Origin of the sequence: Salinibacterium sp. SWN1162 (genome assembly GCF_015864675.1) — a bacterium.
Taxonomy (GTDB): domain Bacteria; phylum Actinomycetota; class Actinomycetes; order Actinomycetales; family Microbacteriaceae; genus Rhodoglobus.
On the sequence record NZ_JADYWT010000001.1, the window covers coordinates 1724915 to 1782585 of the forward strand.

The 57671-nt window shown below is 59.8% G+C and carries 49 protein-coding genes and 1 tRNA gene (2 of these 50 running past the window's edge); 39 read left to right on the forward strand and 11 right to left on the reverse strand.

Going from position 1 to position 57671, the window contains the following annotated elements:
- From coaBC to pyk, 21 genes are all read left to right on the forward strand, one after another.
- Positions 1-434, forward strand: partial view of a bifunctional phosphopantothenoylcysteine decarboxylase/phosphopantothenate--cysteine ligase CoaBC gene (gene coaBC, locus I6E58_RS08125; RefSeq protein WP_197132123.1) — the 3' end only. It extends 766 nt beyond the left edge of the window; the window shows 434 of its 1200 coding nt (coding positions 767-1200); the start codon falls outside the window, past its left edge; the stop codon is at positions 432-434.
- A gap of 29 nt (positions 435-463) precedes the next feature.
- Positions 464-1660, forward strand: coding sequence for a methionine adenosyltransferase (metK, locus tag I6E58_RS08130; RefSeq protein ID WP_197132125.1), 1197 nt, complete (start codon positions 464-466; stop codon positions 1658-1660).
- Between the two features lie 2 nt (positions 1661-1662).
- Positions 1663-3639 (forward strand): primosomal protein N', encoded by a 1977-nt coding sequence (locus I6E58_RS08135; protein ID WP_197132127.1) that lies wholly within the window; start codon positions 1663-1665, stop codon positions 3637-3639.
- A 54-nt stretch (positions 3640-3693) separates the two neighbouring features.
- Entirely contained in the window at positions 3694-4614 is a 921-nt protein-coding gene (fmt, locus tag I6E58_RS08140; protein WP_197132944.1) for a methionyl-tRNA formyltransferase, read from the forward strand.
- The gene (locus tag I6E58_RS08145) at positions 4611-5975 is read left to right on the forward strand and encodes an RsmB/NOP family class I SAM-dependent RNA methyltransferase (protein WP_197132128.1); all 1365 of its coding nucleotides are present in this window, start codon (positions 4611-4613) and stop codon (positions 5973-5975) included. Before fmt ends, I6E58_RS08145 begins: the two co-directional genes overlap by 4 nt.
- A gap of 13 nt (positions 5976-5988) precedes the next feature.
- A complete protein-coding gene (gene rpe, locus I6E58_RS08150; RefSeq protein ID WP_197132130.1) occupies positions 5989-6657 on the forward strand; it encodes a ribulose-phosphate 3-epimerase in 669 nt (222 codons plus the stop codon).
- Between the two features lie 164 nt (positions 6658-6821).
- Positions 6822-7196 carry an FKBP-type peptidyl-prolyl cis-trans isomerase gene (locus I6E58_RS08155; protein WP_197132132.1) on the forward strand — a complete coding sequence of 125 codons (375 nt, stop codon included), beginning with the start codon at positions 6822-6824 and terminating at the stop codon, positions 7194-7196.
- Between the two features lie 59 nt (positions 7197-7255).
- Entirely contained in the window at positions 7256-7519 is a 264-nt protein-coding gene (locus I6E58_RS08160) for a phosphoribosyl-ATP diphosphatase (protein ID WP_100388946.1), read from the forward strand.
- Between the two features lie 43 nt (positions 7520-7562).
- Positions 7563-8402, forward strand: coding sequence for an ATP phosphoribosyltransferase (gene hisG / locus I6E58_RS08165; RefSeq protein WP_197132134.1), 840 nt, complete (start codon positions 7563-7565; stop codon positions 8400-8402).
- Position 8403: 1 nt separating this feature from the next.
- Complete coding sequence (gene hisF, locus I6E58_RS08170; protein ID WP_129071453.1) at positions 8404-9156, forward strand: imidazole glycerol phosphate synthase subunit HisF; 753 nt, start codon at positions 8404-8406, stop codon at positions 9154-9156.
- Positions 9153-9530 (forward strand): phosphoribosyl-AMP cyclohydrolase, encoded by a 378-nt coding sequence (gene hisI / locus I6E58_RS08175; RefSeq protein WP_197132137.1) that lies wholly within the window; start codon positions 9153-9155, stop codon positions 9528-9530. Before hisF ends, hisI begins: the two co-directional genes overlap by 4 nt.
- A complete protein-coding gene (locus tag I6E58_RS08180; RefSeq protein ID WP_197132140.1) occupies positions 9523-11049 on the forward strand; it encodes an anthranilate synthase component I in 1527 nt (508 codons plus the stop codon). The genes hisI and I6E58_RS08180 overlap by 8 nt, the downstream gene beginning before the upstream one ends.
- Positions 11046-11615 carry a Trp biosynthesis-associated membrane protein gene (locus I6E58_RS08185; RefSeq protein ID WP_197132142.1) on the forward strand — a complete coding sequence of 190 codons (570 nt, stop codon included), beginning with the start codon at positions 11046-11048 and terminating at the stop codon, positions 11613-11615. Before I6E58_RS08180 ends, I6E58_RS08185 begins: the two co-directional genes overlap by 4 nt.
- A 60-nt stretch (positions 11616-11675) precedes the next feature.
- Entirely contained in the window at positions 11676-11906 is a 231-nt protein-coding gene (locus tag I6E58_RS08190) for a DUF6704 family protein (RefSeq protein ID WP_197132144.1), read from the forward strand.
- A 1-nt stretch (position 11907) separates the two neighbouring features.
- Positions 11908-12678 carry an indole-3-glycerol phosphate synthase TrpC gene (gene trpC, locus I6E58_RS08195; RefSeq protein ID WP_197132146.1) on the forward strand — a complete coding sequence of 257 codons (771 nt, stop codon included), beginning with the start codon at positions 11908-11910 and terminating at the stop codon, positions 12676-12678.
- Entirely contained in the window at positions 12678-13895 is a 1218-nt protein-coding gene (trpB, locus tag I6E58_RS08200) for a tryptophan synthase subunit beta (RefSeq protein ID WP_197132148.1), read from the forward strand. Before trpC ends, trpB begins: the two co-directional genes overlap by 1 nt.
- 2 nt (positions 13896-13897) lie before the next feature.
- The gene (trpA, locus tag I6E58_RS08205) at positions 13898-14680 is read left to right on the forward strand and encodes a tryptophan synthase subunit alpha (RefSeq protein ID WP_197132149.1); all 783 of its coding nucleotides are present in this window, start codon (positions 13898-13900) and stop codon (positions 14678-14680) included.
- Between the two features lie 33 nt (positions 14681-14713).
- Positions 14714-15763, forward strand: a complete 1050-nt coding sequence (lgt, locus tag I6E58_RS08210; RefSeq protein ID WP_197132946.1) for a prolipoprotein diacylglyceryl transferase — start codon at positions 14714-14716, stop codon at positions 15761-15763.
- A gap of 107 nt (positions 15764-15870) precedes the next feature.
- Complete coding sequence (gene gltB, locus I6E58_RS08215) at positions 15871-20445, forward strand: glutamate synthase large subunit (protein ID WP_197132151.1); 4575 nt, start codon at positions 15871-15873, stop codon at positions 20443-20445.
- Entirely contained in the window at positions 20438-21895 is a 1458-nt protein-coding gene (locus I6E58_RS08220) for a glutamate synthase subunit beta (protein ID WP_197132152.1), read from the forward strand. Before gltB ends, I6E58_RS08220 begins: the two co-directional genes overlap by 8 nt.
- A 45-nt stretch (positions 21896-21940) precedes the next feature.
- Positions 21941-23386, forward strand: a complete 1446-nt coding sequence (gene pyk / locus I6E58_RS08225; RefSeq protein ID WP_197132154.1) for a pyruvate kinase — start codon at positions 21941-21943, stop codon at positions 23384-23386.
- Between the two features lie 115 nt (positions 23387-23501).
- Here pyk and I6E58_RS08230 read toward each other — a convergent pair.
- Positions 23502-23584 (reverse strand) — tRNA-Leu (locus I6E58_RS08230).
- Positions 23585-23623: 39 nt separating this feature from the next.
- Between I6E58_RS08230 and I6E58_RS08235 the strand changes: the two genes are divergently transcribed.
- Positions 23624-24229, forward strand: a complete 606-nt coding sequence (locus I6E58_RS08235; protein WP_197132156.1) for an ANTAR domain-containing response regulator — start codon at positions 23624-23626, stop codon at positions 24227-24229.
- An 83-nt stretch (positions 24230-24312) separates the two neighbouring features.
- On the opposite strand, the gene I6E58_RS08240 is transcribed toward I6E58_RS08235, so the two are convergent.
- Entirely contained in the window at positions 24313-24744 is a 432-nt protein-coding gene (locus I6E58_RS08240) for a hotdog fold thioesterase (protein ID WP_307842039.1), read from the reverse strand.
- Between the two features lie 87 nt (positions 24745-24831).
- Between I6E58_RS08240 and polA the strand changes: the two genes are divergently transcribed.
- The 4 genes from polA (at position 24832) to rpsA (ending at position 31255) form a co-directional block, all read left to right on the forward strand.
- Positions 24832-27480, forward strand: coding sequence for a DNA polymerase I (polA, locus tag I6E58_RS08245; protein WP_231595178.1), 2649 nt, complete (start codon positions 24832-24834; stop codon positions 27478-27480).
- Between the two features lie 59 nt (positions 27481-27539).
- Positions 27540-27827, forward strand: coding sequence for an HPr family phosphocarrier protein (locus I6E58_RS08250; protein WP_197132158.1), 288 nt, complete (start codon positions 27540-27542; stop codon positions 27825-27827).
- Between the two features lie 15 nt (positions 27828-27842).
- Positions 27843-29555: a DUF885 domain-containing protein gene (locus tag I6E58_RS08255; RefSeq protein ID WP_197132159.1), complete on the forward strand. Its 1713-nt coding sequence runs from the start codon at positions 27843-27845 to the stop codon at positions 29553-29555.
- A 233-nt stretch (positions 29556-29788) separates the two neighbouring features.
- Positions 29789-31255, forward strand: a complete 1467-nt coding sequence (gene rpsA, locus I6E58_RS08260; RefSeq protein WP_100389304.1) for a 30S ribosomal protein S1 — start codon at positions 29789-29791, stop codon at positions 31253-31255.
- A 98-nt stretch (positions 31256-31353) separates the two neighbouring features.
- On the opposite strand, the gene I6E58_RS08265 is transcribed toward rpsA, so the two are convergent.
- Positions 31354-31944, reverse strand: coding sequence for a DUF4126 domain-containing protein (locus I6E58_RS08265; RefSeq protein ID WP_197132160.1), 591 nt, complete (start codon positions 31942-31944; stop codon positions 31354-31356).
- A 39-nt stretch (positions 31945-31983) separates the two neighbouring features.
- Between I6E58_RS08265 and coaE the strand changes: the two genes are divergently transcribed.
- Together coaE and uvrB are read left to right on the forward strand one after the other, a co-directional pair.
- The gene (coaE, locus tag I6E58_RS08270) at positions 31984-32601 is read left to right on the forward strand and encodes a dephospho-CoA kinase (protein WP_197132161.1); all 618 of its coding nucleotides are present in this window, start codon (positions 31984-31986) and stop codon (positions 32599-32601) included.
- A 60-nt stretch (positions 32602-32661) separates the two neighbouring features.
- Positions 32662-34734 carry an excinuclease ABC subunit UvrB gene (uvrB, locus tag I6E58_RS08275; RefSeq protein ID WP_197132163.1) on the forward strand — a complete coding sequence of 691 codons (2073 nt, stop codon included), beginning with the start codon at positions 32662-32664 and terminating at the stop codon, positions 34732-34734.
- 25 nt (positions 34735-34759) lie between these two features.
- Here the strand turns inward: uvrB and I6E58_RS08280 are convergent, their stop codons facing one another.
- Positions 34760-35890, reverse strand: coding sequence for a glycosyltransferase (locus tag I6E58_RS08280; RefSeq protein WP_197132165.1), 1131 nt, complete (start codon positions 35888-35890; stop codon positions 34760-34762).
- Between the two features lie 79 nt (positions 35891-35969).
- Here I6E58_RS08280 and uvrA point away from each other — a divergent pair, with 79 nt between their 5' ends.
- From uvrA to I6E58_RS08330, 10 genes are all read left to right on the forward strand, one after another.
- The gene (gene uvrA, locus I6E58_RS08285) at positions 35970-38843 is read left to right on the forward strand and encodes an excinuclease ABC subunit UvrA (RefSeq protein ID WP_197132167.1); all 2874 of its coding nucleotides are present in this window, start codon (positions 35970-35972) and stop codon (positions 38841-38843) included.
- A gap of 17 nt (positions 38844-38860) precedes the next feature.
- Positions 38861-40831, forward strand: coding sequence for an excinuclease ABC subunit UvrC (gene uvrC / locus I6E58_RS08290; RefSeq protein ID WP_197132169.1), 1971 nt, complete (start codon positions 38861-38863; stop codon positions 40829-40831).
- Between the two features lie 21 nt (positions 40832-40852).
- The gene (gene rapZ / locus I6E58_RS08295) at positions 40853-41728 is read left to right on the forward strand and encodes an RNase adapter RapZ (protein ID WP_197132172.1); all 876 of its coding nucleotides are present in this window, start codon (positions 40853-40855) and stop codon (positions 41726-41728) included.
- 44 nt (positions 41729-41772) lie between these two features.
- On the forward strand, positions 41773-42756 hold the full coding sequence (whiA, locus tag I6E58_RS08300; protein WP_197132175.1) for a DNA-binding protein WhiA: 984 nt from the start codon (positions 41773-41775) through the stop codon (positions 42754-42756).
- Between the two features lie 107 nt (positions 42757-42863).
- Complete coding sequence (locus I6E58_RS08305) at positions 42864-43490, forward strand: superoxide dismutase (RefSeq protein WP_100388972.1); 627 nt, start codon at positions 42864-42866, stop codon at positions 43488-43490.
- A gap of 109 nt (positions 43491-43599) precedes the next feature.
- Positions 43600-44607, forward strand: coding sequence for a type I glyceraldehyde-3-phosphate dehydrogenase (gap, locus tag I6E58_RS08310; RefSeq protein WP_197132178.1), 1008 nt, complete (start codon positions 43600-43602; stop codon positions 44605-44607).
- 12 nt (positions 44608-44619) lie between these two features.
- Positions 44620-45837: a phosphoglycerate kinase gene (pgk, locus tag I6E58_RS08315; protein WP_197132181.1), complete on the forward strand. Its 1218-nt coding sequence runs from the start codon at positions 44620-44622 to the stop codon at positions 45835-45837.
- Entirely contained in the window at positions 45825-46622 is a 798-nt protein-coding gene (tpiA, locus tag I6E58_RS08320) for a triose-phosphate isomerase (protein WP_197132184.1), read from the forward strand. Before pgk ends, tpiA begins: the two co-directional genes overlap by 13 nt.
- Positions 46623-46668: 46 nt before the next feature.
- The gene (gene secG / locus I6E58_RS08325; RefSeq protein ID WP_129071428.1) at positions 46669-46917 is read left to right on the forward strand and encodes a preprotein translocase subunit SecG; all 249 of its coding nucleotides are present in this window, start codon (positions 46669-46671) and stop codon (positions 46915-46917) included.
- Between the two features lie 29 nt (positions 46918-46946).
- Positions 46947-47309: an RNA polymerase-binding protein RbpA gene (locus I6E58_RS08330; RefSeq protein WP_197132187.1), complete on the forward strand. Its 363-nt coding sequence runs from the start codon at positions 46947-46949 to the stop codon at positions 47307-47309.
- Positions 47310-47473: 164 nt separating this feature from the next.
- On the opposite strand, the gene pgl is transcribed toward I6E58_RS08330, so the two are convergent.
- Genes pgl through tkt form a run of 6 tightly spaced genes read right to left on the reverse strand, consistent with a single transcriptional unit; the run spans position 47474 to position 55647 of the window.
- A complete protein-coding gene (pgl, locus tag I6E58_RS08335) occupies positions 47474-48277 on the reverse strand; it encodes a 6-phosphogluconolactonase (RefSeq protein WP_129071426.1) in 804 nt (267 codons plus the stop codon).
- A complete protein-coding gene (locus tag I6E58_RS08340; protein ID WP_197132190.1) occupies positions 48274-49248 on the reverse strand; it encodes a glucose-6-phosphate dehydrogenase assembly protein OpcA in 975 nt (324 codons plus the stop codon). The genes pgl and I6E58_RS08340 overlap by 4 nt, the downstream gene beginning before the upstream one ends.
- Positions 49245-50786, reverse strand: a complete 1542-nt coding sequence (gene zwf, locus I6E58_RS08345; protein WP_197132193.1) for a glucose-6-phosphate dehydrogenase — start codon at positions 50784-50786, stop codon at positions 49245-49247. Before zwf ends, I6E58_RS08340 begins: the two co-directional genes overlap by 4 nt.
- Positions 50787-50821: 35 nt before the next feature.
- Positions 50822-52420 (reverse strand): glucose-6-phosphate isomerase, encoded by a 1599-nt coding sequence (locus I6E58_RS08350; protein ID WP_197132195.1) that lies wholly within the window; start codon positions 52418-52420, stop codon positions 50822-50824.
- Entirely contained in the window at positions 52417-53529 is a 1113-nt protein-coding gene (gene tal / locus I6E58_RS08355; RefSeq protein ID WP_197132197.1) for a transaldolase, read from the reverse strand. The genes I6E58_RS08350 and tal overlap by 4 nt, the downstream gene beginning before the upstream one ends.
- A 24-nt stretch (positions 53530-53553) precedes the next feature.
- A complete protein-coding gene (gene tkt, locus I6E58_RS08360) occupies positions 53554-55647 on the reverse strand; it encodes a transketolase (RefSeq protein WP_197132198.1) in 2094 nt (697 codons plus the stop codon).
- A 233-nt stretch (positions 55648-55880) separates the two neighbouring features.
- Between tkt and I6E58_RS08365 the strand changes: the two genes are divergently transcribed.
- Entirely contained in the window at positions 55881-56801 is a 921-nt protein-coding gene (locus I6E58_RS08365) for a heme o synthase (protein ID WP_197132200.1), read from the forward strand.
- Between the two features lie 23 nt (positions 56802-56824).
- Here I6E58_RS08365 and I6E58_RS08370 read toward each other — a convergent pair whose 3' ends face one another.
- A protein-coding gene (locus tag I6E58_RS08370; RefSeq protein WP_197132202.1) for a heme A synthase crosses the window boundary here: on the reverse strand, positions 56825-57671 show its 3' portion. 86 nt of this gene lie beyond the right edge of the window; only the last 847 of its 933 coding nucleotides appear in the window; its start codon lies beyond the right edge, outside the window — the gene reads right to left on this strand; its stop codon occupies positions 56825-56827.

Below are 57671 nucleotides of genomic sequence, written 5' to 3' on the forward strand. Positions count from 1 at the left end.
CGGTGACGGCTGAGGCAGCATCTGCCGATCTCGTGATTATGGCCGCGGCGGTTGCTGACTACCGCCCGGCCGAGACAGCGCAATCCAAGATCAAGAAGCGCAGCGACACCAGCACGCTTGAACTGCGCTTGGAAGAGAACCCAGACATTCTCCGGGGTCTCTCGAACGCCCGGCCGCGCGAGCAGACGATCGTGGGCTTCGCTGCGGAGACCGAACCAGACGACGCTGCGCTGCTCGAATTGGGCCGGAGCAAAGTATCCCGCAAGGGCTGCGACTACCTCGTGATCAACCGAGTCGGTTGGACCGAGGGATTCGCCACAGACAGTAACACTGTCATCGTCATCAACGGCGGCGGCGATAGAGTGGGCGAGGCAAGCGGAAGCAAGTTGTCGGTGGCTCACCGCATTCTGGATCTTGTGTTCGCAGCCCGCTGACATCCATTCATCACTACCGGAGACGGCTTATGACTTCGCCCCTGCGCACCTTCACCTCGGAGTCCGTTACCGAGGGTCACCCCGACAAGATTTGTGACCAGATCAGCGACGGTATTCTGGACGCGCTGCTTCGAGAAGACCCGAACGCGCGCGTCGCCGTTGAAACTCTCGTGACAACCGGTCTGGTTCATGTTGCGGGCGAGGTCACCACCACCGGCTATGCCGACATTCCCGCCATCGTGCGCGATCGCATTTCGGAAATCGGGTACGACTCCTCGGCCGTCGGCTTCGATGGTCGTTCATGTGGCGTCTCGATCTCGATCGGTGCTCAGTCTCCGGATATTGCGCAGGGCGTTGACCGAGCTCTCGAAGCTCGTGAAGAGCATTCACAAGACGCTCTGGATGTGCTGGGGGCCGGTGACCAGGGTGTCATGTTCGGTTACGCCACTAACGAGACCCCGCAGCTGATGCCCGCCCCGATCTGGTTTGCGCACCGCATGGCAGAGCGGCTGGCCGAAGTGCGCAAAGAAGGCCTTGTCGACTATCTGCGCCCCGATGGCAAAACTCAGGTGACCGTCGGCTACGAGGGTTCCGTGCCCCGCAGTATTGAGACTGTGGTGCTGTCCACGCAGCATTCACCCTCCGTCTCAACCGCGCAGCTGCGTCAGGAGATTGAGGAGTTGGTGGTTCGCCCCATCGCCGAAAGTTCGGGCCTCGATCTCTCGAACCTGCAGGCGATTGTGAACCCCAGCGGCCGCTTCGAAATCGGTGGCCCTCAGGGCGATGCCGGTGTCACCGGCCGCAAAGTCATCGTCGACACTTACGGTGGCGCTTCTCGGCACGGCGGGGGAGCGTTCAGCGGAAAAGACCCCTCTAAAGTCGATCGCTCAGCAACCTACGCGATGCGCTGGGTCGCCAAAAATGCGGTGGCGGCAGGCCTTGCCGACCGCGTCGAAGTGCAGATTGCGTATGCAATCGGTCGCGCGGCTCCCGTCAGCCTTTACGTGGAAACCTTCGGTACGGGGCATGTCTCCGATGAGGTACTCCTTGGCGCGATTCACGAAGTATTTGACCTGCGCCCCGGGGCGATCATTCGTGATCTCGACCTGTTGCGTCCCATCTACGCTAAGACGGCCACCTATGGCCACTTCGGTCGCGAGCTTCCCGAGTTCACCTGGGAGCGCCTCGACCGCGTCGACGCACTTCGCCAGGCGGCCGGCCTGTAGCGATGACTGACGCATCCATCGCTCGGGTGCTCATTGATTCGCCTCTGCCCCAGTTAGACAGGCTCTTTGACTACGCGATCCCCGAGAAGCTTCGTGCCGAGGCTAAGGCGGGCGTGCGCGTCAAAGCGCCGCTCAGAACGCTCGGGCGCCTCGTTGAGGGCTGGATTGTCGAGCTCACCGACACCGTGGATTACGCCGGAAAACTGAGTGAACTCGACTCCGTCATTTCACCGTTCCCGGTGCTCTCGCCCGAAGTTTGGACGCTTGCGCGCACGGCTGCCGATCGCGCCGCCGGCAACGCGGCAGACGTCTTAAGGCTGGGCATCCCGAAACGCCACGCGCGCGCCGAGAAAACCCTGCCTGATCCCGCCACCACCACGTTCGCGCCACTGGTGAAGCCGGGCCCAGTGGCGTTCTTCGACGAGGGTGCCATCGAGACTCTCGTCACGCAGCGCAAGCGTGCGGCGCTCTCCGCACCCACTGGCGTCACTGAGGTGGCCCCGGGAGTGTGGGTCGGTCGTTGGGCGGTCACGATGGTCGAGCTGGCGGCCCACGCGCTTTTCCAAGGAACCACGACGATCCTCGCGACGCCGGACTTCCGCGATCAAGAGCAGCTTGAAGCGGCCGCGGCGGCTCTGCTGCCTGCTGACCGAGTGTTGAGACTGGATGCTCGTCAGAGCGTTCAAAAACGCTACGGTAACTTCCTCCGTACTCACGACAACACGGCCTATGTGATCATCGGCAATCGCTCGGCGGTGTACGCGCCGGCAGCCAACCTCGGGCTCATCGTGGTGTGGGATGACGGTGATTCGCTCTACAGCGAAAATCTCTCGCCGTATATTCACACGCGAGATGCCGCGTTGCTTCGCCAAGAGCAACAGCAGAGCGCACTGGTCTTTCTTAGCCATTCCCGCAGCACCGAAGTACAGCGGCTCGTCGAAGTCGGCTGGTTGGTTGCTCTCAACCCTGGAGGGCTTCGTCCGCCGAAAGTAATTCCCTCCGCAAACCAGGTCAGCCAGGATCGTCTGGCGGCGATTGCACGCATTCCCTCGGCGGCGTGGAAGGCCGCGCGGGCTGGTCTCGACGAGGGGCCGGTTCTCGTGCAGGTGGCGCGTCCCGGCTACGCACCGCGTCTCGCGTGCGCGGACTGCGCCCAAACGGCTCGCTGCACGACTTGCGCCGGGCCGCTGGCGCAGCGTTCGGCATCCGCAACCCCTAGTTGTGTCTGGTGCGGCGCCCTCGCCGTGAAATGGCGGTGCCGCGAGTGCGATGGTGTGAAACTACGGATGGTCGGATCGGGAAGCGCCCGTACCGCTGACGAGTTGGGTCGGGCATTCCCGGGCTATCGCGTCATCGTCGCCGACGGCGATCATCAAGTGCTCACGGTCGCCAACGAGCCCTCGCTCGTGATTGCCACCCGGGGCGCTGAGCCCGTGGCCGAAGGCGGCTACCGGGCGGTGCTGCTGCTTGATGGCGCCGGAATGCTGGCACGCGAGAGCCTTCGCGTGGCTGAAGACTGTCTCCGGTGGTGGTCAAACGCGATCGCCTTGGCAGCAGATGGCGCCCCCACAGTGATCGTGGGAGTCGGTGGCGCGCTCGCCACCTCGCTCGTGACGTGGCGCCAAGAAGATTTCGCCCTGACCGAACTCGCGGACCGTCGCGAACTTCGCTTTCCGCCCGCAGTGCGGGTAGCGACCCTCACCGGCAAGGTCGCACTCATCGACGATGCGATCAGGCAGCTGCCCGTAGCGCCGCTCGATATTCTCGGTCCGGTTGATCTGCCCGGTGGTCTGGTGCGAACCATTGTTCGATTTGACTACAAGGACGGCGCCGCTGTCGCCGAACAACTCAAGGCGCTCGTGGTCACGGCAACGACCGTGGCGCGCAGTAGTCGCAAACCCGGCACACCCCGAGCGCAACAACCGCCACCGGGCTTGCGTGTTCACCTCGACGATTTGGAGCCCTTTGTCGACCTCTAATCTTCGAGTGCGCGCAATTACCCAAATTCGCGAGACAATTGACGGATGACTTCCTTGCGACTTCTTTTTGCCGGTAGCCCCGAGGTAGCTGTCCCCAGTCTCGAGGCCTTGCTGAACTCGGAGCACGACGTTGCTGGAGTACTCACGCGCACCGATTCGCCCCAGGGACGACGCCGCGTGATGACGCCAACGCCCGTGGCGGCGCGGGCTCAAGAAGCTGGGGTGAGCGTTATTCGAGCCAACCGCCTTGACGCGGCTGCGGCATCCGCCATCGACGACCTTCAGGTTGATCTCGGTGTGATCGTGGCCTACGGCGGTCTGGTGCCTGCGAACGTCCTCACGATTCCTCGCCTCGGCTGGATCAACCTTCACTTTTCGTTGTTGCCGCAGTGGCGTGGAGCCGCCCCCGTGCAACGCGCGATTATGGCGGGGGATACTGTGGCGGGCGCGACAGTCTTCCAACTCGTTGAGCAGCTCGACGCGGGCGATATTTTTGCCACGATGACCGAGCCAATTGGTGCTCAGCAGACCGCGGGCTCGTTACTTCAGCAATTGTCGCTGTCCGGCGCCACGCTGCTGTCACAGGTCGTCGACTCGCTTGCTGCCGGAACAGCTGATGCCGAACCGCAGGTCGGTGAAGTGACCTTGGCGCCGAAGCTCGCGCTCGACGACGGTCGTATCGACTGGACTGAATCAGCGCAGACAGTCCATAACCTCATCCGCGGCGTCACGCCCGAGCCCGGTGCATCGACCTCAATTGAAGGCAGCCGCCTCAAGGTGCTTGAGGCCGCCATTGCGCGCGACACCCCGTCGCTCGCTCCGGGCCACTTCGAATTTGCCGGTAAAAAGGTCTTGGTCGGCACAGCGACCGCCCCCCTAGAACTTCTCCGGGTCCATCCCGAGGGACGCAAAGCAATGGATGCCGCAGCCTGGTGGCGCGGCCTGAATTCAGAATCAGAGGTGGTGGCTTCGTGAGCTACGCACAGTCAGCCCGTCGAGTCGCACTCGATGTCATCATGGCGGTGCGCGAGTCCGATGCCTACGCAAACCTGCTCCTACCCGTGCATCTCGAACGCGCCAAACTCTCGGGCGCAGATGCCGGACTTGCCACCGAGCTGACCTACGGCACGCTGCGCATGCAGGGGTACTACGACGCCGTTATCGCCCAGGCCGCTGGCCGAGCGGTCTCGAAGATCGATCCTCCGGTGCTCGATGTATTGCGGCTCGCGACTCATCAACTGCTGTCGATGCGTGTCCCTTCGCATGCAGCCGTCGATGAGTCGGTGCGCTTGGCGAAGACCATTGGCTCTCGTTCAGCCGTTGGCTTCGTCAATGCGGTGTTGCGTGCCATCACCAAGCATGATGCCGAGACCTGGCGCGAGCGCGTGATCGCCGCAGCAGGCACCGGTGAAGAAGCCCTGGCGCTGGCGTATTCCCATCCGCTGTGGGTCACTCGCGCGTTCCGGCAGGTGCTTGTTGCCGAGGGCCGTGAGGCTGAACTTGAGGGCCTCTTGGCGGCTGACAATGTGCCGGCCCGTGTCTCGGTCGTGGCGCTGCCGGGGTTCTCTGAGGCTGAGGACATCGATGTGACACCCTCCGAGTACTCGCCCATTGGCGGTGCTCTTCGCGAAGGTGATCCGGCCAAGAATGCGGCCATCGCTTCCGGCCGCGCCCGCGTGCAAGATGAGGGTTCGCAGATCGCAGCACTGGCGCTCAGCCGTGTTCGGCCCATCGTGGCGGGGGAGTCGTGGCTCGACATGTGTGCAGGCCCCGGCGGTAAAGCGGCGCTGCTCGCCGCTGAAGCTCTGCAGGGTGGCGCGACGCTCACCGCGAACGAACTCGTACCCGCTCGTGCGAAGCTCGTCCGCAACGCTCTGGCCGTCTTCGAAGCCCCACCCGAGGTGTGGGAAAAAGATGGCGTAGAACTTGGTGAGGAATACCCTGCTCAATTTGATCGCATCCTGCTCGATGCGCCGTGCACGGGGCTTGGCGCGCTTCGTCGTCGGCCGGAGGCGCGGTGGCGCAAGCAGCCAGGCGATGTGGCCCAGCTCGGAGCGCTCCAAACTGCGTTATTGACATCAGCATTGAAAGCGTTGAAGCCGGGTGGAGTGCTGGCGTACGTCACGTGCTCACCGCACGCCGCGGAAACCAAGGCGATCGTCGGTTCAGTGTTGCGCAAGGTCGAAGGAGTAACCAAGATGGACACTCCCGCAGTGGTGCAGAGCTTTTCGAAAGCACAGCTCGACCTGCCCGAAGCAACTCACGTTCAGCTGTGGCCACACCGTCACGGAACTGACGCCATGTTTATTCAGCTGCTCGTTAAAGCTGACGCCTAGAGAGGTTTCGCTTATGTCCGTTCGAATCAACCCGAGCATTCTGGCGGCGGATTTCGTGAATCTTGAGCGCGATATCGCGAAGATCTCGAACGCCGACCTCGTTCACGTCGACATCATGGACAACCACTTCGTCCCGAACTTGACGTTCGGTCTTCAGATGACGGAGCGCATCCAGCAGGTCTCGACGATTCCGCTTGATGTGCACTTGATGATCACCGATCCGGATCGGTGGGCTCCCGAGTATGCAGACCTCGGCGCGTACGGCGTCACTTTTCATGCTGAAGCGGCGGCGGATGCCGTGGGCCTTGCGCGAACGCTGCGGGCGAAAGGTGCGCGAGCTGGAATCGCGGTGAAGCCTGGAACGTCGATCAGCCCGTATCTCGAATTGCTCGAAGAGTTCGACCAGGTGCTGGTGATGACCGTCGAGCCAGGTTTTGGCGGCCAGAGCTTCATGGAGGAGACGATGCCCAAGCTCACCCAGCTTCGTGAACTCGTCGACAAGCGCGGGCTCGATGTCTGGCTCCAGGTTGACGGCGGAGTCGACGAGCGCACGATCGAGATCGCAGCTGCGGCCGGAGCAGACACGTTTGTTGCCGGTTCTGCGGTCTACCGCGGCGACGACCCGTCTTTGCGAGTCTCCGAACTGCGCGAGAAGGCTCGCGCGCACCGGCACGCTCACTAGCCCTCAGCCGAGGGTTCTGCTGAGTGCTGAGTCTTTTTGCCAAGGTAGGCCAGGCGGATGCCAGTGCCGATTGTCGCGCACCCTGCGTGTTGCCCACAGCGAACACAGCCTTATTCTGAGCGCCGCTGGGGCGCGAATCCTCTGCAATCTGGTTGACTAGTCGAATGACTGATTCAGCAAAATCTAAGCCAGAGGTCGAGTTCTATGAGGGCCCTGCGCCCACTGAGCTCGTCATCATTGACATTGAAGAGGGAACCGGCGCGGAGGCAACTGCTGGTTCCACGGTTGACGTGCACTACTTGGGCGTCGACTTTGAGACCCTCGAAGAGTTCGACTCCTCGTGGAGCCGCGGCGAATCCATAAACTTCCCGCTGATGGCGCTCATTAGCGGTTGGCAAGAGGGAATTCCCGGTATGAAGGTTGGTGGCCGCCGCCAGCTCATCTGCCCGCCTCACCTCGCGTACGGTCCCGCCGGTGCTGGTCACCAGCTCTCGGGGCGTACCTTGACCTTCGTGATCGACCTGCTCGGCACGAACTAGTCACACCTCGTTCGAGTCATGCGGCAAGGGACCGCCCTCCGGGGCGGTACCCTTGACGTGTGAAAGACTTCGACGCACTTTTTGCTGAACTAAGCCGCAAAGCGGTAGAACGTCCGGCCGACTCTGGTTCGGTTGCCCTGTGGGATGCCGGAGTGCATTCGATCGGCAAGAAGATTGTGGAAGAGGCTGCCGAAGTGTGGATGGCAGCCGAGTACCAATCGGACGAAGAAACCGCAGACGAAATCTCCCAACTTATTTACCATCTTCAGGTTCTGATGGTTGCGAAAGGGCTCAGCCCGGAGGACGTATGGCGACATCTTTGATGCGCCAACGACCACTTTTCGCACCAACTGACTGAGAGCTGACATGTTAAGAGTTGCAGTGCCCAACAAGGGTTCACTGAGTGAGATCGCTTCTGAAATGCTGCACGAAGCGGGCTACACGGGCCGACGAGATCCGCGCGCCTTGAACGTTCGCGATGACCGCAACGGCGTCGAGTTCTTCTATCTTCGTCCCCGCGACATTGCCACCTACGTGGGCTCCGGAGCCCTCGATGTTGGCATCACAGGCCGAGACCTGCTGTTGGATTCGGGATCGCCGGCGACCGAAATCGCCAGCCTTAATTTTGGCGACTCGACGTTCCGCTTCGCGGGGGAGCCTGGGCGGTTCAGCGAACTTTCCGACCTCAACGGCGTGCGCGTCGCTACCAGTTATGTCGGTCTAGTTGGAGCATTCCTTGAGCGCCACGGCGTCACGGCAGAGCTCGTCAGCCTCGATGGTGCGGTGGAATCAGCGATCCGACTCGGAGTAGCGGATGCCGTGGCCGACGTGGTGTCGACCGGTTCCACGCTCCGGGCGCAGGGCCTCGAAATCTTCGGTCCCGTCATCCTCGATTCGACCGCTGTTCTGATCAGTTCGGGCAAAGATGTAGAGGGCGGCGCGACGCTTCAACGTCGCCTGCAGGGAGTGCTCGTTGCCCGCCAGTACGTGCTTATCGATTACGACGTTCCGGTGACGTTGCTCGAAGCGGCCACGAAGGTTACGCCGGGTATCGAAAGCCCCACGGTTTCGCCTCTCCAAGACCCCGCCTGGGTTGCTGTGCGTTCCATGGTGCGCCGGGTTGATACCAACCAGGTGATGGACGAACTGCATGCCGTCGGCGCACGGGCCATTCTGGTCAGCGCGATTCACGCAGCGAGGATCTAACGTGACGGTCGCTGTGCGGGTTATTCCGTGTCTCGATGTCGCCGACGGTCGCGTCGTCAAGGGCGTGAACTTCAAAGATCTGCGTGATGCTGGAGACCCGGTATCCCTAGCGCGTCTGTACTACGAGCAGGGTGCCGACGAGGTTACCTTTCTCGATGTAACGGCAACGGTTGAGGGTCGCGCCACTATGTACGAGGTGGTGCGTTCCGCTGCCGAGCAAATCTTCATTCCACTGACAGTTGGTGGCGGAGTTCGCCAACCCGACGACGTCTCGAAGCTTCTTGCTCACGGCGCCGACAAAGTGGGCGTCAACAGCGCCGCCCTTGCGCGCCCTGAGCTCATCGATGACATTGCGCACCGTTTCGGCGCTCAGGTTCTCGTGCTCAGCCTCGACATTAAGCGCCGCGGAGACGGTTGGATCGTCACCACCCACGGCGGCCGCACCGAGACTGACCGCGACGCTCTCGAATGGGCCCGTGAAGCCATGGAGCGTGGCGCAGGGGAGCTGCTCGTCAACTCGATCGATGCTGACGGTACGAAGGAAGGGTTCGACCTCGAACTCGTCTCCGCGATCAGTGAATTCGCCACAGTCCCGGTCATCGCCAGTGGTGGTGCCGGAAAGGTCGAGCACTTCGCTCCGGCGATTGATGCGGGTGCGGATGCCGTCCTTGCCGCATCCGTTTTCCACAGCCGTCAGCTGACGGTTGGCGATGTCAAAGCTTCACTGAAAAGTCATGGATTGGTGACACGATGAGCGATGAAATCACTCTCGAGACCGTAAACGATGTGCTGGAACGCGCTCAGTTCGCGCCCGACGGCTTGCTGCCGGCGATTATCCAGCAGTGGGACACCAAAGAGGTGCTCATGTTGGGTTACATGAACGCGGAAGCGCTCACGCGCACCCTTACCGAGGGGCGAGTCACCTTCTACAGCCGCAGCCGCCAAGAACTCTGGCGCAAGGGCGACACCAGCGGGCACCGCCAGTACGTGCGCACGGCGGCACTGGACTGCGACCGCGATGCGCTGCTCGTGGGCGTTGAGCAGGTGGGCCCCGCGTGCCACACCGGCGCTCATTCCTGTTTCGAAGTTGATCCGCTCGTTCCCCGCCAAGGATTCTCTGATGAATAGCACCACCACTCGCGACGAGTTCGATCAGCTCGTTGCTGCCGGACACCGCGTCGTGCCGGTCATCCGTCAGCTCTTTGCTGATGGTGAGACTCCAGTCGGCGTTTATCGCAAGCTAGCGAAAGCCAATCCCGGCACCTTTTTACTCGAGTCGGCCGGTCAGGGCGGCATTTGGGCTCGCTTCTCCTTCGTCGGTGTTGCAAGCTTCGGCGTGCTCACGCAACACGACCACGGCGTCGAGTGGATTGACTACGGGATGCCGCGCGAGCGGATTCTGGGCGACGACTGCCCGACTGCGCCGCTCGATGCGCTCGCTCATCTCAACGAGCGCTGGAAGACGCCTCGCGTTGAGGGTCACCCTCCGCTCACCGGTGGTCTCGTCGGCTTCATCGGTTGGGAAGCGGTCCGCGAACTAGAGAACCTTCCCGATGCCCCACCCGCTGATTTTGATGTTCCGAGCCAAGCGCTCAGCTTCGTCTCCGACCTCGTGGTGCTCGATCACCGTTTCGGCACCGTCCTACTCATCTCGACGGCGCTCAACGACGGACACCAAACCCCGGATGAGATGTGGCACGAGACGCAATCGCGACTCGACTCCCTCCAAACCGGTCTCGCTCAGCCGACGGACGCCTTCCTGGCCGATGTCGACATCGAAATCGAACCGCACCCGTCAGCACGCACTACTCCCGCGGAGTACGCGACTGCCATCGAGAAATCGAAAGAGTTCATTCGCGACGGCGATGTATTCCAGGTAGTCATATCTCAGCGCTTTGACCACGAAGTTTCGGCCTCACCGCTTGACGTTTATCGCGTGTTGCGCACTTTGAACCCCTCGCCGTACATGTATTTGTTGTCGCTCGTGGACCTCGATGGGCGACCGTACTCGATCGTGGGAGCGAGCCCCGAGGCTCTCGTCAAAGTTAGCCAAAAGCGTGTGCACATGCACCCCATCGCTGGTTCGCGTCCGCGCGGCAGCGACACCGAGCATGACCTTGAACTCGCCGAGGAACTGCTCGCCGACACGAAAGAGCGCGCCGAGCACCTAATGCTTGTCGACCTCGCCCGTAACGACCTCCTGAAGGTCTGCACGCCGGGCACTGTCGCCGTCACTGAGTTCATGCAGGTCGAACGCTTCAGCCACATCATGCACCTCGTGTCGTCTGTCGAGGGCGATCTGCGCCCGGATGCAACCGCGGTAGATGTGTTCCGCGCGACGTTCCCTGCTGGCACGCTATCGGGCGCACCTAAGCCCCGCGCGCTTGAAATTATCGATGAGCTCGAACCGGCCCAACGCGGTGTTTACGGCGGAGTCGTGGGGTACTTCGACTTCGCTGGCGACGCCGACCTCGCGATCGCTATCCGTACGGTCACGATTGTCGACGGTGTGGCTCGTGTGCAAGCTGGCGCCGGTCTTGTCGCGGATTCAGATCCGGCCGCAGAGCACCAAGAAGCGCAGAACAAGGCTGCAGCGCCGTTGCGCGCTGTCGCGGTTGCCAACGCAATGACTCAGTTGAGCTCATGAGCGGTAAGCGGTCTCGCTCAGTAGTCCTCGCCGGGCTTGCGCTTCTCGCGGCTGTCGTGATGCTCACCTGGACCCAGCGGTGGTTCACCATTACGCTCCCGGATGACGTTGTGGTCGAGGTGCTCGGCAGTGATGCGGCCGGTGCGCTTGCTGCCCTCGCCCTCTCCGTCTTTGCTCTCGTTGCCGCCCTCAGTATCGCTTCCGTGCTTGTGCGCCGGATTCTTGGCGCGGTGGCGGCAGCCGTTGGTGTGGCCATTGTGGTCGTGAGTCAGTCCACGCTCGCCGACCCGGCCCTATCCTCATCCGAATTGGTAACCCAGTCCACGGGCATCAGCGGTATCGATTCTGTTCGCGCACTGATTGTCATGGTCGAAGGCAGCATGTGGTCATACACCGCTCTCGTCGCGGGGGCACTTATCGTCGTCGTGGGGTTGCTTGCAACGGTCTCAGCTCACCGGTGGCCCACGGCAACGAAGAAGTACGAACGAGCAACCGCCGTTGTCGCGGATGACCCCGCGTCGCAGTGGGATGCGCAAAGTCGTGGAATCGACCCGACAGAGCGCTGATTGGCAACGCCAGGCGGCTTACTCCCGCTACAATTTAAGATCAGCAAAGGATGGAGCCTGATGAGTACTGATAATGACCCCGGCCACGGAAACTCCCCGGCGGCATGGACCGCTGTAGTGATCATGTTGGTCGCCTTCTCCATCGGAACACTCGCATTCTGGTTCAACATCGCGTGGCTTGTCTTCGCGTCGGCCGGACTCGTAGTCGTGGGGTTGATCGTCGGCCAGGTGCTCAAGCGCCTCGGCTATGGCGTGGGTGGCGACAAGCTCACCCCCACGACCCACAGCTAGAGTGCTCTCCGATTTAGTTGACGGCGCTCGTGAAGACGCCGCCGTCCGTCGTGAGTCTGTCAGTCTGGCCGTTGTAGAGCGCGCCGCGGCTGATGCTGCCCCCGCTCTTGATGCTCTTGAGGCGCTGTCTCCTCGTGAGCGCGTCCACATCATCGCTGAGATCAAGCGCTCGAGTCCCTCACGCGGGGCTCTCGCCGAGATCAGCGATCCTGCGTCGCTCGCCACCTCGTACCAAACCGGGGGAGCGAGCGCGATCAGCGTGCTCACTGAACAGCGCCGCTTTGGCGGTTCGCTTGAAGACCTGATTACAGTGAAGTCGGTCGTGCGGTTGCCCGTATTGCGCAAGGACTTCATTGCCGAGCCATATCAAGTATTCGAGGCTCGGGCGGCAGGAGCCGACTTGGTTCTCCTGATCGTTGCGGCTCTTGACCAGCAGACGTTGACTACGCTGTACAACCTCGTCGTGCAGCTCGGCATGACCCCGTTGGTGGAGACGCATTCAGCGGAAGAGGTGTCCCGAGCACTCGACGTCGGAGCCAGCCTCGTCGGGGTCAACGCTCGCGACTTGAGCACGTTTGAACTTGACCAAAATCTGTTTGGCGAACTTGCCGACCAGATTCCCAGCGGAGTGATCCGCATCGCAGAGTCGGCGGTGAAAACTGCTGCAGATGTTGCGCATTATCGTAACGCGGGCGCTGATGTCGTCCTTGTAGGCGAAGCGCTTGTCACTGGCGACCCGATCGCGACTTTGCAAGACTTTTTGGACTGCTAATGCTAAAAGATGAAGTTGGCCCCTACTTCGGTGAGTTCGGTGGGCGATTCGTTCCAGAATCCCTCATTGCCGCTCTCGACGAGTTAGACGCCGCCTATAACGAAGCCAAGAACGACCCTGAGTTTGCAGCGGAGCTTGCTGAGCTCCACGCGAGCTACACGGGGCGTCCTTCGATCATCACTGAGATACCGCGCTTTGCGGAGCACGCTGGCGGTGCCCGCATAATTCTCAAGCGCGAAGATCTCAACCACACGGGTTCCCACAAGATCAACAACGTGTTGGGCCAAGCCCTCCTTGCCCGTCGTTTGGGCAAGACGCGCCTGATCGCTGAGACCGGTGCCGGTCAGCACGGTGTCGCTACGGCGACTGCTGCGGCACTCTTCGGAATGTCGTGTGTTGTATACATGGGCGAGGTCGACACTGAGCGTCAGGCCCTCAACGTTGCGCGTATGCGCCTTCTCGGGGCCGAAGTTGTTCCCGTCACCGCCGGTTCTCGCACGCTGAAAGACGCGATCAACGAGGGCCTGCGCGACTGGGTCGCCAACGTTGACGATACTCACTACCTGATGGGCACCGTTGCCGGTCCTCATCCGTTCCCGGTCATGGTTCGCGATTTCCACCGCGTCATTGGCGATGAGGCACGTAAGCAAGTTCTCGCGCTCACTGGCTCACTGCCCACGGCCGTCGTCGCCTGTGTGGGCGGCGGTAGCAACGCCATGGGTATTTTCCATGCGTTCCTCGACGATGCTGATGTTGCGCTTTACGGCTACGAGGCCGCTGGCGAGGGTCATTTGACCGAGCGCCACGCCGCTACGCTCACGCGCGGTCGCCCCGGCGTTCTGCACGGTGCGCGCAGCTACATGTTGCAAGACGATGAAGGCCAGACGGTTGAATCGCATTCGATCTCGGCTGGCTTAGATTATCCCGGCGTCGGCCCCGAACACTCGTGGCTCAAAGACATCGGGCGTGCCAATTATGAACCGATCACGGATGCTGAAGCCATGGATGCGCTGCGTCTGCTGAGCCGTACCGAGGGAATCATTCCCGCCATCGAGTCTGCTCACGCACTGGCGGGAGCAATTAAACTCGGCAAGGAACTCGGCCCGGAGTCGGTCATCCTCGTGAACCTCAGTGGTCGCGGCGATAAGGACATGGAAACGGCAGCCGAATATTTCGAGCTGCTCGATTCATCCGAAGCCGCACAGGCAGGGGAATAACTGTGAGCGCAGTAGAAGCGGCCATTGCCCGCGCGAACGCGGAACGCGGCGGCGCGCTCATCGGGTACCTGCCCGTCGGTTTTCCTACGTTAGCTGAGAGCATCGAAGCAGCCGTAGCAATGGCTGAAAATGGTGTCGACGTCATCGAACTCGGCCTGCCGTACTCAGATCCCGTTATGGACGGTCCTGCCATCCAGAAGGCAACGCAAACCGCGCTATCGAACGGCTTCCGTCTTCAGGACGGCTTTGACGCGGTTCGCGAAATTACGTCGCGCGTGGCGGCACCGGTTGTTCTCATGAGCTACTGGAACCCGATCATGCAGTACGGGGTTGATCGCTTTGCCGACGAGCTCAAGGCCGCCGGCGGTGCCGGAATTATCACGCCCGACCTCGTCAGCGACGAAGCCGCTGATTGGATCGCCGCATCCGAGCGCACTGGTCTCGACCGTGTATTCCTCGCGGCCCCATCGTCAAGCGATGCTCGACTCGCTCGCGCGGTCGAAATGAGCAGCGGATTTGTGTACGCCGTATCGACGATGGGCATCACGGGCGCACGCTCCGACGTGGATGCTGCAGCGAAGACCTTGGTGGCCCGTTTGCGTGACGCCGGTTCCACCAGCGCCTGTGTGGGCCTCGGTATCTCGACCGCCGAGCAGGTGCGCGAGGTCTTGACGTATGCCGACGGCGCGATTGTTGGGTCAGTTTTTGTTAGTGCGTTGTCGACCGGTGGGGTGGAAGCTGTCGCGAAGACTGCAGCGTCACTTGCGACCGGTACTCTTGCTTAGTCGCAGTCCAGAAAGGTGACCTCCTTGTCATTAGTGCCCCTCAGTATCCCGAGCCCACCTGACTCGTGGTCGACGCTTGTTACGATCCCGTTTGATCAGTGGTTCAGTGCTATCGGGCTCGACTTCGGTCAAGCAGTCCAGATTCACACGTACGCCATCTGCATTCTGCTTGGCATCATCGCCGCGACGATGCTCACGGAGCGCCGGCTGGCGCGTCACGGTGCCGAGCCGGGGATCGTCATCGACATCATCATTTGGGCGGTGCCGCTCGGGCTCGTGGGCGCACGTTTGTACCACGTAGTGACTCACCCCGGTGACTACTTCTACGAGGGCGCAGACCCTTGGGAAGTCATTCGTATCTGGAACGGTGGCAACGCCATCTTCGGTTCCCTCATCGGCGGTGCGGTCGGTGCTTACATCGGTGCTCGCATGACCGGCATCCGATTCTGGAGTTTTGCGGATGCTCTGGCTCCCGCCATGCTTCTGGCGCAGGCGATCGGTCGCCTCGGCAACTACTTCAACCAGGAGCTCTTCGGCCAGCCGACAGCGCTGCCCTGGGGTCTACAGATCGATGCCGGCAATTCGGCCATCCCCGTCGGGCTCCCGGTCGACACGCTGTTCCACCCGACGTTCCTCTACGAGATGATTTGGAACGTCGTGGGCATCGTGTTCTTGCTCACGATGGAGCGTCAGTACGGCTTCGTCAAGAAGCACGTTCTCGGTCTTACGGTGCCAGTCTTTGCGCCGACCGGTCCGGTTCGCTTGCAGTGGGGCAAGGTCTGGGCCCTCTACATGATCTGGTACGGCATTGGCCGCGTCTGGTTCGAGTCGATTCGCATTGACCCCAGTGAAGTGATTCTTGGGTTGCGCGTGAACGTCTGGGGGGCACTGCTTACCGTTGCTCTCGGTATCGTTCTCTTCATCATCCAGTCTCGGCGTCATGTGGGTGTCGAGAAGACTGCCTACGTCGATGGTCACACGTGGTCTGCCGATGGTGTTGTAAACTCCGAAGAACGTTATTCGGAGCATGACATTGTCGTCAACGCTGTCGAGGAGTCCGCTCCCGTCATTGCTTCGAAATAGTCCGCCACAAGCGGTCGCACCCCCTCAGGCCTGAATCAGGCGCTGAAAATTGTCTCTGGGCCATAGAAGTCCCTCTCCGCACCAGTAATACGTGAGGACGGTACGGCATGGCTGTTACCCCACCCTTTGAACGCTTTGGTTCTATCCCCGCAGCACAGGGGATGTATGACCCAACCAACGAGAAAGATGCCTGTGGGCTCGCCATGGTGGCGACGCTTCGCGGCACTCCCGGGCACGACATTATCGCCACCGCCCTCGAGGCGCTGCGTAATCTTGAGCACCGCGGAGCCGTAGGCTCTGACGCTGGTACCGGTGACGGTGCAGGCATCATGCTTCAGATTCCGGATGCGTTCTTCCGTGCCGTCGTCGAGTTCGAGCTGCCCACTGAGGGCCGCTACGCCGCGGGTATCGCGTTCTTGCCCCTCGACAGCGCAGCGCGCGCCGAGGTCAAACAGGGCATCGAGAAGCTTGCTGAAGAAGAAGATCTCACCGTACTTGGCTGGCGCGACGTTCCGATCCAACCGGGAGAGCTTGGCTCGCTGGCTCGCGGCGCCATGCCGGCATTCGAGCAGCTCTTCCTGCAGTCGAAGCGCGTCGACCTCAAGGGCACGCTGCGTGGCATTCACCTTGATCGCCAGACCTATCGCCTTCGCAAGCGCGCCGAGCGCGAGCTTCACGTGTACTTCCCCTCGTTGTCGTGCCGCACGATCACCTATAAGGGAATGGTCACGACGCTTCAGCTTGAGCCGTTCTACCCTGACCTTTCTGACGAGCGTTTCGCGTCCAAGCTTGCGCTTGTTCACTCGCGGTACTCTACGAATACCTTCCCGTCCTGGCCGCTTGCGCAGCCTTTCCGCATGGTGGCTCACAACGGTGAAATCAACACCGTGCAGGGCAACCGCAACTGGATGCGCGCCCGCCAGTCTCAGCTCGAGTCCGCAGTCTTCGGTGACATCAAGGACATCCTGCCGGTTAACACTCCAGGCGCCAGCGACTCGGCCTCGTTCGATGAGGTAGTTGAACTACTCAACCTCGCCGGTCGTTCGCTGCCGCACGCCATGATGATGATGGTGCCCGAAGCGTATGAGAACCAGACGGATACCGACCCGCGCCGTCGCGCGTTCTACGAGTACCACTCGATGCTCATGGAGCCCTGGGATGGTCCTGCCGCCCTCGTCTTCACCGATGGCTCCCTCGTGGGTGCCACTCTCGACCGCAACGGACTTCGTCCCGGTCGCTACTTGGTGACGGATGATGGCCTCGTTGTTCTTGCGAGCGAGATCGGGGTCTTCGACGTCGAGCCGACGAAGGTTGTTCGCAAGGGACGACTGCGTCCCGGCAAGATGTTCCTTGTCGACACCGCCGCTGGTCGTCTGATCGAAGACGACGAGATCAAGGCAGAACTCGCGGCATCGCAGCCGTGGGCTGAGTGGCTCGAGAGCGGTCGAATCGCTCTGGAAGAGCTTCCTGAGCGTGAGCACATCGTGCACACCCCCGCGTCCGTCACTCGTCGTCAGCGCACGTTCGGTTATACCGAGGAAGAAGTGCGCATCCTCATCGAGCCGATGTCGCGACTGGGCGCCGAGCCGTTGGGCGCCATGGGATCGGATACTCCGATTGCTGTGCTCTCACAGCGCCCGCGACTGCTCTTCGACTACTTCACGCAGCAGTTCGCGCAGGTAACAAATCCGCCGCTCGACTCGATTCGAGAAGCCGTCGTTACCTCGATGGCGCTGGGCATTGGTCCGCAGCGCAACCTGCTGAACGCAACGCCAGAGCACGCCAAGCAAGTCGCGCTGCCATTCCCCGTGATCGACAACGACGAACTCGCCAAGATTCAACACATCGAACCGCACCCGGGAAGTCGTCTTTCGACGACGATCAAGGGGCTGTACCGCGTTGATGCTGGCCCGTCGGCGATGGAATCCCGTCTGGCTGAGATGTGCGCCGAAGCGGACGCTGCGATCGCCGCTGGTGCCGAGTTCATCGTTCTCTCGGACCGTGACTCGAACAAGGACCTCGCTCCGATTCCGTCATTGCTCATGCTCGCTACTGTGCACCACCACCTCATCCGCCAACAGGAGCGTATGAAGGTCGGAATGATCGTCGAGGCTGGTGACGTTCGTGAGGTTCACCACGTCGCGCTTCTCGTCGGCTACGGTGCTTCCGCGATCAACCCGTACCTCGCGATGGAATCTGCCGAAGAACTCGTCCGCAACGGCACCATTACACGACTCACGCCTGAGAAGGCCGTTCGCAACCTCATCACCGCGCTCGGTAAGGGCGTGTTGAAGATCATGTCCAAGATGGGCATCTCCGTAGTGAGCTCCTATGCTGGCGCCCAGGCTTTTGAAGCTGTCGGTCTGTCGCAGGCCTTCGTAGACCAGTACTTCACTGGCACTAAGAGCATCCTTGGCGGCATCGGGCTCGATGTCATTGCTCGCGAAAATGCTGAGCGTCACATCGCTGCGTACCCCGAGGATCGTGCGCCGACGGTCCACGAGCGCCTCAACACAGGCGGCGAGTACCAGTGGCGCCGTGAAGGACCACCGCATCTCTTCAACCCAGAGACTGTATTCAAGCTGCAGCACGCTACGCGTAACCGCCGCTATGACATCTTCCGGGAGTACACCTCGAAGGTAGATGAGCAGGCGGAGAACCTGATGACTCTGCGCGGCCTCTTTAAATTCAAGAAGGATGAGCGAACGCCCATCGCGATTGACGAGGTTGAGCCGGTGTCCAGCATCGTCAAGCGTTTCAGCACCGGTGCGATGAGTTACGGCTCGATCAGCAAGGAAGCGCACGAGACGCTGGCTATTGCGATGAACCAGCTCGGCGCGCGGTCCAACACGGGTGAGGGCGGTGAAGATGTCGACCGCCTTCTCGACCCGACACGTCGCAGTGCCATCAAGCAGGTGGCCTCAGGCCGTTTCGGCGTCACGAGCATGTATTTGACGCACGCTGACGACATCCAAATCAAGATGGCTCAGGGCGCAAAGCCGGGTGAAGGCGGGCAGCTGCCCGCAGGCAAGGTTTACCCCTGGATCGCTCGAACGCGTCATGGCACTCCCGGCGTCGGTCTAATTTCGCCGCCGCCCCACCACGACATTTACTCGATTGAAGACCTCAAACAGCTGATCTTCGACCTCAAGCGCTCGAATCCCTCGGCACGTGTTCACGTGAAGCTCGTGAGCCAGAAGGGCATTGGCGCAGTCGCTGCCGGTGTAACGAAGGCCAAGGCTGACGTCGTACTTGTCTCCGGCCACGATGGCGGTACCGGTGCGAGCCCGTTGAACTCGCTCAAGCATGCGGGCACCCCGTGGGAAATCGGCTTGGCTGAGACCCAGCAGACGCTCATGCTCAACGGCATGCGCGATCGCGTCGTGGTTCAGGTAGACGGTCAGATGAAGACCGGTCGTGATGTCATCATCGGCGCGCTTCTTGGCGCTGAAGAGTATGGCTTCGCTACGGCTCCTCTTGTCGTCTCAGGGTGCATCTTGATGCGCGTCTGTCACCTCGACACGTGCCCCGTTGGTGTCGCAACTCAGAATCCTGAGTTGCGGGAACGCTTCACGGGCAAGCCCGAATTCGTGGTCAATTTCTTCGAGTTCTTGGCCCAGGAAGTTCGCGAGTACCTTGCTGAGCTGGGTTTCCGCACGCTAGAAGAAGCAATCGGGCATAGCGAGCTTCTCGATGTCAACCGTGCGGTTTCGCATTGGAAGACAGACGGCCTCGATTTGTCGCCCGTGTTCAACGGTCCTGAGTTCAGCGACTCGGAACCCCGCACCCATGCGGTTGAGCAGGACCACGAACTCGCCGAGCACTTTGACCAGCAGCTCATTCAGCTGAGTCAAGCGGCCTTAGAAAATAAAGAGTCCGTTGAGATCGATCTGCACGTTCGTAACACTGACCGTGCCGTCGGAACGATGCTGGGCCACGAAGTAACTCGTCGCCATGGTGAACACGGTTTGCCCACCGACACGATCTCGATCACTCTGCACGGCTCTGCCGGTCAGTCGTTGGCTGCGTTCGTTCCGGCTGGAATTTCGATCAAGCTCTACGGCGACAGCAATGACTACGTCGGCAAGGGCTTGTCCGGCGGCTCCGTCGTGGTGCGTCCTGATCTCACTAGCGTCTTCGCTGCGGAAAAAAACGTGATCGCCGGAAACGTTATTGGTTATGGCGCAACAAGCGGCAGCATTTTCATCCGCGGCAAGGTGGGTGAGCGCTTCATGGTGCGAAACTCGGGCGCTACGGCAGTCGCTGAAGGAGTGGGTGACCACGCGCTCGAATACATGACGGGTGGCTTGGTCCTGATTCTCGGCGCTACCGGCCGCAACCTCGGTGCTGGAATGTCGGGCGGAACCGCCTACATTCACCAGCTCCGCGAAGAGCGCGTCAATGGTGACTCCCTGAGTTCGGGGGAGTTGATATTGAGCGGCCTTGGTGGCGCGGATATCGAAATCGTCAAGGATCTCCTCGAACGTCATCTCGAAGAGACCGGGTCAATAGTTGCCGAAGGCATGCTGGCCGATATGGATGCCACGGCAGCCCAGTTCACGAAGGTTACGCCTCGTGATTACGCGGCCGTCATCCAGACTCGAGAGACTGCATTAGCTGAGGGACTCGACCCCGACGGGGACGTTACCTGGGCACGAATTAGGGAGGTTACCGGTGGCTGATCCCAAGGGATTCCTCAAGGTCCAAGAGCGCGAGCTTCCGAAGCGGCGCCCCGTCAGCCTTCGACTGATGGATTATAAAGAGGTTTATGAGCAGCAAGAGTCGGGCCAGTTGGCTCGGCAAGCTGGCCGTTGCATGGACTGTGGAGTTCCGTTCTGTCATCAGGGATGCCCCCTCGGCAACCTAATCCCAGAGTGGAACGACTTGATGCGCCGCGGCGAAAGTGCCGAGGCAATCGAGCGTCTTCACGCCACGAACAACTTCCCAGAGTTCACGGGTCGTTTGTGCCCGGCGCCGTGTGAAAGCTCCTGTGTGCTGGGGATCAACCAGCCTGCGGTCACGATCAAGCAGATTGAAGTGTCGATCATTGATCAGGCCTTCGCCGATGGCAATGTCACGCCGCATCCTCCCGGACGCTTGACGGGCAAGACTGTCGCCGTGGTCGGTTCCGGTCCCGCGGGGCTGGCTGCCGCTCAACAGCTCACTCGCGCCGGTCACACGGTTGCTGTCTTCGAGCGTGAAGACCGCATCGGCGGACTGCTGCGCTACGGCATCCCCGACTTCAAAATGGAAAAGCGCCACATCGAGTCGCGGCTTGCCCAAATGCAGGCTGAGGGCACTCGATTCCGCGCCGGCGTCACTATCGGTGTCGATATCTCATGGAATGATCTTCGGTCACGCTATGACGCTGTCGTCGTCGCTACGGGAGCTACCGCACCCAGGGACTTGCCGATTCCCGGTCGCGACGCGCTCGGCGTTCACTTCGCCATGGAGTACCTCGTTCAGTCCAACCGTGCTGTCGCGGGCGACACTGTCAGCGAGCAGGTTACGGCTGAGGGCAAGCATGTCGTTGTTCTCGGTGGTGGAGATACCGGTGCTGACTGCATCGGCACCGCGCACCGCCAGGGCGCACTGTCGGTGACCAACCTCGCCATCGGCGTTCAGCCGCCAAGCGAGCGTCCTGAGCACCAGCCCTGGCCACTCACTCCCACGCTATTCGAGGTCTCCAGCGCTCACGAAGAGGGCGGCGAGCGTCAATACCTAGCCTCAACGGTAGAGTTCCTGACCAACTCGGTCGGCGAGGTGCGGGCTATCCGCGTCGCGGAGACTGAGTTCGTCGATGGTCGTCGTGTTCCCAAGGCAGGCTCCGAGCGCGAGATCCCCGCCGATCTCGTTCTTCTCGCCCTTGGGTTCACCGGTCCAGAAACGGACACCCTCGACAAGCAGCTTCCGCTCGAGGCAGATGCTCGCGGCAACCTCACGCGCGACGAAAACTACGAAAGCGGCACCCCTGGCGTGTACGTCGTCGGAGACGCCGGTCGTGGCCAGTCGCTCATTGTCTGGGCAATCGCAGAAGGTAGGGCTGCGGCATCCGCGGTTGATCGCTACCTTGAGGGGGAGACGCAATTGCCGTTCCCCGTTCGCCCGGACGATCGCGGCATGACGCTTTAATATTTCCACCACCACTACCACCACCACAACCCGTCAAAGGAAGATATGAGACGCGCTAAAATCGTCGCGACGCTCGGCCCGGCTACGTCGAGCTACGAGAACATCAGGGCAATCATCGATGCAGGTGTCGATGTTGCTCGTATGAACCTCAGCCATGGAAGCTACGCCGTCCACGAAGAGGTGTACGCGAACGTGCGTCGCGCCGCTCAGGATGCCGGCAAGCCGGTAGCGGTGATGGTCGACCTGCAAGGTCCCAAGATTCGCCTCGGTAAGTTCGAAGATGGTCCGTATGACCTTGCGGTTGGCGATATCTTCAAAATCACGATCGAAGACATCGTAGGGAACCGCGAGATTTGCGGCACCACCTTCAAGGGATTGCCGCAAGACGTTGCTGCCGGCGACTTCTTGCTCATCGATGATGGCAAGGTTAAAGTCAAGGTCGTTTCCGCGACTGACACCGTCGTCACGACCGAAGTTGTGGTCGCTGGCGCCGTGTCGAATAACAAGGGAATCAACCTTCCCGGTGTCGCAGTCAACGTTCCCGCTCTTTCTGAAAAGGATGAAGACGATCTCCGTTGGGGCCTGAAACTTGGCGCCGATCTGATCGCCCTCTCGTTCGTTCGTAACGCCGAGGACATCGTTCGCGTCCACGAAATTATGGATGAAGAGGGTCGTCGCGTTCCCGTTATCGCGAAGATCGAGAAGCCCCAGGCTGTCGATCACCTCGAAGCGATCATCGATGCGTTCGACGCGATCATGGTTGCTCGTGGTGACCTCGGCGTGGAACTTCCCCTTGAGGCTGTGCCGATCGTGCAGAAGCGCACTGTCGAGCTCGCTCGTCGCATGGCGAAGCCAGTGATCGTCGCGACTCAGATGCTTGAGTCCATGATTTCAAGCCCCGTGCCGACCCGCGCCGAGACCTCTGACGTCGCCAACGCCATTCTCGATGGTGCTGACGCTGTCATGCTCAGCGGAGAGACCAGCGTAGGGGAGTACCCCGTCATCACCGTGCAGACCATGGCGAAGATCGTGGAGTCGACCGAAGAGCACGGACTCGACCGCATTGCTGAACTCGGCACTAAGCCGAAGACGCAGGGCGGGGCGATCACTCTCGCTGCTGCAGAGGTCGCTTCATTCGTTGAAGCGAAGTTTGTGTGTGTCTTCACTGAGACCGGTGACTCTGCTCGTCGCATGTCCCGTTTGCGCTTCCGCATTCCGATGAAAGCGTTCACGCCTAGCCCGGAGATTCAACGTCGCATGTCACTGATTTGGGGAATCGAGTCCTTCATCGTTGACCGGGTAACTCACACCGATGAAATGTATCGCCAGGTCGACGAAGTGCTCCTTGGTGAGAAGCTCGCCGAAGTGGGCGACAAGGTCGTAGTGATTTCGGGATCCCCTCCCGGAATCTCCGGATCCACCAACGACTTGCGTGTTCACGTTATCGGCGACGCCGTCAACGCAAAGGCACCAGCTTGGGCCACGAAGTAGCGCCAGCAGGCTACTAACGGCCGAACAGCGGCACGAACTTTCGAGTTCGTGCCGCTGTTGCCGTTAACGAAAAAAACCGGGAGCAGATCCGCTCCCGGTTTCCCGTCTTTCGTTGTGCCGAATGTGGGACTCGAACCCACACGTCCTTTCGAACAAAGCATTTTGAGTGCTCCGCGTCTACCATTCCGCCAATTCGGCTGACTACAACGCTGAATAGAATACCGTAGGCTGGGCTGTGTGACTGACCAAAACACCAATCAAACTGCTCCTCGCCGCGTTGTCGTAGCCGAAGATGAGTCGCTCATCCGTATGGATATTGTCGAAATCCTGCGGGATGCCGGCTACGAGGTTGTCGGAGAAGCGGGTGATGGCGAAACCGCTGTTGCCCTCGCCACAGAGCTGCGCCCCGATCTGGTCATCATGGATGTCAAGATGCCTCAGTTGGATGGAATCTCCGCTGCTGAGCGCCTGAGCGCCAACCACATCGCCCCGGTAGTGCTTCTCACTGCATTCAGCCAGAAGGAGCTTGTAGAGCGAGCGTCTGAGGCCGGGGCCCTGGCCTATGTCGTCAAGCCCTTCACGCCGAACGACTTGCTGCCGGCGATCGAAATCGCCCTCAGCCGTTATGCCCAGATCATTACGCTGGAGGCCGAGGTCAGCGACCTCGTGGAGCGCTTCGAGACGCGCAAGCTCGTCGACCGCGCAAAGGGACTTCTCAACGAGAAGATGGGGCTCAGCGAGCCCGACGCTTTCCGTTGGATTCAAAAGGCCTCAATGGATCGTCGCCTGACGATGCATGACGTCTCGGAGGCGATCATCGACCAGCTGAGCGCGAAGAAGTAGATACACCACCACAAACCCGGTCCGCCTCGTCTCTACGAGGTGAACCGGGTTGTCGTGTTTAACGGGGTGCGACACGCCCGCCACTACGTCGTGGGGCGATCTTTCAGGATGTTTGTAATCCGGATCGTCGAGAGCCGACGCTCCTGCTCGTCACGCACCACGATCTCGTGAGTGGCCAGAGTGCGGCCGAGAGCGAGAGCGGTGCAGGTCGCCGTGACGATCCCGGAGCGCACGGAGCGGCTGTGGGTCGCGTTGATCTCGATGCCCATCGCGATACGACCGGAGCCAGCGTGAATCGCCGAGGAGATGGAGCCCAGGGACTCTCCAAGTACGACGTGGGCTCCGCCATGGAGGATTCCAATGACTTGCGTGTTCCCGTCGACGGGCATCGTCGCTACGGAACGCTCTGCTCCTAGTTCGAGAAATTCGATGCCCATTTTGCGGGTGAGTGATCCGCCGCCAGACTCTACGAGGCGAGCGATGAGTTCGGGATCTAGGTTCTCGGGGTACTTCACAGAGGGTGTCCTTCGTGTTGGGTCGTTTCCGCTGTCGGCAGCCCCGGCTAGGCTGGCTGCGTGTCGGATTCCCAAAAGCCTACTCTTATGATCATTGACGGCCACTCGTTGGCCTTCCGAGCCTTTTATGCGCTCCCTGTCGACAGTTTTCAGAATCGCGATGGGCAGCACACCAATGCCATTCACGGTTTTTTGTCGATGCTGATTTCTCTTCTTCAGAACGAGAAACCCACGCATTTAGCGGTCGCGTTCGATATCTCGCGGTACTCCTTCCGTACTCGGGAGTATCCGGAGTACAAGGGCACTCGTGGCGAGACGCCCGTTGAGTTTGTCGGTCAAATTCCGCTTCTCGAAGAAGCGCTCAAGGCTATGGGCATCCAGACCCTGAGTAAAGAAGACTTCGAAGCCGATGACATTCTTGCCACGCTGGCGAACGAAGGCTCCGAGAACGGCTATCGCGTACTCGTCGTCTCGGGCGACCGCGATGCCATTCAGATGGTGAACGACAACGTCACGCTTCTGTATCCCAACGCGCGAGGCGTTTCGGAGCTTAAGCGTTACGACCGCGATGCTGTCTTCGAACGGTACGGCGTTGAACCTGCCCAGTATCCGGATGTCGCGGCTCTCGTCGGTGAGACCAGCGACAATCTCATCGGTATCGACAAGGTCGGCGAAAAGACTGCCGTCAAGTGGATCAATCTGTACGGGTCTCTCGATGAGGTGTTGGCCAATGCCGAGCAGATCAAGGGCGTAGTGGGTCAGAACCTGCGCGACCAAATGGATCGCGCGGTACGTAATCGCAAGCTCAATCACTTGCTCACCACGGTCGAACTGCCGGTGAAGGTTGGTGACCTTGATCGCCGCCCCATCGATGAGGCTGCCGTGCGCGAGGTGTTCGATCGTTTGCAGTTCAAGACCCTGTTGCAGCGGGTCATGAAGATTTCTGGTGCCGAACGCGGCGACGACTCGACTGTGGCCACTGCATCCGAGGCCGCTGACGATGCGGCGGCTATTCCCGCCGTGCGCACGATGGTTGACGAAGAGTTGGCTAAGTGGATTGCCACGAATAGTAAAGACAACACCGCGCCGCTCGGGCTCACCGTCACGAGCGTCGACGGAGTTGTCACCGGTCTTGGCCTCGCGACAGCCGCTGAAACCGCCTTTGTTCCTTGGGCTGCCGATCGCCCCGATTACGACGCGCTCACCAGCTGGCTCGCGAGCGACGCCCCCAAGGTCATGCACTCGGCCAAGGCTCAGATTAAGATTGCGGCGAACTCCGGTCTCGAAATCGCGGGTGTCGCCTTTGACACGATGCTGGCGGCGTGGGTTCTCAAGCCAAGCGGTAAGCCGGAAGAGCTCGAAGCGCAGGTCTACAGCTACCTCGGCGAAACCATTGAGCAGGGCGATCCGAACCAACTGGTCCCGGAGACTGAAGAGCTGAGCCCAGCGACAAAGTCCTGGTACGTCGTGCGACTCGCGGAGTACCTCGCCGGGCGGCTCGATGAGGGATCACTTGCGGTCCTTACCGACATCGAAATGCCTTTGGTGCCCGTCTTTGCTCAGATGGAACGCACAGGCATCGCCGTCAACCGCCAGCTGCTCTCAGACCTCAGTTCATCGCTCAGTACGACTGCGGCTGACGTAGCGCGCAATGCCTTCGAAGTTATCGGCCGGGAGATCAATCTAGGCAGCCCGAAGCAGCTTCAAGAAGTGCTATTCACGCAGCTTGAAATGCCGAAGACCCGTGCTAATAAAACAGGCTTCTCGACGGATGCTGCGAGCCTCGCCGACCTCCAAGAGCAAGCACCCCACCCTTTCCTTGACCTTTTACTCCAGCATCGCGACGCCACGAAGCTCGTGCAGATCATCACTGGCATTGAGAAGGCGATTGATGATTCCGGTCGTGTCCACACGACGTACGAGCAAGCGGGATCGAGCACGGGGCGCATTGCCTCGAATGATCCAAATCTTCAGAACGTTCCGGTGAAAACCGCGACCGGCCGCCAGATTCGTGCCGCGTTTGAGGCAGGCGAGGGCTTCGACACCCTCCTCACCGCGGACTACTCGCAAATTGAGATGCGCATCATGGCGCACCTTTCGGGCGACGAAGGACTGATCGAGGCCTTCAAGGACGGTGAAGACCTTCACCGTTTCGTTGGCTCGCGCATTTTTGGCGTGGAGCCGGCCGACGTCACCGCTGAAATGCGCACCAAGGTCAAGGCGATGTCTTACGGACTTGCGTACGGCTTGAGCGCTTTCGGGCTCAGCAAGCAGCTTCGCATCGAGACGAGCGAAGCAAAGGCGCTGATGACGGACTACTTCGCCCGTTTCGGTGCCGTGCGCGACTATCTGCGCAATGTTGTCGAGCAGGCTCGAGTCGACGGGTACACCACCACAATTTTCGGTCGTCGGCGCCCGTTCGGAGATCTCAACTCAAAGAACCGTGTCCTGCGCGATAATGCCGAGCGTCAAGCGCTGAACTCGCCGATCCAAGGCTCGGCGGCGGACATCCTTAAACGGGCGATGCTCCAGATCGACGCCGATATTCGCGAAGAAGGCCTAAAGTCGCGCATGCTTCTGCAAGTTCACGATGAACTGGTGTTCGAAATCGCTGGGGGAGAGCTCGAGCGAATGACTACACTCGTTCATGAGCGAATGTCAGGGGCGGCGTCTCTGTCGGTCCCGCTCGATGTGCAGATCGGCACGGGCCACAACTGGGACGCAGCTGCACATTAGGTACCACTCAGCGTTCACCACAGAGAAGTGATGCGCGAGCGCCCCACAAAGGAGTACAGGTGAGCAGCAAGACAGTAACTATCGGTTCGAAGGTGGGGCTGCACGCTCGTCCCGCCTCAGTTTTCGCGCAGGCCGTCGCTGAGTGTGGCGTTGCGGTCATGCTGACGAATGCTGAAGGCAAGACGGTAAACGCTGCCAGTATCCTCAGCGTGCTTTCGATGGGGATTGGGTATGGAGATCGCGTTACCCTCAGTTCCAACGACGAGAGCGCCTCTGAAGCACTGGAAGCTCTCGCTCAACTTCTCGCAAGCGAACTAGACGACGAAAAGCCCACAGCGGCACTCTGAAGGAGCCCGACAACGATGTCAGACACGAACGCATCACCCACAGCTACACAGGCCTCGCCTCGCGAGTCCACCCCTATTGACGCGATTGCCGAGCAATGGGTTGAGAAGCTGGTGGAGCTAAACCCCGCGATCGGAACCTATATCGGTTCACCGGGACAACACTCGGGGTACGCCGATTACTCGCCCGAGGGGCACGCGAGGGTTGTTGCTGCCACTCGCGAGGTTCTGGCGCAACTCGAAGCGGCACCGATCGTCGATGACGTCGACGTAGTGACCAAGGCGGAAATGGTGTCGACTCTCACGCTCGATCTTGATTCTGACACCGCTGAGCTGTGGAAACGTGACCTTAACAACCTCGCTAGCCCCGCTCAAGATATTCGTGGCGTGCTTGACCTGATGCCTACCGCGACTGAAGCGGACTGGTCTGTCATCGCCGATCGCCTCCACAACATCCCCGAAGCGATCGACGGCTACATCGCCACCCTTCGTTACGGCATCGAAGGCTCAGTCGTTCCCGCGCAGCGTCAAGTCGCTGAAGTGATTGCCCAAGCTCGCCAGATATCCGCTCCTGGCGGATTCTTCGATTCGTTCATCGCCCAGTCTGAAGCGGTTGGTGGCAGTCGCACTCTCGGCTCCGCATTGTCGGCTGGCGCGGCGGCCGCAGCCTCGAGCTACCAGAAGCTTGAGCATTTTTTGGTAGAGGAACTGGCCCCGAACGCCACGTCGCAGGATGCGTTCGGTCGCGACTTGTACGCGTTGCAGTCGCAATCGTTCCTCGGTGCGAAGATCGACCTCGACGAGACGTACGAGTGGGGCATCGAAGAGCTTGCGCGCATGACTGCCGAGCAGCAAGAGATCGCTCACGAGATCAAACCGGGTGCTTCGATTGCTGAAGCGATTAAGATCCTCGATGCTGATCCCTCCCGAACACTTCATGGAACGGAAGCGCTGCAGCAGTGGATGCAGAAGCTCAGTGATGAGGCAATCGACGCTCTGGCCGGTACGCACTTCGACATCGCTGAGCCGATGCGCGCTCTGGAATGCATGATTGCCCCGACGCACGACGGGATCATCTATTACACGGGTCCGAGCGATGACTTTTCACGCCCTGGCCGTATGTGGTGGTCTGTTCCTGAATCGGTGACCGAGTTCACCACGTGGCGCGAGGCAACGACCGTCTACCACGAGGGCGTACCCGGTCACCATTTGCAGATCGCTCAGGCTGTCTACAATCGCGATCAGCTCAACACCTATCGACGACAGTTAGCCGGGTCTTCTGGACACGCTGAGGGCTGGGCGCTCTACGCCGAGCGACTCATGAGTGATCTAGGGTTCCTCGATGACCCAGCGAACCGCCTTGGCATGCTGGATGGCCAGCGCATGCGGGCAGCTCGGGTCGTTCTCGACATCGGTGTGCACCTCGGCAAGCCCAAGCTCACGGGTTCTGGCGTCTGGGATTGGGACTATGCCCTGGACTTCATGACCAACAATGTGACCATGGACCAAGCGAGCGTGCGCTTTGAAGTGAACCGTTACTTCGGATGGCCTGGACAGGCGCCGTCATACAAAGTTGGTCAGCGAATTTGGGAACAACTGCGCGACGAGTGTCGGGATCACGAGGGCGCCGGCTTCGATCTCAAAGAATTCCACCGTCGCGCTCTCAACGTCGGCGGAGTCGGTCTCGACACCCTCCGCACCGCTCTTTTGGCGCCGTACTCCGCGTCCTAGGTCAGCGCGCGTGACTCGCGGCGGGCCACTTATGCCCGCTGCGAGTGAAGTTGACGTGAAATCCCCGAAATACGGCCGCTCAACGGTTGGTTTTGTGCGGGGCTAAGCGCTAGGCTGGAGTGTCGCAATTGCGACTTCTTATTCGCCTGCCTTCGGCGATCCATTTGATTCATTTCGTCGGCGGCCCAATTATGCGCTTCTCGAAGCGTGACCCATACCGGAGCAACTACTACATGACAAACGCAACGACCGACAAGGCACCCAAGCAGGTCGCCATCAATGACATTGGATCTGCTGAAGATTTCCTCGCCGCGGTCGAAAAGACGCTGAAGTTCTTCAACGATGGTGACCTTATCGAAGGTACCGTCGTCAAGATCGACCGTGACGAGGTTCTCCTCGACGTCGGTTACAAGACTGAGGGTGTCATTCCCTCACGTGAACTTTCCATCAAGCACGACGTTGACCCCACTGAGGTCGTCAACGTTGGTGACACCGTTGAGGCCCTCGTTCTTCAGAAGGAAGACAAAGAAGGCCGCCTCATCCTCTCCAAGAAGCGCGCACAGTACGAGCGTGCTTGGGGCGACGTCGAGAAGATCAAGGAATCGGATGGCGTTGTCACCGGTTCGGTCATCGAGGTTGTCAAGGGTGGACTCATCGTTGACATCGGACTTCGTGGATTCCTCCCGGCATCGCTCATCGAGCTGCGCCGTGTTCGTGACCTCACGCCGTACCTCGGCCAGGAGATCGAAGCCAAGATCCTCGAGCTCGACAAGAACCGCAACAACGTTGTTCTGTCGCGCCGTGCACTCCTCGAAGAGACGCAGTCGGCTAGCCGCACTTCGTTCCTCAACAACCTCGCCAAGGGCCAGGTTCGCAAGGGTGTCGTCTCGTCGATCGTCAACTTCGGTGCATTCGTTGACCTCGGCGGCGTAGACGGACTCGTCCACGTTTCTGAGCTCTCGTGGAAGCACATCGAGCACGCTTCAGAAGTTGTTGAAGTTGGCCAAGAAGTTACGGTTGAAATCCTCGAGGTTGACCTCGAGCGCGAGCGCGTGTCGCTGTCGCTCAAGGCAACGCAGGAAGACCCGTGGCAGGTATTCGCCCGTACCCACGCAATCGGACAGGTTGCTCCCGGTAAGGTCACCAAGCTCGTTCCGTTCGGTGCGTTCGTTCGCGTCGCAGACGGCATCGAGGGCCTCGTGCACATCTCCGAGCTTTCGGGCAAGCACGTTGAACTCGCCGAGCAGGTCGTGTCGGTTGGCGACGAAGTATTCGTCAAGGTCATCGACATTGACCTCGAGCGTCGCCGCATCTCGTTGAGCCTCAAGCAGGCCAACGAAGGCGTTGACCCCGAGGGTACCGAGTTCGACCCCGCTCTCTACGGAATGCTCACGGAGTACGACGACCAGGGTAACTACAAGTACCCGGATGGCTTCGACCCCGAGACCAACGAGTGGAAAGACGGCTTCGAGTCGCAGCGCGAGAAGTGGGAGCAGGATTACGCTGCTGCCCAGGGTCGCTGGGAACAGCACAAGAAGCAGGTTGCCGCCGCAGCGATTCAGGAAGAATCGATCAGCAGTGCACCCGCCGGAGCATCGTCGTTCTCGAACGACGACGCTGCATCTAGTGCAGGCGCGGGAACGCTCGCAGACGACGAGACTCTCGCCGCTCTTCGCGAGAAGCTTTCGAGCAACAACTAGTAACACCTAGCTGAACGTTGTGGCCAGTCTCCTTCGGGAGGCTGGCCACAGTCAGTTAAAGGTCAGCGTTCGTCAGCGAGAGGTCAGCGATCGTGCCGCTAATGGCGGAGACGTTGCGCACGACGTGCGCGTCGCACTCGCACGAAGAGCAAAGCTACGAGCGCCACTAGTGCGATCGTGCCGAGCACAGGAACGATAAGCGCGAGCAGACTCAGCACAACGCTGCTCACGTCTTCCAGAGTGCTGACAACCGGCGCCGCCACCCCCGCCGTTGCAGCATTGAGGACCGGCCGTGCGGCCATCTTCGTGGCATGGGTGCCGAGTGCGAGAACGATTCCGATAGCGACCGGCACCCAGGCGCTCGATGAGAAGAATGAAGCGGGGTCGGTGACCACTGCCGTTTCGGAGGCAGCGCCCGTGCCGAATGCGATGCCGCCGGCTGCGGGTCGAACTAGGGTCTGGATCCAATCATTGATGGAATCGACCATGGGCACCTTGTCCGCAACCACTTCGATGATTAGCAGCACAATAAGGATTGCGATGACCCAGGGATTCTCGAGCCACGCCCATGCTGCGGGCAACTCAACGAAGTCGAGGGTCTGACCCGCAATTCCGAGCACGAGCAGGGGGATGTAGGCGTTGAGGCCAGCCGCTACAGCGAGTCCGCTGCCGGTGAGAACTTCGAGCATCCGCAGATCCTTTCGACTCGCTGAGGTTAGCATTAGGGCATGCATTTGATCGCGCTCACGGGAGGCATCGCCTCGGGAAAATCGACGGTAGCGGCATGCTGGCACAAGCACGGTGCTGTCATCGTGGATGCGGATCTCCTGGCTCGGCAAGTCGTGGAGCCAGGGTCGCCAGCACTCGATGCCATTGCACAGCGCTTCGGCCAGAAAGTGCTGCAGGACGACGGTTCTCTTGACCGGAAAATTTTGGGCGAACAAATTTTTGGCGATGCCGCGGCGCGTGAAGCCCTGAATGCCATTACGCATCCGGCAATTGGGGCGCTCGCGCAACAGCGATTCGACGATGCCGAGGCCCACGACCCAAACGTTCTCGTTGTGTACGACATTCCTCTCCTGGTGGAATCCGGTCAGTCTCTTTCACGATTTGCAGCAGTCGTGACTGTCGAGGCCGATGATGATCGTCGAGTGCAGCGGCTCATGGAACACCGTGGAATGCGTCGTGACGAGGCGGAACGTCGTGTCGCATCGCAAGCTACCGGCGAGCAGCGCCGGGCGGTGGCTGACTTCGTCATCGACTCCGGGGATGAATTGGAGGACACGGTTTCCCGTGCGGATGAGGTCTGGCGTCAGCTGAGCCGCACGCTGCAGCGTTCGCGCTAAGCGTTCGCGTAACGCCCGATCTTCAGGCTCGTTGTCAGTGCTCTTGTTTACACTTGGGGGATGCAACCAACTCGATCTGTGCGTCCTTTTGAGGTAATCAGCGAGTACTCACCGTCGGGTGATCAGCCACAAGCAATCAAAGAACTGGCGCAGCGAATCAACGCTGGTGAGACCGATATCGTTCTGCTGGGTGCCACGGGTACCGGTAAGTCTGCGACGACTGCATGGTTGATCGAGCAGGTGCAGCGTCCGACGCTCATCATGTCGCACAACAAGACCCTCGCGGCTCAGTTCGCTAACGAGTTCCGTGATTTGATGCCCAATAACGCTGTCGAGTACTTCGTGTCCTATTACGATTACTACCAGCCTGAGGCTTACATTCCTCAGACAGATACGTTCATCGAGAAAGACTCCTCGGTCAACGCCGAGGTTGAGCGCCTTCGTCACTCCACCACAAACTCACTCCTGAGCCGTCGCGACACCGTCGTCGTTTCCACGGTATCGAGCATCTATGGATTGGGCGCCGCGGAGTCCTACTTGGAAGCGATGATCGCTTTGCAGGTAGGCATGCGCATCGATCGCGAAGCGCTCATTCGTAAGTTCGTTGGCATGCAGTATCAGCGCAACGACTATGACTTCTCCCGCGGCAATTTTCGAGTGCGTGGCGACACGATCGAGATCATCCCGGTTTACGAAGAGTTGGCTATTCGCATCGAGATGTTCGGGGATGAGATCGAAGCCCTGTACTCGCTTCACCCGCTCACGGGCGAGATCGTGAAGAAGATGGACTCGGTCTCGGTTTTCCCGGGTACGCACTATTCGGCCAGCCCAGAGACGATCAAAACGGCAATCGTTTCGATTCAAGAGGAGTTAGCCGAGCGCCTCGCTGTCCTCGAACGCCAGGGAAAGCTTCTTGAAGCGCAGCGGCTTCGTATGCGCACTACCTTTGACATCGAGATGATGGAACAGATCGGCTTCTGTAACGGCATCGAGAACTACTCGCTACACATGGACGGCCGCCAACCGGGGGAGCCGCCCAGCTGTTTGCTCGACTATTTCCCCGATGACTTCCTGGTTGTGCTCGATGAGTCGCACGTCACAGTGCCGCAGATCGGCGCAATGTACGAGGGAGACGCATCTCGCAAGCGAACGCTTGTTGAGCATGGCTTCCGCCTCCCGAGCGCACTCGACAATCGACCGCTCAAGTGGGAGGAGTTCCTCGACAGGGTCGGTCAGAAGGTATATCTTTCGGCAACGCCGGGTAAGTACGAACTCGGCATCACCGACTCCATCGTTGAGCAAGTCATTCGCCCCACCGGACTCATCGATCCGCAGATCGTCGTGAAGCCCTCCAAGGGCCAGATCGACGACCTTCTCGAGCAGATCACTGACCGGGTTGAAAAGCATGAACGTGTCCTTGTGACGACGCTCACCAAAAAGATGGCTGAAGAGCTCACCGAATTCCTCTCGGAGAACGGCGTACGTGTGCGCTATCTGCATTCAGATGTCGATACGCTGCGGCGCGTCGAACTGCTCACCGAACTCCGTCAAGGGGTCTACGACGTTCTCGTCGGCATCAACCTTCTTCGAGAAGGTCTCGACTTGCCCGAGGTCTCGCTGGTAGCGATCCTCGATGCCGACAAAGAAGGCTTCTTGCGTTCGTCGACGTCGCTCATCCAGACCATCGGGCGTGCGGCACGTAACGTTTCAGGAGAAGTGCACATGTATGCCGACGTCGTTACCCGATCCATGGCTTTCGCGATCGAGGAAACCGATCGTCGTCGTGAGAAGCAGGTTGCGTACAACACCGAGCACGGAATCGAGCCTCAGCCACTGCGCAAAAAGATCGCAGACATTACTGATGCGCTCCTGCGCGAAGGAGCAGACACTGCAGAGCTGCTCGCAACCCGAAGCCGAGATGGTAAAAAGCGTGCTCCTACGCCTCATCTCAAGCGCGAGGGAATCGCGGCGGCAGGCGGCAACGATCTTGAGCAAATCATTTCGGACCTCAACGAGCAGATGCTGCAGGCAGCATCTGAACTAAAGTTCGAGCTCGCCGCTCGATTGCGTGATGAAGTTCAAGAGCTGAAGAAGGAATTGCGACAGATGGAGCAAGCCGGCCACCTGAAATAGTGCGCCTCACCCGCTTGACGTGCAGCTAACGAGCATTGCGGGGTAGTGACGAATGCAGCGACTCGTGTAGAGCGAGAAGGTCGCGTTCTGAAGCCGCGCAGTCATGAATAAGTGAGCTTGAACGAGCGGCGTTCCTGCGGTTCTCAACAGGCTGCACCTCGAGCGCTCGGATAGCACCCTCAATCTGGTTGAGGTCAGGTTCCACACAGAGCCCGCCACCGTCGACAAAGGTCAGGGACGGGCCGCAAGCGCTGGTTGTAACGACGGGGGTTCCCGATGCGAGGGACTCCAAAGCAACCGCGTGGCCCTCATGGTTCCCTAACGTCACGACTGCGATATCCGCGGTGGCAAAGACTTCGGCACGCTCAGTAAGCGTGAGGTCATGCGCGCCGAGAAACTGCACAGGAAGCCCGACAGCGCTGCGTTCCAGACGGCCACGCAACGGCCCATCACCCAAGATCACTAAATGAACGTCTTCGCCCTTTGCTGATCGCCGTTTTACGAGATCTATGGCAAGCGCGGGAAGTCCGGCGAGGGTGAGGGGAGTGGCGCACAGAATCACGAGATTGGCATCGCTGGAATCCCGCAGGCTGCTGCTGTGGCGAAGCGGAGAAAAAATCTCCAGATTTATGCCGGCCGGCGCGCGCAAGAACTCGTCGTCTGGAGGAGAGGCGTTCGCCGGTTCTTTGGCGGACCGCTCACTAGGTTCTAGGGGACTGGCTCGTGAGTCGCGGTAGTGGTCGAGAGGTGCGACGCTAACTACGCGATCGTACCCGTCGATATTGTGGAGATGAGCCGCATCGTTGCTCGACGTGTCGATGAGATAGATGGCGGGAACTCTGTGCAACTTCGCCCACGATCCGATCTCACGGGCGCTGAGCCTGTCGGCGACCTCGATCTGGTCAGGAACGAGCGACGCGAGAGCGCGGCGAACCGCTTTCGCTATCGGCACAAAACCCCGAGCTAGGGCACGACCGCGGGCTGGAACCGTGATGACGGTGCCGAACTCTGCCCGGGTGACTGACGCCTCTTTGCCCGGCACGATGACCGAAAACTCATGGCCTGCCGCTCGGTAAGCGAGTCCTCGCGAGCGGACCGCACTCGACGGACCGACCGGGGCTGCGGCGAAAAAACTCGTGACGTGCGCAATGTGCATGGTGCCATTATCGCGGGTGCCGTTGGCTCTATAGGGCGAACGTCCCGCCAATGTCAGTGGTCTCCGTAGAATAGATAGAGTGACTACTGCACAGTCGATCCCCAATTCTCACCTCAGCGTCCGTGGCGCTCGGGTTCACAATCTCAAGAACGTTGACCTAGAGATTCCGCGCGATTCTCTTGTCGTATTTACTGGCCTGTCGGGTTCCGGTAAGTCGAGCCTCGCTTTCGACACGATCTTCGCGGAAGGTCAGCGCCGCTACGTCGAATCTCTGTCGGCCTACGCCCGTCAGTTTCTGGGCCAAGTCGATCGACCCGATGTCGACTTCATCGAGGGTTTGAGTCCTGCGGTTTCGATCGATCAGAAGTCGACTAACCGCAATCCTCGCTCTACCGTCGGCACCATTACGGAGATCTACGACTACATGCGTCTGTTGTGGGCGCGCATTGGTGTGCCTCATTGTGCGGTGTGTGGTGAGAAGATCGAACGCCAGTCAGTGCAACAAATCGCCGACCAGCTGATGAAACTCGAGAGCGGAACTCGCTACCAGGTGGTGAGCCCCGTCGTCTCACAGAAAAAAGGCGAGTTCGTCGACCTCTTTGCGGAGCTCGCGTCTGGTGGCTACTCGCGCGCCATTGTTGACGGTGATGTTGTGCAGCTCAGCGATCCACCCAAGCTTAAGAAGCAGGTGAAACACGATATATCAGTCGTGGTCGACCGCTTGGTTGCCAGCGATGACATCCTCACTCGCCTGACTGACTCTCTCGAAACGGCACTTCGACTCACGGACGGCACCGTTGCCATCAACTTCGTCGACGAGGAGGGAGACGCTGCGTGGCGTTCGTTCTCTGAGAAGCTTTCGTGCCCGAATAACCACCCGATTCAGCTGACGGAGATCGAACCGCGCACGTTTTCGTTCAACGCTCCGTTTGGAGCCTGTCCAGAATGTTCGGGCCTCGGCACTCGCATGTCGATCGATGCTGAACTGCTCGTGGCCGATGACTCTGTCAGCCTCGCCGAAGGCGCAATTCTTCCTTGGGCTCAGTCCGGTAAGGGGCTGTACAACTACTTTGAGAAGCTGCTCGATGGCCTCTCGCGTGATCTCGACTTCTCTCTGGATACCCCGTGGGGCCAGTTACCTGAAGATGTGCGTGAGGCTGTGCTTCGCGGCAACGACTTCAAGGTTTCGGTCAAGTGGAAGAACCGCTACGGCCGTGAGATGAAGTACTCGACGGGCTTCGAAGGCGTTATCCCGTATATCGAACGCAAGTACCTCGAGGCCGAGACTGACGTGCAGCGTCAACGCTATGCCGCTTACCTTCGCGAAATTCCGTGTCCTGTGTGCGACGGAAAGCGGCTCAAGCCTGAGGTCTTGGCCGTAACCGTTGCTGACAACAGCATTTCGGATATCTGTGAGCTCAGCCTGATCGACGCATACGGATTCATGAACGAGCTCGAGCTCTCCGCTCGCGATGCCCGAATTGCCGCTCAGGTGCTGCGCGAAATCCGTCTTCGCCTCGAGTTCCTCGTCGAGGTAGGGCTCAGCTATCTCAACCTCGCGCGTGCTGCGGCAACCCTGAGTGGTGGAGAAGCGCAGCGCATCCGCTTGGCGACCCAGATCGGCTCTGGGCTCACCGGCGTTCTTTATGTTCTCGACGAACCCAGCATTGGCCTTCACCAGCGCGACAATCGTCGGTTGATTGAGACACTGGTGAAACTGAAGAACCTCGGCAACACACTTATCGTCGTCGAGCACGATGAAGATACGATTCGTACCGCCGACTGGGTCGTCGACATCGGTCCGGGAGCGGGGGAGCACGGTGGAGAGGTTGTTCACTCCGGCTCCTACACCGACCTTCTCAAGAACACAGACTCGATCACTGCCGACTATTTGTCCGGACGGAAAGCTATCGAAACGCCGAAAAAGCGTCGTCCCGTAGACAAGAATCGCCAGATCGTCGTCGAAGGCGCCAAGGCTAACAACCTCAAGAATCTCACCGTCAAGTTTCCGCTGGGAACTTTTACGGCGGTCACCGGCGTGAGCGGGTCAGGAAAATCTAGCCTTGTCAATGACATCCTCTACAAGGTGCTCGCCAATGAGTTGAACGGCGCGCGCCAGATTCCAGGCAAGCACACGCGTATCACCGGTCTTGAGAACCTCGACAAGGTAGTTCACGTTGATCAGAACCCGATCGGCCGTACACCGCGTTCGAACCCCGCTACTTACACCGGAGTGTTCGATAAGATTCGCACCCTCTTCTCCGACACCGCCGATGCGAAAGCGCGAGGTTATCTTCCCGGTCGCTTCAGTTTCAACGTCAAGGGAGGGCGCTGCGAGAACTGTTCGGGCGACGGCACGATCAAGATAGAAATGAACTTCCTTCCCGACGTTTATGTTGCCTGCGAAGTCTGCGGCGGAGCGCGATACAACCGCGACACCCTCGCCGTGAAGTACAAAGCGAAGAACATTGCCGAAGTGCTCGACATGCCGATCAGCGAAGCCGCCGAATTCTTCGAAGCGATTTCAAGCATCCACCGTTTCCTAAAGACGCTCGAGGATGTCGGACTCGGCTACGTACGACTCGGCCAGAGCGCGACCACCCTTTCCGGTGGTGAAGCCCAGCGCGTGAAGCTCGCCACTGAACTGCAGAAACGTTCGATGGGGCGAAGCATCTACGTTCTCGATGAGCCTACGACTGGCCTTCACTTCGAAGACGTGCGCAAACTTCTCCTCGTGCTCAACGGGCTCGTCGACAAGGGCAACACGGTGATCGTTATTGAGCACAATCTTGACGTCATCAAGTCTGCAGACTGGCTTATCGACCTCGGTCCTGAAGGTGGCTCTGGCGGCGGTGAGTTGCTCTCGACGGGCACGCCCGAAAAGGTAGCCAAGGTCGCCGGTAGCCATACAGGTCAATTCTTGGCCGAGGTGTTGAGCCGAAATCGTGTCTAGAGAGCAAGGGGGCCGACGTGGCTAAGACTGTCGCATGGCGCCCTCGCGCGGGTGATATTCCTCCGCAGCCGGGCGTCTACCGGTTCATTGACGATAACAAGCGCGTGCTCTACGTCGGTAAGGCCAAGAACCTGAGAGCGCGATTGAGCAACTATTTCGCGCCGCTAACCACTCTCCATGAGCGAACGCGGCGAATGGTGCTCTCAGCGTCCAATGTCGAATGGACGATTGTCGGAAATGACTTTGAAGCGCTCCAACTCGAGTACACCTGGATCAAGGAGTTCGACCCGCCGTTCAACGTTCAGTACAAGGACGATAAGTCCTACCCGTATTTGGCAATCACGATGGGTGATGACGTTCCTCGGGTTTTGGTCACTCGCAATCGCAACCTCCCCAATGCTCGCTATTTCGGCCCGTACTCTCGGGCGTGGGCCATCCGAGACACGGTCGACGTCTTGCTCAAGGCATTCCCCATGCGAAGCTGCTCCACTTCGGTTTACAAACGCGCACAGCAGACCGGGCGGCCCTGTCTTCTCGGAGACATCGGCAAGTGCGCCGCACCGTGCGTTGGCCGGGTATCTCAAGAGGATCACAAGTCGATAGCCCTTGATTTTGCGTCATTCATGGCGGGCAACGACTCTCGTATGTTGGACTCCATCCGGGTCAGAATGACGGATGCTGCGGTCACGCAAGACTACGAGTCAGCTGCTCGCTACCGTGATCAGATCGGAGCGATGGAAACCGCTCTAGCGAAGAATCAGATCGTGCTCTCCGAGGATGTCGACGCCGACTTCTTTGGCATCGCTCACGACGAGCTTGCCGCTGCAGTTCAACAGTTCATAGTGCGCGGCGGACGTATCCGTGGAGTACGCGGCTGGGTCGTCGATAAAGAGCTTGATGTCGATCTTGGCGGGCTCGTTGAGTCGGTCCTCCAGAACGCATATGACGACACCGCTCCACCCCGAGATGTGCTCGTGCCAGCGCTGCCTGATGACAGCACAGTGCTCGAGGAATGGCTCGCTCAACGGCGCGGCCTTGGTGCTCGGGTTCGACTGAGAATTGCCCAGCGTGGCGAAAAAGCTGCGCTTGCGCAAACCGTTGAGACCAACGCAAAAAACGCGCTCATGCTCTACAAATCCAAACGCAGCGGTGACTTCGTTGCACGTTCGCAAGCACTCGCCGATATCCAAGAGGCACTGGGCATGTCCGAGGCTCCGCTTCGGATGGAATGCTTTGACGTTTCACACCTTTCCGGAACCAATGTCGTCGCCTCTATGGTCGTCTTCGAAGACGGATTGCCCAAAAAACAGCACTACCGTCGCTTCAACATTGTGGAGACAACCGACGACACCGACTCGATCTACCAAGTGTTGAAGCGCCGGCTTGCCTACCTCGCTGCCGGAGATGCGGTGCCTACCGCGCCCGAAGGCGACAGCGGCGCAACGAGCGATCGCGCTGCTGTCGTTGCCACGACTTCGCCAGAAGCCTCGCCAGCGAACGCGATCGCGCGCGCGTCCGAAGGCGACGAAGCCGCAGCACCGGTATCAAAGTTTGCCTATCCACCCCAGCTGCTCATCGTTGATGGTGGTCAACCTCAGGTAAACGCTGCACAGCGTGCCCTCGAAGAGTCAGGCGTTTCTGGGATTCAACTGGCAGGAATCGCGAAGCGCTTGGAAGAAATTTGGCTCCCGGATTCCGACTATCCCGTCATCTTGCCTCGTAATAGCGACGCGCTCTTTTTGATCCAACGTATCCGCGATGAAGCGCACCGCTTCGCGATCACCCACCAGCGGCAACGACGCTCGAAGGACATCTCTTCGATTCTTTCCACGGTGCCTGGCCTCGGACCATCGCGCATTAAGGCCCTGCTTCAGCACTTCGGCTCGGTCGCAAGGCTCAAAGCTGCTACCCCCGAGCAGATGAGCGAAGTCCCGGGCATCGGCCAAACCACAGCGGCCGCGATAATCGAGAAGTTGAGCCAGCGCTAGCTCAGGTAGTCTAAACACACCATGAAACCCGTCACAGAGCAGCAGGAAGTACTCATTGTGACCGGCATGTCAGGCGCCGGGCGCTCGACTGTTGGCAATGCCCTAGAAGACCTCGGATGGTACGTGGTCGACAATCTCCCGCCGCAGATGCTTTTGCCTCTGGTTGACCTTGCACACCGTGCGGGTGACTCGCTTCCTCGAGTCGCGGCTGTCATCGACGTGCGCGGCGGAAAGCTTTTCTCCGATGCGCAGCATGCGATCGAAGCATTGCGTGCGTCGACGTCCCTGCGAGTTCTCTTTCTGGATGCAGAGGACGCCGCTCTCGTGCGCCGTTTCGAGCAAGTACGTCGGCCGCACCCACTCCAAGAAGAGGGCACCCCGCTAGACGGCATCGCTGCGGAAAGAACCCGCATGGCAGAGATTCGTTCGAACAGCGACATCATCATCGACACGACGGATCTCAACATCCACCAACTCGCCACCACCATCATCGAGAAGTTCTCTGCGGAGAACGATGCTGGATTGCGTATTACTATTGAGAGCTTCGGATTTAAGTACGGTCTTCCAGCAGACGCCGACATGGTTGCTGACTGCAGATTCTTACCCAATCCTTTCTGGGAGCCCGAACTCAAAGCATTAGATGGACTCGATGAACGCGTTCGTGCCTATGTTGTTGGGGCGCCCGGAGCACAGGAGTTCGTTGCGGATTACGCACGAGCCCTCGAACCTGTATTCGCCGGGTATCAACGCGAGAATAAACGACACGCAACGATCGCGATCGGCTGTACTGGTGGCAAACACCGTTCCGTCGCGATTGCCGAAGAGTTGTCAGCTATTCTTAGCGGCCTGCCCGGTGTAGCCGTCAGTATCAAGCATCGGGACCGTGGACGAGAGTAGATTACTCATCCAACAGGACCGTCATCTCAAAGGAAGGCCAGTTAGTGGCATTAACTGCTGAAGTCAAAGACGAACTGGCACGAATTCAGTTAGGTAAGACAAGCGAGCGTGCTGCTGAGCTCGCGACGATTTTGCGTTTCTCCGGCGGGCTTCACCTGATTTCCGGCCGCATCGCGGTGGAGTCGGAGGTGGAGAGCGAATTGCTCGCGCGCCGGGTACGCCGCGACATAGCGGAACTGTACGGAGTTCGTTCGGAGATTTCGCGCGTCGCCTCTTCTGGCGGCGGCCGCCGAACTAACAACCTGCTCGTCCGGGTGCTCGACGGGGGAGAGACCTTGGCTCGTCAGACCGGGCTTCTGGATGCTCGTAGGCGCCCAATCCGTGGACTTCCCAACCGAGTGACCACCGGCGGCCGGGGAGAACTCGCGGCTGTGTGGCGCGGAGCTTTCCTCGCAGCCGGCTCTCTGACCGATCCAGGTCGTTCTGCTGCCCTCGAAGTAACATGCCCCGGCAATGAAGCTGCCATGGCGCTGGTGGGTGCGGCTGGCCGACTTCGCGTCGCAGCCAAGGCTCGTGAAGTCCGTGGAGTACATCGTGTGGTCGTTCGCGACGGTGAAGCGATCAGCGCCATGCTCACGATCATGGGTGCGAATACAACCGTGGTGAGCTGGAATGAGCTTCGTCAACGCCGAGAAGTGCGTGCCACCGCCAACCGTCTGGTGAACTTCGACGACGCTAACTTGCGTCGCTCGGCTCAAGCAGCGGTCGCGGCCTGTGCACGCGTTGAGCGTGCGCTCGAGATCCTGGGTGATGACGTGCCCCAGCATCTTCGCTACGCGGGGGAGCTTCGTCTGAGTCACCGCGACTCGAGCCTCGACGAGCTCGGTCATCATGCTGATCCGCCCATGACTAAAGATGCGGTGGCTGGCCGTATTCGTCGTTTGCTCGCGATGGCTGATAAGCGAGCGAGCGATCTGGGTGTCGCGGGTACCGAGGCCAACCTTCCTGCGGAGCTGGACGAGGCTTAGCGTTTCCTCCATGCGGCACGAGTGTCGCATGGACGTGGTTAGACTGGAAACATCGCCTGTCCGTGCTTACAGCCGGTTCAGGAATCTAGATCCTAGGAGGACTTTCGATGGCTGACTACACTCTTCCCGAACTCTCGTACGACTACTCCGCGCTTGAGCCAAGCATCAGCGCGATGATTATGGAGCTCCACCACAGCAAGCACCACCAGGCCTACGTCACGGGTGCGAACGCAGCGATTGCGGGCCTTGCAGAGGCCCGCGATTCCGGCAATTTGGCCAACGTGAACAAGCTCGAGAAAGACTTGGCCTTCAACCTCGGCGGCCACGTCAACCACTCAATTTTCTGGACCAACATGTCGCCCAATGGTGGCGACAAGCCAACAGGCGACCTCGAGAGCGCGATTGACGACCATTTCGGTTCATTCGACAAGTTCACGGCGCACTTCACCGCTACGGCCATGGGCGTCCAAGGCTCCGGCTGGGCGGTCCTCGCCTGGGATTCGATTGGAGAACGACTGATCATCGTTCAGTTCTTCGATCAGCAGGGAAACCTTCCCGCCGGTATCGTGCCGCTCCTCATGCTCGATGTGTGGGAGCACGCGTACTACCTGGACTACAAGAACGTTCGTGCCGACTACGTCAAGGCGTTCTGGAACATCGTTGACTGGGCAAACGTACAAGACCGCTTCAGCGCAGCTCGCTCGAAGACAAACGGTCTCCTGCTACTCTCGTAGCGGCATCGTGGCCGGGTTAGGCCCCGGCTTAAGCCCTGTCTCCGCTAAATGCAACACCCCCACCACTACAGCACGACGCGTCGTAGACGCCTGATTTTCTGGAGTAACAGTGAGCGTAAAAATCGGTATTAATGGTTTCGGTCGCATTGGTCGCAACTTCTTTCGAGCGGCTATGGCCAAGGACAGCAACATTGAAATCGTTGCTGTTAACGACCTGACAGACAACAAGACGCTCGCTCATCTGCTCAAGTACGACACCATCACTGGTCGTCTCAACGCTGACGTTACGTTTGATGACGAGCAGATCGTCGTTGATGGCAAGGCCATCAAGGTGTTTGCCGAGCGCGACCCCTCCAACCTGCCCTGGGGCGAGTTGGGTGTCGACATCGTCATCGAGTCGACGGGCCACTTCACTAAGTCAGTGGATGCCGCCAAGCACATTGCTGCGGGCGCCAAGAAGGTCATCGTTTCGGCACCGGCTTCGGGCGACGACGTCGCTACGTTGGTTCTCGGAGTGAACGAAGACATCTACGACTCGGCTATTCACAACATCATCTCGAACGCATCGTGCACCACGAACTGCTTGGCTCCTCTCGCCAAGGTGTTTATGGACAACTTCGGTATCGAGACTGGGTTCATGACCACGGTTCACGCGTACACGGCTGACCAGAACCTTCAGGATGGCCCGCATGGCGACCTGCGTCGTGCACGCGCTGCAGCGCAGAACATCATCCCGACCTCGACTGGTGCCGCCAAAGCTCTTGGTCTCGTTATCCCCGAACTCGTGGGCAAGCTCGATGGCTACGCACTGCGCGTCCCTGTCATCACCGGTTCGATCACGGACCTCACGCTGACCACGACCGCAGACGTCACCGTCGAGCAAATCAACGCGGCGTACAAGGCAGCGGCTGAGGGCCCCCTCAAGGGAATCCTCAAGTACACCGAAGACGCGATCGTCTCGACCGACATCGTTGGCGACCCGCACTCGTCGATCTTCGACGCTGGTCTCACCAAGGTCATCGGCAACCAGGTCAAGGTTGCATCGTGGTACGACAACGAGTGGGGTTACTCCAACCGCCTCGTTGACGTTGCAGAGTTCGTCGGCGCACGCCTCTAACTCTCAACGATCATGAGCCTCAGAACTCTTTCAACGCTCTCCGACTTGCGCGGAAAACGCGTCATCGTCCGGTGTGATCTGAATGTTCCCCTCAAGGACGGTCAGATCACCGACGACGGTCGCATCCGCGCGTCCCTGCCGACGCTCAACGCTCTCATCAACGAGGGCGCTCGAGTGGTTATCGTTTCTCACCTGGGTCGCCCCGGAGGGGAACCCGATGCTCAGTACAGCCTCGAGCCTGTCGCTCAGCGACTCTCGGAGCTGTTGGGCAAGGCAGTCGTGTTCGCCAAGGACACAGTAGGTCACGCGGCCGAACAGGCCGTCGCGGAACTCGAAGACTGTGGCGTAGCGCTGTTGGAGAATCTGCGGTTCAACTCCGGTGAAACTTCGAAGTCAGAGACCGAGCGCGCTGAGTTTGCTCGCAAGCTCGCTCGCTTCGGCGACGCGTTCGTCTCTGACGGTTTCGGGGTTGTGCACCGCAAACAAGCTAGCGTTTTCGAGCTTGCTCAAGCGCTTCCGAGCGCCGCAGGATTGCTCATCGAGACCGAACTGGACGTTCTCGAGCGACTCACGGTCACCCCGGAGCGTCCGTACACCGTTGTCTTAGGCGGTTCCAAGGTATCCGACAAACTCGATGTGATCGGAGCGCTGCTCCCTCGTGTCAACTCGCTCCTTGTCGGTGGTGGAATGCTCTTCACCTTCCTTGCTGCCCAGGGTTACAAAGTCGGAGCAAGCCTTCTTGAGCAAGACCAGCTCGAGACCGTTAAGCGCTATCTGGCGCAAGCGGATGAGCTTGGTGTCGAAATCGTGCTGCCCACTGATATCGCCGTGGCCGCATCATTCGGCCCCGACGCAGCACACGTTGTTACGTCAGCGCACGCGATCGAAGATACTGAATTCGGTGCTTCCGGCATCGGCCTCGACATCGGTCCTGAGACCGCAGCGCGGTTCGCTCAGGTAATTCGCGAGTCGAAGACTGTCTTCTGGAACGGCCCGATGGGCGTGTTCGAGTTCCCGGCGTTCGCCGCGGGTACGAAGGCGATCGCTCAGGCACTGACCGATACCGACGGTTTCGGCGTCGTAGGTGGCGGCGACTCAGCCGCTGCAGTGCGCGCATTAGGTTTTGACGACGACCAATTTGGTCACATTTCTACGGGTGGCGGTGCAAGCCTCGAGTTCCTTGAGGGCAAGCAGCTTCCCGGACTGGAGGTACTCGGATGGCAAAGGTAAAGCGCGTCCCGCTCATTGCGGGCAACTGGAAGATGAATCTCGACCATCTTCAATCGATCGCCTTCGTGCAGAAGCTTGCATGGACACTCAAGGACGCAAATCACGATTTTGGTGTCGATGGCGCAGAGGTAGCCGTCTTTCCTCCGTTCACTGACCTGCGGTCCGTACAGACCCTCGTCGCGGCTGACAAGCTTGACGTCCGCTTCGGAGGCCAAGATGTCTCTGAGTACGATTCCGGTGCTTACACGGGGGAGATCTCGGGGGCGTTCCTCGCTTCTCTCGACTGCCGCTATGTTCTGGTCGGCCACTCAGAGCGTCGAACGATGCACGGTGAGACCGACGAGCAACTCGCTCGCAAGGTTGCTGCGTCGCTCAAGCACGGCCTCGTTCCTGTCTTGTGCGTGGGCGAAACTGCCGACGACCTCGAAGCTCACGGACCTAGCGCCGTTCCCGTCGCTCAGCTCAAAGCTGGACTAGCCGGGATCACGGGCACGCCCGAGATCGTCGTAGCCTATGAGCCTGTTTGGGCTATCGGCTCCGGCAAGGCCGCGACTCCGGAACAGGCAGAACAGGTAGCTGCCCGTCTCCGTGAGACGCTTGCTGAAGTGCTCGGCGATGACGTGGCCGCAGCCACCCGTATCCTCTACGGCGGCTCCGTGAAGTCGAGCAACATCGCAAGTCTCATGCGAGAGCCGAACATCGACGGCGCCCTCGTGGGCGGCGCGAGCCTTGATGTGGCCGAATTTGCCAGCATCTCGCGCTTCTCCAAGCACGTCGGCACCTAAACGCTATACTGTTCGAGGCCGCTACGGCCTGTTCGAAAGGTTCTTTGTGGAAATTCTCCAGGTTGTGCTGCAGGTATTGCTCGCTATCACGAGCTTGCTGCTCACACTTCTTATCCTTCTTCACCGCGGTCGCGGTGGAGGTCTCTCCGATATGTTCGGAGGAGGAGTCACATCCAACCTCGGGGCGTCGGGTGTTGCGGAACGCAACCTCAACCGTATTACGGTGATCCTCGGCATTGTGTGGATCAGCTGCATCGTGGTTCTTGGCCTCATCACCAAGTTCGACGGCGCCTAAGAACCTCTAGCCTCAAACGAAGGAACACAATGGCGTCAGGTGGAAGTGCAATTCGTGGTTCGCGCGTAGGCTCGGGCCCGATGGGTGAGCAAGATCGCGGTTTTCAGGCCGAGCGCGTGCAAATCTCCTACTGGGACGCTGCTGGCAACGAAACCGTTCGAGCTTTTGCTGCCAACGTGCCCGAAGAAGATATCCCAGAGACGATTAATTCGCCCTCGACGGGGCTTCCCGCGGGTCGGGATAGAGAGAATCCGCCGTCGGTCGCGAAACTTGAGCCGTATAAAACTCATTTGGCTTATGTGAAGGAACGTCGTAGCGATGATGAGGCTGCCGGTCTGCTCGACGAAGCGCTTGTGCAGCTACGTACTCGTCGCGGAACCAGCACGTCCTAGCGATTAAGACTGACGTGTAGCTTCGGTCAGATCCTGTCGCAAAACACTCACCGATTTCATGCAAGAGAAAGGCCCCCACGGTTACCGTGGGGGCCTTTCTGTTGCATCTATGTTGCTCAACTCAATTAATGAGCATGAGCCAATGCCAATGCCAATGCCAATTCCTAGTGCTCGTCGGTGGAGTCCGCGCTCGTCCAGAACTGTCCGGGATCGATGAGCGAAGCCGGAACTTGGGCGGCGGCTTCTTGATCGACGAGGAACAACGTTTTGCGACGTCCTTCGAGGCCGGCTGCGGGCACCTCGTTGTAGCTCGCGCCGGCAAGCGTAAGCCCAAGCGCCGACGCCTTATCGGCGCCCGCGACGACTGCCCAGATGCGCACCGAGGAGTTGATGACGGGAAGCGTGAGGCTGACACGTTCGTCGGGCGGTTTAGGGGAGTTGCGGACTGCAATTACTGTGCGCTCTTGCTCGCGAATGCCTTCGCGCTCGGGGAACAGCGATGCGATGTGTCCATCGGGACCAACGCCCAGAAAAACGATGTCGAAGTTTGGGTATCGGCCATTGCGGGCTGCGTGCGCGCGGAGATCATTGGCGTACGCCTGAGCCGCGTCATCCAGAGACAAGCCGGAGTCAGACGCGGCGACCGCGTGAATACGGGCGGGATTGACCGGAATGTGATCGAGAAGTGCAGCGCGCGCCTGGGCGTCGTTGCGCTCGGGATCTCCTGCGGGAAGCCACCGTTCATCGCCCCACCAGAAATTGACGCGCGACCAGTCGACGGCGTCTCGTTGCGGTGACTTGTTGATGGCGGCGAGCACTGCTTGACCCATGGTGCCACCGGTCAATACAACAGTGGCTTCATCAAATTCCTCGATAATATGCGGAACTTTGGAGAGGAAATGTGCCGCGACAGCCTGAGCTAACTCAGTCTTGTTGGGGTGGACTATTGCACGACGCTCGTTACTCATGAGATTTTTGCCTTCACATACTTTTCGATTTCGACACCGGTGATCTCGCTCACGCCGTATCGAACGACGTTTCCAAACAGCTTGTCGGGGTCGAGCCGGCGCAGTTCCTCTGAGAGACAGTCGCGAAGGCTGCGACGGGGCAGTGAAATGTCGTGCACCGGCTGATCTGGCTGCGTGAGCGTAGCAATCGATGCCACGTTGCGCTCCAGAGTGATAGTGCCAGAGGCGCGTTCAAGCACAACAGCATGAATTCCCGTGGGGACCGGCGATCCCTCCGCGACTTCGAGCGTCACGGTAACTTCAAGCTGCATCTGTAGCCACGCTGCGAGCAGCATCGTGGAGGCGGAGTCTGCGGCGCCGTTCACGGTGACAGCGGTGATCGGCTCGTAAGGAGGCTGATCGAGGACAGCCGCCAACTGAGCTCGCCACAGCGTAAGCCGAGTCCATGCAAAGTCAGTGTCGCCAGGAACATACGTCTTGCACATGCGGTGCATCGCGTCGAGTGGAGAGGCGCTTGCTGCTGCGTCCGTGATGCGCCGCTGCGCAATTCGGCCTAGCGGCGATTCGGATGCACTCTCAGGGCCTTCTCCGGGCCACCATGCGACTACGGGCGCATCCGGCAGCAGGAGCCCAGTGACAAGGCTCTCTTGATCGAGCGCGGCGTCGCCGTAGGCCGTCACGACGATGACTTCACTTGCTCCGGCATCGCCGCCTACTCGAATCTGCGCGTCCACTCGAGCTTCCTCGTCCGACGACGGAGCTGTCGGGCTGGTCGAGACCACGAGAACGCGCATGGGGTGTTCACGCGAGGCGTCGTTAGCCGCCTCGATGGCTTCTTCCTCGTTCCCAAACTCCGTCGCGATAATCAGCGTGAGTACGCGTCCAAGAGCAACTGCACCACCGTCTTCTCGAATGCGAACGAGCGCCTTTGAGATCTTGGCCGTGGTGGTATTGGGCAAATCAACGATCATGGTCGTCTCCAGACTCTGCCGTCGCGCTCCATGAGGTCATCGGCAGACTTCGGGCCCCATGTTCCGGGACGGTATTGCTCTGGGGCACCCTGCGTTGCCCAGAACTCTTCAATGGGATCGAGAATTTTCCAGCTGAGCTCAACCTCTTCGTGACGAGGGAACAATGGGGGATCGCCGAGGAGGACGTCGAGAATCAATCGTTCGTAGGCTTCCGGGCTTGCCTCAGTGAAGGCGTGGCCGTATCCGAAGTCCATTGTGACGTCGCGAACGTGCATTTCTGCACCGGGCACTTTGGAACCGAAACGAATCGTGACGCCTTCGTCAGGCTGCACTCGAATAACGAGCGCGTTCTGGCCTAGTGCTGATGTGCGGCTCTCCTCGAAGAGGTACTGCGGTGCGCGTTTGAAAACGACCGCGATCTCAGTGACCCGTCGACCCAACCGCTTACCGGCGCGAAGGTAGAACGGCACACCAGACCAACGCCGCGTACCGATATCGAGGCGGATCGCAGCGTAAGTCTCGGTAGTTGACTGAGGGTTCATGCCGTCTTCGTCGAGGAAACCGGTCACTTTTTCGCCGCCCTGCCAACCACCCGCGTATTGTCCGCGAGCAGTGTGTTCTCCGAGGTTCTGGGGGAGGCGCACAGCAGAGAGAACCTTCTCCTTCTCAGCACGGAGGTCGGCCGCGTCGAACGACACTGGCTCTTCCATAGCGGTGAGCGCGAGTAGTTGCAGAAGGTGATTCTGAATGACGTCGCGAGCCGCACCGATGCCGTCGTAGTATCCGGCACGACCCCCGACGCCAATGTCTTCAGCCATCGTGATCTGCACATGATCGACGTGGTTCGAGTTCCAGAGAGGTTCGTACAGCTGGTTGGCGAACCGCAGCGCGAGAATATTCTGTACTGTCTCTTTGCCGAGGTAATGGTCGATGCGGAACACGCTGTCGGGAGGGAATACCGACTCCACGACATCATTGAGTTCGCGCGCGGTGTGAAGATCGCTCCCGAAAGGCTTCTCAATCACGACTCGGCTCCACCGGCCCTCGCGTTGCTCAGCCAGACCCGAGTTGCGAAGTTGTTCGGTTACCTGGGGGAACGATTTGGGTGGAATCGAGAGGTAGAACGCATGGTTACCCATCGTGCCGCGTTCTTTATCCAAGTCAGCCAAAGTATCTTTGAGTCGCTCGAATGCCGCCGCATCGTCGAACTCGCCCTGCACAAAACGAATGCCTTGAGCAAGTTGATTCCACACGTCCTCGTCGAAGGGAGTGCGCGCGTACTGTTTTACGGCGTCGTGCACGACCTTCTCAAAATCTTGGTCTTCCCAGTCTCTGCGAGCGAAGCCCACGAGTGCGAAGCCAGGAGGAAGCAGCCCCCGGTTGGCCAGGTCGTACACGGCCGGCATCAGTTTCTTACGGGATAGATCTCCGGTCACGCCGAAAATTACTAAAGCGCTCGGGCCTGCAATGCGATTCAGCCGGCGGTCCGACGCCAAACGGAGCGGGTTAAAGTCGGCACTGATGTCAACGGGGGGCATGCTTCTCCTCTGTACGCTGCGCTAACGAGCGGCAGCTATCCGATCGCGTCGAGAACGAGCGGCAACGAAACCTTCGGATTCGACACCGTGAGGCTCAATACTGGACGGCCGTGCCCAGCGAGAACGCTTGCGTCTCCCGCAGCCTGAGCGCGGATGAGCTCACCGAAGGTGAACGGACGGTCCGGGATCTGCAGGTCGGTATCTTCGACAACGATGATCTGCAGGAACACGCCTACTGCGGGCCCACCCTTGTGGAATTGTCCAGTCGAATGCAAGAACCGAGGTCCCCAGCCGAAGGTCACCGGTCGCTTAGCGCGGGCTGCAGCACGTTCGCGAATCTCTGCGAGCTCTGGATAAGCAGTGCGGTCGGCGTAGGCCTGAATAGCGACGTACCCATCGTCATCGAGGTAGGACAGCAACGACGAGATAACACCGGCGAGGTCCGTGCTACCGGCGACTACATCATCGGTACCGCGGACTTCGATATCCCCAGCGACGAAGGTAGGCGCCTGCGGCGGCGTCGGGTTGTCGATGAGCTCGCGCGCTGCATTCTTTGCAGCTTCAACATCCGGTTGGTCAAAGGGATTGATGCCGAGAAGGCGGCCCGCGACAACCGTCGCGTACTCCCACAGCAATAGCTGTCCACCGAGAGACCCAGCAATCTCGATCTCGCCTTCGACAACCTCTTTCGTGTCATCCCAATCGCCGACGAGGCGGACGATCTGTAGATCGTCAAGTCCCTCATCGATTTCGGGGGAGTCCGGCTGCAGAACGACGGGCAGAATGCCGGTTCCCAGCTTTCCTGTCGACTCAGCGATGAGCTGCTCCGCCCAGTCTCCGAAGCCAAGGATATGAGTGCCATCGGTAACGATGCCCAACTTATCCTTGCGAGGGTCAGCACCGGCGATTGCGGCACCGAGTACGAGACCAGGGTTGCTCTCGTTGTCCACCGCAAGCTCGACCATGACCGCTTCGGCTTCGTCGAGAAGCTCAGCAAGATCGACACCGGCAAGCCCGGACGGAACGAGACCGAATGCTGTGAGGGCGGAGTAACGTCCGCCAACGTTCGGATCCGCGTTGAAAACGCGATAGCCCGCAGCGCGAGCCGCAACGTCGAGCGGCGAACCAGGATCGGTGACGATGATGATTCGTTCCCGTGGGTCGATGCCAGCGTCGGTGAAGAACTTCTCGTAGATACGCTTCTGCGAGTCCGTCTCGAGGGTCGAACCCGACTTCGAGGAGATCACAACCGCAGTCGATTGCAAGCGATCCGCCAAGGCAGCCTGTACCTGAGCCGGGTCGGTCGAATCGAGTACCGTGAGCTCGACGCCATAGGTGCGAGTGATGACCTCAGGAGCGAGCGAGGAACCGCCCATGCCACCGAGTACAAAGTGGTCGACTCCAGCTGCACGCAACTTGTCGCGCAATGCGTAGATGTCGTCGATCATCGGGCGACCGACAGAGACAGCCTCGACCCAACCAAGACGCTTAGCCGATTCCGCTTCAGCATCGGGGCCCCACAGGGTGGCGTCGCCGCCGGTGATTCGACTCGCGACGAGATCGTTCACTAGCTGCGGAACAATTCGGCTGACGGCTTCGGCAGCCGCTCCCGATACCGCGAGCTTTACGCTCATTTTGCGGCCTCTAGCGCTGCGGATACCGTGTCAAGGAGCTCGTTCCAGGAAACGATGAACTTCTCAACGCCCTCTTTTTCGAGAAGCGCCGTGACTTCGTCATAGGAAATGCCGAGTTCAGCAAGGGCGTCCAAAGTGACGTTCGCCGCGTCATAGTTCGAAGTAACCTGCTCACCTTCGATGACTCCGTGATCGAACGTAGCTTCCAGAGTCTTTTCCGGCATCGTGTTGACGGTGTCAGCGACGGCGAGCTCAGTGACGTACAGCGTGTCGGGAAGGCTCGGGTCTTTGACACCTGTGGATGCCCATAACGGACGCTGCTTGTTCGCTCCGGCGGCAATGAGAGTCTGGGCACGTGGCGTAGCGAAGGCATTCTCGAAGACCTCGTAGGCCAGACGTGCATTGGCGACGCCCGCCTTGCTCTTGAGAGCCTTAGCGTCGTCGGTACCGAGAGCATCAAGTCGCTTGTCGATTTCGGTGTCAACACGAGACACGAAGAACGAAGCGACCGAGTGGATCTTTGACAGGTCGTGGCCAGCAGCGTGAGCCTTCTCGAGACCAGTGAGGTAAGCCTCAATGACGTCCCGGTGGCGAGCCAAGCTGAAGATCAGCGTGACGTTGACGCTGATGCCAGCGGCGATCGTTGCAGTGATCGCTTCGAGGCCCTCGACCGTTGCCGGGATCTTGATCATGGCGTTCTCGCGGGCAACCTTCGCCCAGAGCTGCTGCGCTTGCGCAATGGTGCCGGCAGCATCGTGGGCTAGTCCAGGCTCAACTTCGATGGATACGCGACCGTCACGGCCAGCTGTCGCATCGTAAACGGGGCGAAAGATGTCGCTAGCAGCAGCGACGTCATCGGTAGTGATCTCGAACACGGCGTCGGTCACGCTCGTGCCCTTGGCGGCAAGAGCTGCAACCTGCTCGTCGTATGCCTCGCCCTTGGCCAGAGCTGTTGCGAAGATCGTGGGGTTTGTAGTCACTCCGACGACGTTGCGTGATGCCATCAGCTCCTGCAGTCCGCCTGAGTTGATGCGTTCACGGGAAAGGTCGTCGAGCCAGATGCTTACTCCGAGGTCGGAGAGCGCTGCGGTGGGTGTTTCGTTGGTCATTGTTATCTCCTTGACTGGGGGTGCCTAAACGGCATCCAGTGAATCGCGTGCGGCGGCCACAACGGCCTCGGTGGTGATGCCAAACTCACGGAAAAGCGTCTTGTAATCAGCGGATGCGCCGAAGTGGTCGATCGAGATGCTGCGACCGGCGTCGCCTACATACTCGCGCCATCCGGTGGAAACTCCCGCTTCGACTGACACGCGTGCGCGAACAGTAGAAGGCAAAACAGACTCGCGGTATTCCTCAGACTGCTCTGCGAACCACTCAAGGCTCGGCGCCGACACAACGCGAGCATTGATTCCGTCAGCCTTGAGCGTCTCGCGCGCCTCAACGGCGAGCTGAACCTCAGAACCGGTCGCGATCAGGATCACGTCGGGCGTTCCATTCGGAGCTTCAGCGAGCACATACGCTCCCTTGGCCACGTTAGAGGCCGAAGCGAACGTCTCGCCGCTAGCTGCGGCATCTCCGCGTTCAAACGTCGGTACGTTTTGGCGAGTCAGCGCAATACCAGCAGGACCGTTACGGCGCTCAAGGATCGTCTTCCACGCCCACGCCGTTTCGTTTGCGTCGGCCGGGCGTACGACATCCATACCCGGGATCATGCGCAGGCTTGCCAGCTGTTCAATCGGCTGGTGAGTCGGCCCATCTTCACCCAGAGCGATCGAGTCGTGGGTCCAGACAAAGATCGACGGCACTGCCATCAGAGCAGCAAGACGCACTGCGGGACGCATGTAGTCGCTAAAGATCAGGAAGGTACCGCCGAATACACGGGTATTTCCGTGCAGCACGATGCCGTTGATGATTGCGCCCATGGCGTGCTCGCGGATACCGAAGTGGAGTACGCGACCGTACTCGTTTCCACTCCATTCGCCGGTGGAGTGCTCCGCGGGGATAAACGACTGTCCGCCAGCGATTGTGGTGAGGTTCGACTCTGCGAGGTCAGAGGAGCCACCCCAGAGTTCGGGCATAACCGCTCCGATAGCACCCAGGACCTTGCCGCTCGCAGCGCGAGTGGATACGTCCTTGCCAGCTTCGAACTGGGGGAGTGCATCATCGATGCCCTCGGGAAGAGCACCGGAGAGCACGCGATCGAGCAATGTCTTGCGCTCAGGATTTGCCTCAGCCCACTTGTCGAAGCTTTCGGTCCACTCAGCACGTTGCTGCTTGCCGCGCTCAACGGCCAAGCGCGTGTGAGTGATGACGTCGTCATCCACGACGAAGCTCTGTGCTGGATCGAGACCCATCGCAACCTTCGTTGCGGCCAGTTCATCGGCGCCCAAAGCAGAGCCGTGAATCTTTCCCGTGTTCTGTTTGGTGGGGGCCGGCCATCCGATGATGGTGCGAAGGATGATCAACGAAGGCTGATCAGTGACCGATTGGGCAGTTTCGATCGCCGCATTGAGCGCTTCTACGTCTTCGACATACTCGCCAGTCTTCTTCCAGTCGACTACCTGAACGTGCCAGTTGTAGGCCTCGTAGCGCATCTGAACGTTCTCAGTGAACGCGATGTTGGTGTCGTCTTCGATCGAAATCTGGTTGCTGTCGTAGATCGCGATGAGGTTGCCGAGCTGCTGGTGACCGGCAAGCGACGACGCTTCGGCGGAAACGCCCTCTTGCAGGTCGCCATCGCCCGCAATGACGTAAACGAAGTGATCGAAGGGGCTTGTGCCCGCCGCGGCCTCGGGATCGAACAGTCCGCGCTCGTAACGCGCCGCGTAGGCAAAGCCGACGGAGGAGGCAATACCCTGGCCAAGAGGACCAGTAGTGATCTCAACACCCTTGGTGTGCCCGAATTCCGGGTGACCTGGTGTGAGCGAGCCCCAGGTGCGAAGGGCCTTGAGGTCGTCAAGTTCGAGACCGTATCCGGCCAAGTACAACTGAACGTACTGAGTGAGTGAGCTGTGGCCCACGGAGAGGATGAATCGGTCGCGGCCGATCCACTGGTCGTCGCTTGGGTCGCGACGCATGACTTTCTGAAAGAGCAAGTACGCTGCAGGCGCCAGGCTCATCGCGGTACCGGGATGCCCGTTACCTACCTTCTCAACAGCATCAGCCGCCAGAATTCGAGCGGTATCTACCGCTTTGTTGTCGATGTGATCCCATTGAAAAGCTGCCATGAGAATTAATGACCCTTCTGCAAGCGAAGTGCCCGACCGAGAACGATCAGGGCACATGAACGACCCGCCACGCGACAACATTGGCTCATTCAGCAGTTTCTTGCTTCACAAGAGCTGCGAACAAGCGTTCTACCGACAGGCGGGCAACCCAAGTATAGGGAACAGCGCAACCGATCGCTGCCTAGTTACGAGCACGGTCAAAGCAATTCGTTATGCAGATTACAATCGTAGGTATGGATGTCACGTTAGAAGCCCCCACGCAGCAGGAACACATTGGCTTCCTTCGTAAGATTCGCGCCTATGTCGCACTGACTAAACCGCGCGTAATCGAACTTCTTCTCGTTACAACCGTGCCCGTCATGGTCCTCGCGGCAAACGGGATCCCCAATCTCTGGCTCGTTCTCGCTACGCTCGTCGGCGGTATCCTGAGCGCCTCATCGGCGAACGCGTTCAATTGCTACATCGACCGCGATATCGACCGCATCATGGACCGCACGAAGAACCGTCCGCTGGTCACCGGGGAACTCAGCGATCGCGAAGCGCTGATGTTTGCTTGGATCAGTGGTGTCGGCTCCGTAGTCTGGCTCGGCGTCCTCACCAATTGGCTGGCTGCTGCGCTCTCGCTGTTCGCCATTCTCTTCTACGTCTTTATTTACACCTTGCTCTTGAAGCGCCGCACGCCGCAAAACATCATCTGGGGCGGAATCGCGGGATGCATGCCCGTGCTCATCGGTTGGGCCGCTGTGACCGGAGATCTCTCGTGGTCCGCATTCATTCTTTTCGCCGTCGTCTTCTTGTGGACGCCCCCGCACTACTGGCCGTTGTCGATGAAGTATCGCGCGGACTACCAGTCGGTTGGCGTTCCGATGCTGGCCGTCGTTCGCGGCCGCGCGGCCGTAGGGCTCCAGGTCATTCTTTACGCTTGGGCGACTGTGGTGTGTTCACTCCTGCTGGTACCAGTCGCGGGAATGGGAATCCTCTACACGCTCGTCGCTGCCCTGAGCGGTGCTTGGTTCATCATCGAATCGCACCGCCTCTACAGCACAGCGATTCGTCACGGCGAGGTCAAGGCCATGCGCGTGTTCCATAGCTCGATCAGCTATTTGACGCTGGTTTTCTTGGCCGTGGGCATCGACCCGCTGCTCCCGTTCTAGCTCGAGAACAACGGGCTGCTGCTCTAGCGAGCAGCCGGCGTGGCGTTATCCCGCTCCTGCTGAGCGATGCTCGGCCGTAGTGAGAGCACGACTGCCGTCATCGCCGCAGCGATCGTGCACGCGATCACCATGTGCGTGCCGACGAGAAGAATCGGCAGCCCGCTGCGCGACTGAATGATTCCGATGAGCGCTTGGACGATCTCAAGCACCAGCAGAATGATTGCAAAATCCATGATGCGGCGGTGGTGGCCGCGAGCCAACACAATCACGAGGGCGAGAGTCGCGGCGATCAGCGCGTAACCCGGCCAGCTGTGCACGTGCTGCAGGATGCCCGCGTCGAGCCCATTTCGCGCCGTGCCGTCGTCGCCAGCGTGGGGACCAGCGCCTGTTGTCAGGATGCCGGCCACGATGGTTAGCGCGACGAAGAGACTCGTCACGTGGGTGAGAACCGCGATCGGCTTGGGCACGGAGAGTGCCGGCCCGCGGAGCCCTGTCCAGACGCGGTAAACAAGCGCTGCGCTTACCGCAACTAGTATCGCCGAGATGGCGTAGTGCACGCCCACGATACTCGGGTCAAGCTGCACACGAACGGAGAGTCCGCCGATCAGCCCTTGGAGAACGGTTCCGCCCAAAATTACGAGGGACAGCGTCATGAGGTCGCGGCGTTCGCGACGCATGCGAAGAACCATCAGCACCATCAAGATCGCGACGAAACCCACGATGATCGAGAGCAAACGGTTTCCGAACTCAATAGCGCCATGAACACCCATTTCCGGCGTCGCGATCAATGACGCGTCGGTGCAGAGCGGCCAGGTTGGACATCCGAGCCCGGATCCGGTCAAGCGAACCGCGCCGCCCGTCGCCACAATC

What these genes read in the sequence shown, in the direction of transcription:
- tal (WP_197132197.1), bottom strand. Translation starts at nt 53,529, where the DNA reads ATGACCAACGAAACACCCACCGCAGCGCTCTCCGACCTCGGAGTAAGC.
- gltB (WP_197132151.1), top strand. Translation starts at nt 15,871, where the DNA reads ATGGCTGTTACCCCACCCTTTGAACGCTTTGGTTCTATCCCCGCAGCA.
- trpB (WP_197132148.1), top strand. Translation starts at nt 12,678, where the DNA reads ATGCTAAAAGATGAAGTTGGCCCCTACTTCGGTGAGTTCGGTGGGCGA.
- hisI (WP_197132137.1), top strand. Translation starts at nt 9,153, where the DNA reads ATGAGCGATGAAATCACTCTCGAGACCGTAAACGATGTGCTGGAACGC.
- I6E58_RS08340 (WP_197132190.1), bottom strand. Translation starts at nt 49,248, where the DNA reads ATGATCGTTGATTTGCCCAATACCACCACGGCCAAGATCTCAAAGGCG.
- I6E58_RS08280 (WP_197132165.1), bottom strand. Translation starts at nt 35,890, where the DNA reads ATGCACATTGCGCACGTCACGAGTTTTTTCGCCGCAGCCCCGGTCGGT.
- pgl (WP_129071426.1), bottom strand. Translation starts at nt 48,277, where the DNA reads ATGAGTAACGAGCGTCGTGCAATAGTCCACCCCAACAAGACTGAGTTA.
- rpsA (WP_100389304.1), top strand. Translation starts at nt 29,789, where the DNA reads ATGACAAACGCAACGACCGACAAGGCACCCAAGCAGGTCGCCATCAAT.
- pyk (WP_197132154.1), top strand. Translation starts at nt 21,941, where the DNA reads ATGAGACGCGCTAAAATCGTCGCGACGCTCGGCCCGGCTACGTCGAGC.
- pgk (WP_197132181.1), top strand. Translation starts at nt 44,620, where the DNA reads ATGAGCCTCAGAACTCTTTCAACGCTCTCCGACTTGCGCGGAAAACGC.
- tpiA (WP_197132184.1), top strand. Translation starts at nt 45,825, where the DNA reads ATGGCAAAGGTAAAGCGCGTCCCGCTCATTGCGGGCAACTGGAAGATG.
- uvrB (WP_197132163.1), top strand. Translation starts at nt 32,662, where the DNA reads ATGCAACCAACTCGATCTGTGCGTCCTTTTGAGGTAATCAGCGAGTAC.
- zwf (WP_197132193.1), bottom strand. Translation starts at nt 50,786, where the DNA reads ATGCCCCCCGTTGACATCAGTGCCGACTTTAACCCGCTCCGTTTGGCG.
- I6E58_RS08135 (WP_197132127.1), top strand. Translation starts at nt 1,663, where the DNA reads ATGACTGACGCATCCATCGCTCGGGTGCTCATTGATTCGCCTCTGCCC.
- I6E58_RS08185 (WP_197132142.1), top strand. Translation starts at nt 11,046, where the DNA reads ATGAGCGGTAAGCGGTCTCGCTCAGTAGTCCTCGCCGGGCTTGCGCTT.
- I6E58_RS08305 (WP_100388972.1), top strand. Translation starts at nt 42,864, where the DNA reads ATGGCTGACTACACTCTTCCCGAACTCTCGTACGACTACTCCGCGCTT.
- hisG (WP_197132134.1), top strand. Translation starts at nt 7,563, where the DNA reads ATGTTAAGAGTTGCAGTGCCCAACAAGGGTTCACTGAGTGAGATCGCT.
- I6E58_RS08255 (WP_197132159.1), top strand. Translation starts at nt 27,843, where the DNA reads ATGTCAGACACGAACGCATCACCCACAGCTACACAGGCCTCGCCTCGC.
- rpe (WP_197132130.1), top strand. Translation starts at nt 5,989, where the DNA reads ATGTCCGTTCGAATCAACCCGAGCATTCTGGCGGCGGATTTCGTGAAT.
- metK (WP_197132125.1), top strand. Translation starts at nt 464, where the DNA reads ATGACTTCGCCCCTGCGCACCTTCACCTCGGAGTCCGTTACCGAGGGT.
- I6E58_RS08330 (WP_197132187.1), top strand. Translation starts at nt 46,947, where the DNA reads ATGGCGTCAGGTGGAAGTGCAATTCGTGGTTCGCGCGTAGGCTCGGGC.
- tkt (WP_197132198.1), bottom strand. Translation starts at nt 55,647, where the DNA reads ATGGCAGCTTTTCAATGGGATCACATCGACAACAAAGCGGTAGATACC.
- I6E58_RS08155 (WP_197132132.1), top strand. Translation starts at nt 6,822, where the DNA reads ATGACTGATTCAGCAAAATCTAAGCCAGAGGTCGAGTTCTATGAGGGC.
- I6E58_RS08180 (WP_197132140.1), top strand. Translation starts at nt 9,523, where the DNA reads ATGAATAGCACCACCACTCGCGACGAGTTCGATCAGCTCGTTGCTGCC.
- coaE (WP_197132161.1), top strand. Translation starts at nt 31,984, where the DNA reads ATGCATTTGATCGCGCTCACGGGAGGCATCGCCTCGGGAAAATCGACG.
- I6E58_RS08190 (WP_197132144.1), top strand. Translation starts at nt 11,676, where the DNA reads ATGAGTACTGATAATGACCCCGGCCACGGAAACTCCCCGGCGGCATGG.
- I6E58_RS08350 (WP_197132195.1), bottom strand. Translation starts at nt 52,420, where the DNA reads ATGAGCGTAAAGCTCGCGGTATCGGGAGCGGCTGCCGAAGCCGTCAGC.
- I6E58_RS08365 (WP_197132200.1), top strand. Translation starts at nt 55,881, where the DNA reads ATGGATGTCACGTTAGAAGCCCCCACGCAGCAGGAACACATTGGCTTC.
- rapZ (WP_197132172.1), top strand. Translation starts at nt 40,853, where the DNA reads ATGAAACCCGTCACAGAGCAGCAGGAAGTACTCATTGTGACCGGCATG.
- polA (WP_231595178.1), top strand. Translation starts at nt 24,832, where the DNA reads ATGATCATTGACGGCCACTCGTTGGCCTTCCGAGCCTTTTATGCGCTC.
- I6E58_RS08265 (WP_197132160.1), bottom strand. Translation starts at nt 31,944, where the DNA reads ATGCTCGAAGTTCTCACCGGCAGCGGACTCGCTGTAGCGGCTGGCCTC.